The following is a 57536-nucleotide window of genomic DNA, read 5'->3' as shown; positions in this document are numbered from 1 at the left end:
ACGAGAATGAGCGTCTCAAGGCCCAGGTCGAGGCGCTTAGGTCCGGCGACCAGGGTGAGCAGAAGGCCGATCAGGAGCTCGTCGACGAGAACGAGCACCTCCGTGCCCAGATCGAGGAGCTGCGCTCCCAACAGAATGATCGTCCGGCGGTTGATTCCGGTGAGGTCGATCGTGCCAAGGCCGCCCAGCAGGAGGCCGAGAACCGCGCCCACCAGATCGAGCAGGAGAAGGCTTCCCTGCAGTCCGAGATCGAGGAGCTGCGTCGGGCCACCCAGCGCCCGGGCCAGGACATCGACCCGGCCGAGGTTGCCCGCCTGCGCAGCGAGAACGAGCGTCTTGGCGCCCAGCTGCGTGATGCCCATGCCCTTGCTGCCCGTAGCCGTACTTCCTCGGTCGCCCAACAGCAGCCGACGACCACCGAGGATGGCGTCCAGAAGCTTGTCGTGACCACCAGCGCCGAGGCCTCTCCGGCCGTTGTCCGCATGGTTGAGCTGGCCCTCGCCGACGCCGAGCGTGTCGTCCACGAGGCTGAGGAGGAGGCCGGTCGCAAGGTTCAGGCTGCCGAGACCAAGGCTCACGAGCTCACCATCGATGCCCAGACCCGTGCCGAGCGCATCGAGTCCAGCGCCCGCGTCAATGCCGAGAAGATGACCTCGGACGCCAAGAGCAACGCTGACAAGGTCAATGCCGATGCCCAGACCCGCCGCACCGAGCTCTTCCGCGAGCTCGAGGCAGAGCGTGACACCTTGGCAGGCGATGTCGACCACCTGCGCTCCTTCGAGGCGAGCTACCGCGATGCTCTCACCTCCCACCTGCGTGCTCAGGCTGACAACTTGGAGAATGGCGTCTTCGAGCCCGCCGAGCTGCCCGAGCTGCTCAAGTCGGAGAACCGCGTTGCTCCGGGTGATTCGTCCACCCCGCGTCTCGACGCTCTCATTGGCCGCGGCCAGCAGCAGAACTGACGCGATACACTTTCCAAGACGCCGTGCCCTGGTCACATGACCGGGGCACGGCGTCGTTCATCTGGTGGCCAATCTCGGAGCCGGCGACGAGGATGACGGGTGAGTGGCATGGGTGTAATGTCTGCCCACAGTTCATGCACCTCCCACGTAGGTGATGACATGAGCGGCACACACCACCAAGCCGGGGACGATCCCCGCATGACGATGGAGAGTTCCATGTCAGATCATGATGCCGAGGCCATCGCCGCCTCCCTGCCGGTGCGCGACGGCGATGAGCCATGGACGGCCGATGAGGTTCGCGAGATCATCGACGCCCTGGAGTCGGACGTCCACAGGATGGGTACCGCCCTTGCCAAGGCCGAGAATGACCTTGCCGATCTCATGAAGCAGGGCAACGACGGTGCCGGCATGGACACCATCGACGTCGGTTCCTCCCAGTTCGAGCGTGACCAGGAGATCTCCGTCACGCGCAACGCCCGTGCCGTCTACGACCAGTCGAAGCTCGCTCTCCAGCTGCTCGACGAGGGTACCTGGGGTACCTGCGAGTCCTGTGGCAAGGCCGTTGGAAAGGCTCGTCTGCAGGCCTTCCCGCGAGCCACCATGTGCGTCAAGTGCAAGCAGCGCGAAGAGCGCCGGTGATCTCTCCCACTGATCCGACTGCGCTGACAGGAGCGCAGCTCAGGCGTTGGCGTCTGGTGATGGTCGTCATCGCGGTGGCTGGCTATGGCCTTGACCAATGGACCAAGGCGGAGGCCGTCGCTCATCTTGATCCCGACGATCCGCCGAGCTGGCTTGGTGGTTTCTTCACGCTGCGGTTGTTGCGTAATCCGGGTGCTGCCTTTTCCATGGGATCGACGGCGACCGTCCTCATCAGCCTCTTCGCCGTCGCGATGCTCATCGTCGTGTGCACGTGGGGGGTCCCGAAGGCTCGTCATCGTTGGTCCCTCATCGCCTGCGGAATGCTCATTGCTGGTATCTGCGGCAACCTCACTGATCGCATCTTCCGGGAGCCTGGGCCATTGCGTGGCCATGTCGTCGACTTCATCAGCCTGCCGCATTTCGCGGTCTTCAACGTCGCCGACATCTTCATCACCTGTACGGCGATCCTCGTCGTGCTGGTGTCGATCTTCGGGCGCCACGACGGTGAAGGTCATGCGACGGATGACAATGTGCGAGGGGAGCGCGACGAGAAGGAGGAGATGTGAGCGTCCTGCTGGTACCTGATGGTCTTGACGGAGAGAGGGTTGATGTCGCTGCTGCTCGGATGAGCGGGGTGTCGCGATCCCGGATTGCCGATCTCATCGAGGAAGGGTTGGTCTTCCTGGACGGGCAGAAGGTGTCCCGGGCGTCTGTTCGCGTCGCCATGGGGCAGATGCTCGACATCGATCTGTCCGATCCCGTCGCCACCCCGTCGATCACCCCTCAGATCGTCGAGGGGATGAGAATCGTTCACGATGACTCTGACATCGTCGTCGTCGACAAGCCGGCTGGTGTGGCCGCTCACCCGTCTCTGGGCTGGGACGGTCCCAGCGTCGTCGAGCATCTGGCGGCCGCTGGATTCGCGATCTCCACGAGTGGGGCGCCGGAGCGTCAGGGCATTGTGCAGCGCCTCGACGTCGGAACCTCCGGTCTCATGGTGGTCGCCAAGAGTGAGCACGCCTACACCTTGTTGAAGCAGGCCTTTCGGGACCGAACCGTTGACAAGGTGTATCTCGCCCTTGTCCAGGGACATCCCGATCCTTTCACGGGAACGATCGATGCCCCCATCGGTCGTGATCATCGTCACGACTGGAAGATGGCGATCGTCGACGGCGGGCGTCACTCCGTCACCCACTACGAGACGATCGAGGCCTTCCGTCACGCGACCCTGCTCAAGGTGCATCTCGAGACCGGTCGAACCCACCAGATCCGGGTGCACATGGCAGCCGTCAAACATCCCTGCTGTGGAGATCCGCTCTACGGGTGTGATCCGGTGCTGGCCAAGGAACTGGGACTGGAGCGACAGTGGTTGCATGCCGCGGAACTGTCATTCACCCATCCAGGACGTGGCGAATGGGTGACGTTCCGCTCGGACCCGTCCGAGGATCTTCAGCACGCGTTGGATGTGGTGAGGCAAGCCTGAACAGTCGCTCAGTCGGCTGTGGTCATCCGTGCATCATGGATGAACGTCTGATGTACATCCGGCGCTGAGAGGCTCATTGAGTCGGGTTCCCGCGATGTCGGGCGGTATCGTGAGGGGTGTGCGTAGAGCTAAGATTGTGAACACCCTTGGACCCGCTGTGTCCAGCCACGACGCCATGAAGGAGCTCATGGAGGCTGGCATGAACATCGCCCGCCTCAACATGAGCCACGGCGACTACACCGAACACCAGGAGCGTCTTGACCTGGTTCGCTCGGTTTCGAAAGAGCTCGGGCTCAACGTGGCAGCCCTGGCCGACCTGCAGGGCCCGAAGATCCGTACCGGCCTGTTCGAGAAGGCCGAGGGAGAGTCGAACGGCAAGATCGACCTCGAGATTGGTGACAAGTTCACCATCACCACCGACGACATCATGGGCAACCAGGAGCGCGTCTCCACCACCTTCAAGGGACTGCCCGAGGACTGCAAGGCTGGCGACGTCATCCTCATCGACGACGGCAAGACCGTCCTGCAGGTTGACTCCGTCAGCGGCAACGACGTCAACTGCCACTGCACCGTCGCCGGTCCGGTCGGTGACCACAAGGGCATCAACCTTCCCGGTGTCGCCGTGTCCATCCCGGCCCTGACCGAGAAGGACGAGGAGAACCTGCGCTGGGCCCTCAAGGCCGGCATCGATCTCGTCGCGCTGTCCTTCGTCCGTCATGGTTCCGACATCGACCGCGTCCACGAGATCATGGACGAGGAGGGACGCACCGTCCCGGTCATCGCCAAGCTCGAGAAGCCGCAGGCCATCGAGAACCTCGACGAGATCATCGACGCCTTCGACGCCGTCATGGTTGCCCGTGGCGACATGGCCGTCGAGTGCCCGCTCGAGGAGGTCCCGCTGATCCAGAAGCAGATCATCGAGAAGGCTCGTCTGCAGGCCAAGCCCGCCATCGTGGCCACTCAGATGCTCGAGTCGATGATCCACGCTCCCCGTCCGACTCGCGCCGAGGCCGCCGACGTGGCCAACGCCATCCTGGACGGTGCCGACGGCGTCATGACCTCCGCTGAGACCAGCGTTGGCGACTTCCCGGGCGAGACCGTCCGCACCATGGCCAAGATCGTGGAGTCCACCGAGGCTCACGGTCTGGACAAGATCGCCAAGATCGACTGGGACCCGCACACCACCGGCGGCATCATGTCGAAGGCTGCTGCCGAGATCGCCGAACGTGCCGAGGCCAAGTTCATCGTGGCCTTCACCAAGTCCGGTGACACCGCTCGCCGTATCGCCCGTCTGCGTCCGAGCACCCCGCTCATCGTCTTCACCCCTGATGAGACCACCACCAAGGATCTCGCCTGGGTGTGGGGCGCCCACGCCGTCGTCACCCCGGTCTTCAAGACCGCTGAGGAGCTGTACCGCTGGGTCAACGCCTACCTGCGTGACAAGGGCTTCGTGCCGGTCGGCGACCGCGTCGTCGTGCTGTCCGGCTCCCCGATGGACATCCCCAGCAAGACCAACGATCTGCGCATCCTTCGCATCAAGGAGGACGACTGATCGGCGGGTGAACCTCGATTGTCGCGACGTCCCTCACCCCTTCCGGGATGGGGGACGTCCGCCTTTTCCGGACGGGGAGAGCGACGCCGCCCGCACCGCGGAAGGATTCGACGAGGTGGGGGACGGGGCTGGTAAGGTCCGTGACGGCGATGGATCCCGCCTGGCCGATGCCGAACTGCCGATCTGGCTGATGGTTCCTACCCCGTCATGCGTGGGTGGGAGTCTGCCCTCGCACCAATGAATGAGCGAGATGACGATGGATCCCGTGCAGTCGCGTGGCCTCCAATGCGGGGGACGATCATGAGTGGACACATGGCGGTGAAAGATGGCGCAGTGCCTCAGCCGCACCCCTCCCGAATGGTCGAGTTTCGCGGTCACCCCATCGTCGTCGCGGTGGTTCCGGGGCAATCGAGTCTGGTGGTCCTGACGGCTGCCTCACTGGCCCGTGCGACCAAGGCCTCCCACATTGTCTTCGCCCACGTTGATCAGCGGCGCTGTGTCGTCGAGGAGAACACAGATGGGTCGGTGGTGTCTGTACCCATCGACCCGGACGCCATGGATGGTGACGTCGAGACCGTCCGTCAGGGTCTGACCGAGGAAATCTCGACAGTCTTGGGAGACGGCGATGTCCCGTGGCGGCTGGAATACCTCGCTGGTCGGCCAGATCGTGCCTTGACCCACCTCGCTCGAGCCATTGACGCTGCGGCCTTCGTCGTGGGAGCCAGAACGCATCGCCGGCGTCGGGTCCAGGAATTCGTGAGTGGATCGATTGCGACCAATCTGTCTCACCATCAGCACCGTCCGGTACTTGTGGTGCCCACCGCCGTCGTCGACTGGAAGGATTCCTCGCCATGGCAGTGAGATCGGGATTTCTCGATCGTCGTCCGGTACTGGTGGGGTTGGTCTTCCTGGGGGGATGCCTGGGTACCCTCATGCGAGCCGAAATAGCCCACGCCTGGCCGGCTCTTGCCGACGGTGTGCCCTGGGCGACCCTGGTGACCAATCTCGTCGGGGCCTTCGTGCTCGCGACTCTGCTCGAAGTTCTCGTCCATGCTGGCCCTGACGAGGGGATTCGCCGAGCGGTTCGGCTCTGCCTTGGTACCGGCCTGCTTGGCGGGTTCACGACCTATTCCACCCTCGCAGTGGAGACCGGGCAGCGTGTCATGTCTGGGCACTGGCTGTTGGGCATTACCTACCTCTTGACGAGTGTCGCGGCAGGTGCCTTCCTGGCCTGGGCCATGATTACCACGGTGCGTGCTGCAGTTCGCCGGAGGTCGTCATGACGATGCTGTGGGTCTGCCTGGCTGGTGGCCTTGGTGCGGTCACGCGGTTCTTGCTCGACTCGCGCATCAACTCTCGTTTCCCGGCCCCAGTGCCGGTGGGAACCCTCGTCATCAATGTGCTGGGATCCCTGCTGTTGGGATTCATCATCGCGGTGGCTCTCAATCATGTGGGATTCTCACAGAGTCTCAAGGGTCCGCTGGGAACCGGATTCTGCGGTGGCTTCACGACTTTCAGCACGGCGTCAGTGGAGACCTCGCGCACCGCGTCTAGCCGTGGGATGAACGTGGGAGCTCTGCACTGTCTGGGGATGGCCATTGCGGGAGCGCTGGCAGCGATCCTGGGCCTGTCCCTGGGATCACTGGTGTAAGCCGACGGTGCCCGAGAGGGGAGTCGAACCCCTACGCCCGCAAGGACAGCGCATTTTGAGTGCGCCGCGTCTACCATTCCGCCACTCGGGCCGGCTCGCCCATTGTGCCACAGTTGCGCCGGTATGCCGATTTTGCGGCCACTGGGTGTTGCCGTTGATCGACCATTCGGTCGTCACTGAGGGAGATGCCGTCACGATCGGGCACGCCTGCAGGTGCGTCAAGGCCTGTCAACCATTAGGATTGAATCGAGTTGTCAACGATCGACATGCAAGGAACCACCGTGAGCAAGCCACAGGACCCCACCCGGTCGACCTCTGATTCGGGGGTGGAGAAGGAACATCCGCGCGTCGTGGTGGCCGAGGACGAGGCTCTCATCCGCCTTGATCTCGTCGAGCTTCTCGAGGAGCACGGTTACGAGATCGTCGGCCAGGCCAGTGATGGCGAAGAAGCTGTCCGTCTCGCCAATGAGCTCGAACCTGACTTGGTCGTCATGGACGTCAAGATGCCGAAGATGGACGGCATCACTGCAGCCGACAAGATCGCCGAGGACCGCATCTGTGCGGTCGTCATGCTGACCGCCTTCTCCCAGCGCGACCTCATTAAACGTGCCAAGGAGGCCGGTGCGATGGCCTACGTCGTCAAGCCCTTCGATGCCTCGGACGTCATTCCGGCCATCGAGATCGCCATGGCCCGCTTCGCCGAGATCCGCGGCGTGGAGGACGAGGTCATGGACTTGGAGGAGCGCCTGGAGTCGCGCAAGATCGTCGACCAGGCCAAAGGCATCCTGCAGGCCAGCCTTGATCTCACCGAGCCGGAGGCATTCCGGTGGATCCAGAAGACCGCCATGGACCTGCGCAAGTCGATGCGCGAGGTGGCTCAGGGAGTCATTGACCACGCCGAGAACGAGAAGTGATCTCGGCGTAGTCCCATTTTCAAATGACCTGACAGGTCATCCTTCCAACAGCACAGATACGGCCCTCATCGTCGACAATCTCGACGGTGTGGGTCGTTGTGTGTCTGCCCAGATGCACCGCCGTCGCGGTCGCGATGACCTGATGGCCGTGGGGTGGGCGCAGATGCGATACCGAGAGTTCAGTACCGACGGCAGAATGCTCGAAGGTGCGCGCGTGGGCCATGGCAGCCAGGGAGCCGGCTGTCTCCACGAGGACGCCAGAGCCGCCGCCGTGCCACAGACCCATGGGCTGGGTGTTGCCGTCGAGCGGTGCGGTGACGACACAGCGGGTGGGAGAGATCTCACGTACCTTGACGCCGAGTTTGTCGTCAAGGGGGCTGACGAGCTCGGCCAGCCACTCGGGAAGCGGATGTTCAGGGATGGAATAGCTCACAGGTGAAGCATGCCACTGTGTGCCATGCCGATCCCTTAATACTGTCCGTGGTGTCCTCTAGAGTCGAGGGCATGAGCGAGACGACGCAGCCCACCCTCATGGTCCTCGACGGGCATTCCATGGCCTTCCGGGCTTTCTATGCCTTGCCGGTGGAGAACTTCATCACCTCGACGGGCCAGCACACCAATGCGGTGCACGGTTTTGTCGCCATGCTCATCAACCTGCTGCGCAACGAAAAGCCCACGCACATCGCGGTGGCATGGGACCTTGCCGGCGGTACCTTCCGAACCACTGAGTACTCCGAGTACAAGGCGGGACGAGCCGCCACTCCGCCGGAGTTCCCCGGCCAGATCGACCTCATCAAGGAGGTCCTCGACGCCCTCCACATCGTTCATCTGTCCAAGGAGAACTACGAGGCCGATGACATTCTCGCCACCCTGTCCACCCGAGCGACCGCTGAGGGGTTCAAGTCCCTGCTCGTCTCAGGAGACCGGGACGCCATGCAGCTCGTCAATGACCAGGTGACGGTTCTCTATCCGCGCAAGGGTGTCTCGGACCTCGCCCGTATGACACCGGAAGGCGTCGAGGAGAAGTACCTCGTGCCCCCCGCCCGCTACCCTGAGCTGGCGGCCTTGGTGGGGGAGAGCGCTGACCATCTTCCCGGCGTTCCCGGGGTTGGCCCCAAGACGGCTGTGAAGTGGCTCAACACCTATGACGGTCTGGAGAACCTCATTCGGGAGGCTGACACCGTCAGGGGCAAGGCAGGCCAGTCCTTCCGTGATCATCTCGACGACGTCATTCGTAACCGCAAGCTCAACGCCTTGGTCCGTGACCTCGACCTCGACGTCACCCTGGCCGACCTTGCTCGTCAGCCCTGGGATCCCAAGGCCACCCGCGCAGTCTTCGACACCCTCGAGTTCCGCACCCTGTGGGATCGTGTGCGTGCGCTGGCATCCGAGTCGGATGCCGACGAGGTCGTCGAGATTGACGAGGCCCTAGACGTCTCCGGCGCGGTGCTCGAGCCGGGCACCTTGGGAGACTGGCTCTCCACGGCGGAAGGCCGGATCGGTGTTAACGTCACGGGCACCTGGGGCAGTGGGTCCGGTGACGTGGAGGCCGTGGCGTTGGGAGCCGGAGACGGCACTGCGGTGTGGTTCGACACAGCTGATCTCGGCCCGGGTGACGAGAAGGCCTTTGCACAATGGCTGGCAGACGAGGCCCACGCGAAGGCGATGCATTCGGCCAAGGGGCCGGTGGAGGCGTTGGCCGAGCGCGGCTGGGAGGTCAAAGGGCTCACCTGTGACACCGAGCTTGCCTCGTACCTGCTGCACCCGGATCGCCGCACTCACAAGTTCGACGACGCGGTGCGCACCCACCTCAACGTCACCTTGGGTGAGGGGGAGGAACAGTCCGACCAGGGGATGCTCGATTTCGGGGACGACCGGTCCGTCGAAACCATGGAGGGGGCGGTGGCGGTCACCAAGTTGGCCGACGTCATGGAGAAGGAGGTCGAGGCTCGCGGCGGGTCCGAGCTGCTCCACGACGTCGAGATGAGGGTGCAGCGGTGCCTCATCTCGATGGAACGGGCCGGTATCGCCGTCGACACCGACGTCCTGGAAGGGCTGCGATCCGAATTCGACGAGCGTGTCACTCGCGCCCAGGAGGCTGCCTGGGAGGCGGCTGGTGAGAAGATCAATCTGTCCTCTCCCAAGCAGTTGCAGGGGATACTCTTCGACAAGCTCGACATGCCGAAGACCCGGCGCACCAAGTCCGGATACACCACCGACGCCGATGCGCTGGCTGGTCTGTACGAGAAGACCGAGCATCCCTTCCTGGCCCATCTGCTGGAGCATCGCGATGCCATCAAGTTGCGTCAGACCGTCGACGGACTACTCAAGGAAGTTCGTGACGACGGCCGGGTCCACACCACCTACATGCAGACGATCGCCGCGACCGGACGCCTGTCGAGCAAGGATCCGAACCTGCAGAACATCCCCATGCGCACCGAGGAGGGACGACGCATTCGGGAAGGATTCGTCGTCGGTGAGGGGTATGGGTCCCTCATGAGTGCCGACTATTCCCAGATCGAGATGCGGATCATGGCTCACGTCTCGGGGGATCAGTCCCTCATCGATGCCTTCCGGTCTGGGCAGGATTTCCACACGGTGACGGCCTCGCACGTCTTCGGAGTGGCTCCTGAGGATGTCAGTGTCGCCCAACGTTCCAAGATCAAGGCCATGAACTACGGTCTGGCCTACGGCCTGAGCGCTTATGGGCTGTCCAACCAGCTCAAGGTGAGCGTCGGCGAGGCCAAGGAACTCATGGCTGATTACTTCAGCATTTTCGGGAAAGTTCACGAATATCTCGAGGAGGTCGTCGACCAAGCCCGTCGTCAGGGATACACCGAGACCCTGCTGGGACGCCGTCGCTACCTTCCTGACCTCACCTCGACCAATCGCCAGCGTCGCGAGATGGCGGAACGCGCCGCCCTCAACGCACCCATCCAGGGATCGGCCGCAGATCTCATCAAACTCGCCATGCTCGCCACCGACGAGAAACTTGACGAGGCTGGTCTGACGAGTCGCGTCCTGCTGCAGGTCCATGACGAACTTATCCTCGAGGTCGCCAATGGCGAGGAGGAGAGGGTCCGCGAGATCGTCACCGACGCGATGGTCCACGCCATGGAATTGTCGGTGCCGCTGACGGTGTCGATTGGCGTCGGACGGTCGTGGTTCGACGCTGCGCACTGAGCCCGGCTAACGAGATGAGGGGCATCCCAACCGGGACGCCCCTCATCTCGTCATCAGTTGTGACGATCACTCCATGTCGAACCAGACTGGGTTGAGGTGTCCGTTCTGGACGCGGAAGTCGTAGGCGGAGTCGGGCCAGATGGCCGTCAACTGACCAGTGCGCGGTCGTCGACGTACCAGGCAGATTCCGCCGCCGGTGATGATGACCTCGGCGTGGTCGCCGATGGGCACCGATTCGCCGAAATCAACCTTGGTGATGAACTTCGGATCAGGAGTGAACGAGTCGACTCTCGACATGTTGCCGATGATGTCGGAGATGTCGCCCCGACCGTTGAGGTCCATCTGCGCAGCGATGAACTCGTTGATCGGTAGGGCGGCGATGGCAGCCTCGACCATGTTGGGGTCGGCTTTGCGCACGAAGTTGGGGGGGGGGGAGGAGAGAGAAGGCGCAGAAAGCCATGTAATGACAAATGGCCTCAGACGTCTCCTCGTCCAGCTTGTGCCAGCCACCGTTACGGAGTTTTTGGTGACCATCCGCGGTGATCCAATCGGCTGATATGACACGGGTGCAGGTGGCCAGCATGGGGAAGATCTGGCCGTAGTGGGAAGCGGTTGATCCTGAGGTGCCGTGGACGATGACGAGCGGACGGTGCCCGTCGTTGATCTAGACTGAGTCGGAGTAGGTGACTTCGGCACCATCGACGGCGACGGTTCGGGTTTCGGTAGTAGCGGTGAGAGGCATCTGAACTCCCGGCGTTGCAATGGCGATGTGGTACGCAGCGAAGTGGACTGTACCTAGCCAGAGATCATTTTCGGATGAAAATGAGATATTTCTCCCAGCTGTTGGTTGCTGGAAGGCTCCAAGGCCGTCAGAATCCGAGAGGTGGTCGGGCTCGATACGTAACTGGCCCGGCCGATATCGGCCGGGCCAGCAGCTCTTACGAATCACTGATCATGCCGGGGCATAGTCCACCATGCGCTCGGCAAGGACCGAGAGCACGTGGCGCCACGGCTTTCCGGTGGCTCGTTCCATGCCGAGCTCGCAGGTGCGGTTGGCCGACAGGTAGAGGTCGAAGTCTCGTGCCGACAGTTCGCCTGCCTCGCGTCGGCTGGCCGATTCGGTGAGCTCGGGGTGCAGCATCCCGCGGTCTCCGGCGAATCCGCAGCAGCCCCAGGCGTCTGCCACGGTGACCTCGTCAGCGACCGCTTCGGCGCAGCGTTTGAGGGCATCGTTCCAGCCCATCCGCGTTGAGGAGCAGGTGGGATGAAGGGCGGCTGAACCAACCTTGGGAAGGGGCGGCATGATCGGGAGGACCTCGTCGGCGACGTACTGGACTGCGTCGACGACCCGGATCCCCGTCACTCCCTCGTACTCGAGCTCGTGGACGAATCCTTCCGAGCAGCTGACGGCGTCGGAGATGATCGTCAATTCACCATTCCTGGTGGCCCGACGCATGACCTCGACGACACGCCGCCGCATCGTCGCGTATCCCCTCGTCATCCCCTTGGACTTCCACGGCGTGCCACAGCACAGCGAATTGATGCCCTCGGGGACCGTCACTCCAATCCCTGCTGCGGTGAGCAGAGCAATGATCGAGAATTCCGTGGTTTTCTCGCCTGGCACCGCGCCACCGAACATGGTGTTGACGCACGCCGGCAGGTAGACGATGTCCGGTCGTCCCCTGGGGGAGCTGCGATGACCCGAACTGCGCCGCCGTCCGCCACCAGGCAACTCGTCGGAGACCGCCGGGATCCGGTCGTCTCCCAGCACGGCACGTGCCGCACCGGTGATCACGTTGGTGGCAGCAGCCGGAACTGGCTTGATCGCGGACATCCCGGCACTCGCAGCGGAGACGAAGGGATTCCATCCCCTGGCGGCGAGGTCCCAGGCGGTCTGCCAAGCAGCTGGATTCTGTTCGGCTCGCAGGCGGCGAACCAGGTCTCCGGTATTGATGTGCAGTGGACAGTTCGTCTCGCACATCCCGTCGACGGCACAGGTCTGCACCACCGGATAGGTGGCGCGCTGCTCGAGATCTGCAGCCAGCTCCACGTTGCCGTCGTCGCGGGCCTGGGCGATGGCCCGTTGCATGACGATGCGCTGGCGAGGGGTCAAGGTGAGATCGCGGGACGGGCAGACCGGCTCGCAGTATCCACACTCGACGCAGCGATCGACCTCTTCCGGGACGGTCGGGGTGAGCTTGACCTCCTTGAGGTGCAGCTTGGGGTCGTCGGTGATGATGCTGCCGCGGTTGAGTACACCCGTCGGATCCACTGATTCCTTGACCTGCCGCATGATTCGGTAGAGGTCTGACCCGTACTGACGCTCCACGAACGGGGCCATGATCCGTCCCGTGCCGTGCTCGGCCTTGAGGGTGCCGTGGGCGTCGAGGACGAGGGTGACCATGTCCTCGGTGAATTTTTCGTAACGGTCCAGGCCCTTCCTCTCCCGGAAGTCCTCGAGGACCAAGAAGTGGATGTTCCCGTCCTTGGCATGGCCGAAGATGACCGACTCCGGGTAGTTGTGCTCGCCGAAGAGCTGCTGCAGGTCTCCGCACACCCCGGCGAGGGTCTCGACGGGGACGGCAATGTCCTCGAGGAGGGCCGTCTGGCCAGACGGTCGGGTGCCGGCGATCTTGGCGTAGAGGCCATCGCGCAGGGTCCAGATCGGGCCGCGTACGGCCGGATCGTCGGTGAAGGTGGGCTCGTTGACGAGGTCAAGACCGGAGATGACGGAGTTACCAGCCTCGATGGCTTCCCTGCGGGACTGCTCGTCGGGGCAGTGGTACTCGACGAGGAGAGCAGCGTCTCCGCTTCCGGGGGCTGGCGGGATGATGTGGCCATTGGCTGGGTCGTCGCGACACAGCTGAAGGGACGAGGAGTCCATCAGCTCGGTGACGGTGACACCGGATCCCACCAGGGCGGGAAGGGCCTTGGTCGCGGCATCGAGAGTGGGGAAGTGGAGCAGGGCTGTGGCCAGTTTCGGCATGATCTGCACCGTGTTCATGACAGCCGATGAGATGAACCCGAGTGTGCCCTCGGAGCCGATCATGAGGTGGGAGAGGATCTGGGCGGGGGTGTCGTAGTCGAGGAAGGCGTTGAGACCATAACCCATGGTGTTCTTACGAGAGAACTGGAAGGCAATCTCATCAGCGCGGGCCTTCTCTTGGCACTGATCGCGCAACGCCAGCAAGGTTTCCACGAGTTCCGGCTCCTCGTGGGCCAATTTGTCCTCGCACTGTGGTTCCGAGGTGTCGACGACAGTCCCCGAGGCCAGCACGAAGACCATGGAATCCAGAGTTCGGTAGGAATTGGCGATGGTGCCGCAACTCATGCCCGAGGAGTTGTCAGCGAGGACGCCGCCCAAGGTGCATGCCACTGACGAGGCCGGGTCGGGGCCAAGTTTGCGTCCGTACCTGGCAAGGACGGCATTGACGGAGACGACGGTCGCCCCAGGCTGGACGCGTACCTTGCGGCCACCGTCGAGAACCTCAATGCCACGGAACGACCTGCGGGTGTCGACCATGACGCCGTTCGTCAGGCCCTGCCCGGACAGACTCGTTCCGCCGGAACGGAAATTGACAGCCACGTTGTGGCGTTTGGCCGCCGCCATGGCTGCTGCGACATCGGAGGTCGATCCGGCGCGGACGAGGACACCGGGAGTGAGCAGGTAGTGGGATGCGTCGGGAGCCACTGCAACCAGGTCGAGGGGATCATGGCTGACCTTGGTCTCCCCGAGCATCTCCAGCAGATCGATGAGAAGCGCGGACGGAATGGACGAGCGTGCACCACGGTTCATATTCCTAACTTTAGGTATGACCGAACGTGCGCGCTCGTCTCAGGGCAGCCTTATGTGAACTTATGGTGAACCCTTGGGGTCAGGCGACCGGATCGGCGTAGAAGAACACGCGGGACTCCCAGCCGTCCTTGCCCTTGTAATCGTCACAGACGACGATGACGGCTTGAGCGGGCCCGTTGTTGTCGTAGAGGATATTCGAGTTGGGGTCGTAGTCCTTGACCATGACCTTTGTCTTGTGGTCGTAGCGGTAGCAGGCGGTCTGTCCGGCCTTGTCGGTCAGGCGAATGATGTCGCCCTTCTTGAGACCGGCCATCAAGCGGTTCCCGATGGCTCCACCCTTGTGATAGGTGTGTCCATTCAGAGCGACCTTGCCCTTGCCGGAACCCGGCCTTGGACCTTCGTTGAACCAGGCCCACGAGGACGGGTCGCTCTTCGGTGGGCTACCAGCGGCGCCAGTACCATCGACACCGCGCGACAGCACCTTGGCGGAGACCTTCATGCCGTCAATGGAGTACTTGACCGGCACGATGGGCTTCGGGTTCTTCATGCAGCCGGACGGGACAGGGCCCTTCTTCTCGGCGGACGTCGCAGGAGCTGCTGAACTTGATGCGGGGGCCGCAGATGCTGATGATGCCAGCCCACCGGCGGAGTCATCGTCCTTGTCGCGCTGAACGAAGATGGCGGCGATGGCAGTGATGATCAGAGCGATGACCACCACGATCGCGATGATCCGCCACTTCGGACCGCCCGACTGGGCGCCCCCGCCGGCGGAAGCAGTCGAACTGGTCGACGATCCGATCGACGGGTCATGGCTTTCGGGGTGAGAAGACTGATCAGTCATGACTGTGATGTCCTCCAAGGCGTGTGAGGGGTTCAGTCTCGGGATGGATTTCCCGAACGGGTTAGTGTCCGACGGAATCGGATTCCGAATGCAGGGTACCTTCTCCTGAGGCTGGCCTCCTGCTGACTCGATCTCGTGTTGACGGCGTGTATGACGAAGAGGTGTCGGCAAAGGCATGAGGCTGGTTGACCCCTTGAATGCCTGGGTATTAAGCTGATCTCTGCGTTGTAGTCTGTGCGATCTCGGACGGGAGTAGATCGTGCTCGATCACCAGGATCGGGGCTGCGGCGCGTTTCAAACCACCTGACATCAATCGGAGTCCTACTACATGACCTCCTCCACTGAGGCCTCCACCTCGAACCCGGTCGACATCGACCAGCAGAATGCCGCCAACACCGCCGATGGATCCGTGGCGGTTGACGACCTTGGCAGCCCGGAGGCCTTCCTGGCCGCTGTGGACGCCACCATCAAGTACTTCAACGACGGCGACATCGTTTCTGGCACCGTCGTCAAGGTGGACCGCGACGAGGTTCTCCTTGACATCGGTTACAAGACCGAGGGTGTTATCCCGTCCAAGGAGTTGTCGATCAAGCATGACGTGGACCCCTTCGAGGTCGTCAACGTCGGTGACGAGATCGAGGCCCTCGTCCAGCAGAAGGAGGACAAGGAAGGTCGCCTCATCCTGTCCAAGAAGCGTGCTCAGTATGAGCGCGCCTGGGGCACGATCGAGCAGATCAAGGAAGAGGACGGCGTCGTCACCGGTACCGTCATCGAGGTCGTCAAGGGTGGTCTGATCGTCGACATCGGCCTGCGTGGCTTCCTTCCCGCATCCCTCGTCGAGATGCGCCGTGTCCGCGATCTCCAGCCCTACGTCGGCCAGGAGATCGAGGCCAAGATCATCGAGCTCGACAAGAACCGCAACAACGTTGTGCTGTCTCGTCGTGCCTGGCTCGAGCAGACCCAGTCCGAGGTTCGCCAGAACTTCCTGCACCAGCTGCAGAAGGGGCAGATCCGCAAGGGTGTCGTCTCCTCGATCGTCAACTTCGGTGCCTTCGTCGACCTCGGCGGGGTGGACGGTCTGGTCCACGTCTCCGAGCTGTCCTGGAAGCACATCGACCACCCGAGCGAGGTTGTCGAGGTCGGTCAGCCCGTCACCGTTGAGGTGCTGGATGTCGACATGGATCGCGAGCGCGTCTCGCTGTCCCTCAAGGCGACCCAGGAAGATCCGTGGCAGGCCTTCGCCCGTCTGCACCAGATCGGCCAGATCGTTCCCGGTAAGGTCACCAAGCTCGTTCCGTTTGGTGCCTTCGTCCGCGTCGAGGACGGTATCGAGGGCTTGGTCCACGTCTCCGAGCTGGCTGAGCGTCACGTCGAGATCCCGGAGCAGGTCGTCAGCGTCAACGACGATGTCATGGTCAAGATCATTGACATTGACCTCGACCGTCGCCGCATCTCGCTGTCTCTCAAGCAGGCCAACGAGGGCATCGACGTTGAGTCCGACGAGTTCGACCCGTCGCTCTACGGCATGACCGCCTCCTACGACGAGGACGGCAACTACATCTACCCCGAGGGCTTCGATCCGGAGACCAACGACTGGAAGCCGGGCTACGACGAGCAGCGCATCGCCTGGGAGCAGCAGTACGCCGAGGCCCAGGCTCGCTGGGAGGCTCATCGCAAGCAGGTCATCGATGCCGAGCAGGCCGAGCAGGAGGCCGCCCTCAATGATGGTGGAGCCCAGTCGTCCTACACCAGTGGCCCGGCCGAGGGCTCGCTGGCTTCTGATGAGGCCCTGCAGGCTCTCCGCGACAAGCTGACTCACAACTGATTGGTCAGTTGTTGACCTATCGCAACGTCGAGGGGCCCCGCCATCGTGGCGGGGCCCCTCGTGTTTCGTCAGCTGGCCGGGCTGAGGTGGGCCCTGATGGGTCGGGGCAGCCACGGTATTATTTGGTCGCGTCCTCCTCGAGAATCTCGGTGTAGCGCTTCTCGAACCAGGTCGGGCTCGTCACGGGGGAGTGACACACCGTTGCGGGACAGCTCCGGATTCTCACCGGTATTCGTCGTCGAAGGGACGGTTGCGTGGCAGCGGTCGGGAGGTTAGCAAGGCCGAAGAGGGTGCCCTTACCATGGGCCCTTTCCGCAAAGTCTCCTTCTGCTCACATGGCTGTGACCAGTATTTTCACCCTTGCTCATAATACTTAGGTGAGGCTAACCTATGGAACGGCTCAAGGTGAGCCGAATCGATCAGCAAAGGGGGACGTCTCATGACCACATCGGCCATGCGCAGACTTGTCGCCAGCGTGCTCGGGGCCATGGTGGCCCTGGCTGGAGCTCTTGTCGCTCCGGCAGCGTGGGCGACCGACGGTCCGACTGTGACCGTCTCACAAGCATCCCGGGATGGCGGCAAGGTCACTATCACCGGAAAGGGATTCGCGACCGAAGGGACCGGTGTGTACGTCGCCGTCGCTCCCTCGTCGGTCAAGCAGTTCTACGGTAATTCGGACAAATTCGTCGGTTACGACCCGAACAAGCCCATGACGGAGTCCGCCTCCACGATCTGGGTCTACCCGCCGGCGATGAAGGCCGTAGGTTCCAAATTCACCCAGGGCGCGCCTATGGCCGCAGATGGTTCGTTCACCATCAAGATGTACGTTCCTGCCTTTGAGAAGGGCAAGGGCTACGTCGTTCTGACCAGCAAGGCTCATGGCGTCGGGAGGCGCGACAAGTCCAATGACACTCGTACTCCGGTGACCTACCAAGCCGCTCCGGTTCCTCCGGCGCCAAAGCCATCGATCGCTCCGTCGATCCCGTCCAAGCCCAGCACCCCGTCCAAGCCCAGCACCCCGTCCAAGCCCAGCACCCCGTCCAAGTCCAGCAAGCCCGTCGAGCCCAGCATGCCGGCCAAGCCCAGTGTTTCTGCCAAGCCGTCCCCCACTCTCAAGTCCGCACCGGTGAAGCCGGTTGTCACCACCCCGGCCCCCCACCGCACCATCACCAAGAAGGTTTGCACCAACGGCCGGTCCAAGGTCACCGCCGGTTCCCTCAGGTGGGGTCTGCGCACCTCCTTCACCAGCTATCTGCGTGGCCCGATCGCCAACGGTTCCTGGAAGCTGTCGAACGGCGCCGACTGGAACGGTTCGGCCTTCACCTTCCCGCTGCGCAGCGGATCATTCGATCCCGCCACCAAGTCGGGCACCCTCAATTACTCCGGGACCGTCCACATGACTGGTCACAACGGCATCCTGGACATGACGATCTCCAACCCCGCCCTGGTCATCAAGGGGTCGACGGGTCACGTGTACATGACCGTCAAGTCCTCCTCGATGGATGGGAGGAAGACCGACTACGGGCGAGTTGACTTCGCCACCTTCTCCACTTCCCCCTCTGGAAATGTCAAGATCAATGGCTCCTCGGTCAAGCTCACGGCCCAGGGTGCCAAGGCGTTTGCCGGGTTCTACAAGACTGGTGAGCCGATGGATTCGCTGTCGTCGAGCCTCACCCTCTCGGCCGAGAAGGTCTGCCACGACGTCACCATCGATGCCGTCACCGGCAAGGTCATCAGCGGCGGTCCTGGGTCCGGTCGTGGGCTGCCCGCCACCGGTGCCCTCGGACCTTCGACCGCTCGCGGCGACATCGCTGCTGCTGGCAGCTTGGCCCTCATCGTCGTCATCTCGACGGTGGCCGCGTGCCGACGCCGCTACGCCGAGCACTGATCCATCCAACCTGACTCATGGGGGTGGGGTCGCCCGACCTCACCCCCAACCATCCTCCCGAAAGGTCGTTGCATGATCCGGATGCGCCGTCGAGTTGCCGGAGCCGGCCTCGTACTCGCGATGCTGGTTGCCGGGTGTGGCCCCTCGGCCACGCAGTCAGAAACATCGCCCCACTCCGTTGCCCCCACGGTGTCGCCGTCCTCGACGCACTCGGCAACTCCCTCCACTGCGGCGCCGAGGCTGCCTGATCCTCGCAACCTTCGCGGTCTCACTGAGGTGCCGGACCTGTCGGACCCAAAGCCGGTCGACGGGTCTTTCGGCCAGAAGCTGCCCGTCACGGTCACCGACGTCGAGAACAACACGGTGACGGTCACCGACACCTCTCGGGTCCTGGCCCTCGACCTCTACGGCACCCTCTCCCGTACCCTCATCGGACTGGGCATGGGGGACAAGATCGTCGGGCGTACCGTCTCGTCGACTGAGAAACAATTGCACGATCTTCCCGTCGTCACCGAGAACGGTCACACCCTCAACGTTGAGGCCATCGCTGCCCTCAAACCGACCCTCGTCATTGCTGACCGCAGCGTTGGTCCTCGTGAAGCCCTTGATCAGCTTCGCAAGTCCGGGATCCCGGTCGTCCTCGTCGACCCCCATCGCAGCGTCGACAAGACCGCTGACCTCATCCGTACGGTTGCGAAAGCAGTCGGCAAGCCCGCCGCCGGTGAAGCTCTGATGAAGCGTGCCCGGGATGAGATAGATGCAGCCAAGGAGGAAATAGCTCAGTGGGCCCCGAAGAAGCCGATGAAGATCGCCTTCCTCTACGTGCGCGGCACCGCTGGGATCTTCTTCATCCTCGGCTCGCAGGACGGGGCCAGTGAGCTCATCCACGGCGTGGGTGGCGACGATGTCGCCGGAGACAAGGGCATCAAGAGCGTCGCCCCCGCGAATGCGGAATCCCTCGTCTCCCTCAATCCGGATGCCATCTTCGTCATGAAGGACGGGCTGACGTCCACCGGTGGCATGAAGGGTCTGCTGGCGAGAGCTGGGGTGGCCAACACCATTGCGGGCAGGAACCATCGCGTCATCGCCATCCCGGACGGTATCTCTCTGTCCTTCGGACCGCAGACCGGTGAGGTGCTGACCTCGGTCGCCAAGGCACTGTACGGGGTCAAATGAGCGCTCTCGTCCAACCTGCGACTGCACGAACGGGAATTGCCCGACGCGCGCGAACCCGAGTCGTCACCTTCATCATCCTGGTTGTCATCGTGTGCTGCCTCGTGCTGCTCTCGGCGATGGTCGGGCAGTACCGAGTCGAGGCCACTGACGTTGTCAGAGGAGTCTTCGGCGGCTCATTTGCTGACCCCCTGGCGGAGTCCGTGTTGTGGCAGATCCGGTTCCCCCGCATCGTCCTGGGCCTTCTGGTGGGAGCCAGCCTCGCAGTGGCTGGAACCGTCATGCAGGCGCTGTTCTCCAACCCGCTCGCTGAACCCGGCGTCATCGGGGTCTCCTCGGGGGCTGCTGTGGGGGCATCGATCATGATCGTGGTGGCTCCCACCTTCCTGGCCGGATTCGGGGTTCCCGCGGCTGCCTTTCTCTCAGGATTGCTGGCTGCCAGCGCCGTCTACGTCATGGCGCGGTCCGGACGACGGACAGAATCGACCACACTCGTGCTGACCGGCATCGCGGTGACGGCGGTCTGTTCGGCGATCACCTCGGTGTCAACCTATGTCGCCCCGACGACCGCACGAGACCAGATCGTCTTCTGGCAGATGGGTTCCCTCAACGGGGCCACCTGGAATCAGGTGGCGACGGTCGGGACGGTGGCCGCCGTCGGCATCGTCTGGGCCGTGTTCATTGCCGCCAGGCTCGACACCCTGGCCCTGGGGGAGAGGGCTGCCGGGCACCTCGGTATCAACGTCAATCGGCTGAGGCTGTCCTCGATCGCGCTCACCGCCCTGCTCACCTCTGCGGCGGTGGCCTACGCCGGGGTCATCGCATTCGTCGGCCTCATCGTGCCTCATGTGCTTCGGCTGGTCATCGGGCCGGCGAACACATGGCTCATCCCGGCCTCCATGCTGGGTGGGGGTTTGCTGGTGACCCTGTCGGACGTCGCAGCTCGCACCCTTGTCCCCTACGCCGATCTTCCCATCGGCATCTTCACGGCCATGGTGGGCGGGCCAACCTTCTTCATCCTGTTGCGACGAGGAATGCTACGAGGGGGAGCGTCGTGATGATTCGTGCCCGTGGTGTTTCCTTTCGGTACGGGGAGCGGACGATCCTGGACGGAGTCGACCTTGACGTCCGCGCCGGAGAATTCGTCGGCCTGCTCGGGCCCAACGGGGCCGGCAAGACGACCCTGTTGAGCGTGCTGTGCGGAGACCTCGACGGGTGGCAGGGAACCGTTGAACTCGACAGGGTCCCGCTGCAGGAAATCGCGCGGCCCGACCTAGCCCTGCGCCGCTCCGTGATGCCCCAGTTCAGCGAGTTCCCGTTCTCCTATCTGGTTCACGACATCGTCATGATGGGACGTTCACCGCATCCACGCGGCCCAGAGGACGCCATTCTCGTCGAGGCCGCGATGGAGCGCACTGAGGTTACTGGGTTGGCGGACCGAGAGGTCACCGCTCTGTCCGGGGGAGAACGCTCCCGGGTCACCCTTGCCCGGGTATTGGCCCAGGACACCCCCTATGTGTTTCTCGATGAGCCCACTGCTGCTCTCGACATCTGTCATCAGGAACGCACCATGGAGATATGCCAGGAACTGGCTGCAGCGGGATGCGCAGTGGTTGCGGTGATGCATGACGTCGGATTGGCTGCGGCCTGCTGCGATCGCATTGCCCTGCTCTCCGAAGGAAAACTCGTGGCCGCCGGCGATCCCGAGGAGGTTATCACGGAGGGTAACCTCACTTCCGTGTACGGATGGCCCATCGACGTCATCACGTTGTCGACCGGGGATCTCGTCGTTCTGCCCAGACGTCCCTGGAACCCCACCCGCGACGAGCGAAGGACACCATGCCCAGAGATGCAACATCGGTGATGTCGCCCCGATCACCCCACCGGGCTCGGCAAGTTGCTGCGGTGCACCTTCTCGAAGTTGCTGGCACGGCACTCGTCCTCGTCGCCGTGGGGCAGGCCGTCGGTGGTCGCCTCGAGGGGTTCGTCCTCGGCTCCGGGTGGTACTGGGCGATGGGAGTCGGCGGCGTCGTCGCTGCCACAGCCGCAGGTGCAGCCATGGGGATGTCAGGTCGTCATGCCCGTGCCGAGGAGGCTGCCCTGCATCCCCGAGTACTCGACGTCCTCTACCGACGATCCCTCTCCGCGCCACCTGCTCCGGATGAAGGTGACAGGGTCGTCATCCTGGCCGGTGACAACGCCGAGCGGGTGAGTGAGTACCGCCAGGTGTTCCGTCCCGACATGATCGCGGCGCTGACCACCCCTGTCCTCGTGTGCCTCGGGATCCTCATCGGTTTGGACTGGCTCACCGGACTCGTCCTGCTGGTGATGTGTCCGCTCATTCCAACCTTGATCAAGGGATTCCTCAAGCTCTTCCGCAAGAGGTCCTCGGAGTCCCGGCGGGAACGAGCACGCCTGACTGCTAGCTACCTGGACGCCATCTCGAACCTCGTCCTCATAAGGATGCTGGGAGCTGGCCAACGAGTCGAGGATGATCTGCGACAGCGCGGGGAGGCAAACCGCGGAACGATCATGAAGCTCTTGGCCGGAAACCAGGTCGTCATCATCGTCGTGGACGGTCTGTTCTCCCTCCTCTTCATCGTCATGTCGGCAGGCATGGCCATGACGCGATGGCAGAACGGCCACATCACGGCGAGCTCGGCCATCACCATCGTGCTGCTCTCGGTTCTGTTGTTGGAGCCGCTGCACCAGGTGGCGGCCTTCTTCTACATCGGCATGGGTGGCAAGGCGTCGGAGAAGGCCATTGGCAGGTGGTTCGACGAGGCTCCGGAGCACGTAGCGTCGCACGGCCCGGTGGCCTCGACGGGTGATGGTTCGGGAGCGATGACTCTTCGCGACGTCACCGTCGGGTATGGAGATTCGGAGATCTTGCACGGTGTTGACCTCGTCATCCCGCGCGGATCCCGCACCGCCATCGTCGGACGCTCGGGAGCCGGCAAGTCAACCCTCCTCGGGGTCATGACAGGGACGTTGCCTGCGCACTGTGGTCAGGTCGTCGTCGACGGTCTTGACGCCGAGTTGGCCGAGGCCGGAGCCATCCGTGGAGTCAGTGCATCGGTCAACCAGCGGACGTGGTTGTTCGCCGGTACGATCGCCGACAACCTCGCTGTCGCCAACCCGGACGCCACCCCCGAGCAGATGTGGGAAGCGCTGAGGCGCGCAGACGTCGCCGACGATGTGGCGTCAATGCCGTGCGGGTTGGATTCTGACGTCGGTGAACAGGGTTGCCTGCTCTCGGGCGGCCAGGCCCAACGGATCTCGCTGGCTCGGGCCTTCCTGTCCGGGCGGAAGATCCTCCTCCTCGACGAGCCCACCTCCCACGTGGACATGGACTCTGAACAGCGCATCATTGACGCCATCTCCAGGATTGGTGACGACACGACGGTCGTCATGGTCACCCACCGACGCCGGCTCCTGGACCTGGCCCATGACGTCTACCGGGTCGCGGACGGCACTCTCGTGCCGGTCAGTGCCGACGAGGTGAACAGTGAGGACCTTGATCGAGTCGAGAGCGAGGACCGAGCATGAGCGAACCGTCAACACGCGACGTCGTGACGTGGCTCACCGGAATCACACGCCCGGTTCATCCACCTCTCTACTTCTCGGCCGTCATGAGGATCGTCCACCTGGTTGCCGACATGGGACTGTTCGCGGTGGCGGCCGGCGGAATGGTCGCCGTCGTCACCTCCGGCTGGTCCGTGCGGGCCTGGCTGGGATGGTTGGTCGGGCTGGCCCTGGTGCAGGCCGTCACCTTCTACCTGGAGCAGTTCAGCGGTCATTACGTGGCCTTCAAGGCCCTAGAGGTGTTGCGAACCCATGCCTTCTCCCGGCTGTGGCCCAAGGCTCCGGCTGTCGTCAGCCATTCGCGCACCGGTGACGTTCTGGCCAGCCTCACCCGCGACGTCGACCGCATCGAGGTCGTCTACGCTCACACCTTTGCTCCCGTTGTGGCGGCCTTCCTCGCCCCGCTCATCGCTGTGGTCACCGGCGGAGCTGTCTACGGGTGGTCTGTGGTGGCCATACCCGCCGTCGTGCTGGCCGTTCTCATCGCGGTCCTACTCGTCGTCGGGACAAGATCGAGCCTGGACGCCACCCATGAGGTCCTTGGCCTGCGTCGCGAACTTGCCGCGCACGTCACGGACTCGGTCTTCGGCGCCGCCGAGGTGGTCGGGTACGGCCGCCAGCACGACCGGATGGCCGAGATGGCCCGTCTCGACGCCCAGATCGCCGAGGGCTCGGCCAAAGCTCGCCGGTACGTGGCCATTCGACGAGCCGCGTGTGTGGCGGCGGCGATGGGCATCGTCGTCTCGGTGTCCTTGATGGCTATCCATGAGGGGGTCGGCGCCGTCGGAGTGTGTGCTTTGGCCGCCGCCGGCCTGAGGATCGTCGAGGGACCGCGCGGAATTGAGGATGCCGTCGGCTATCTCGACCATTCCTTGGCGGCGGCGAGGCGCCTGTGGCAGATCAGCCACTCGCCCATGGAAGTCGTGGACGGTCCGCAGGAACTCCGTCTCGATCACGCCCCGGCAGTTGAATGGCGCGACGTCACCTTTTCCTACCGCAATGCCGATGGGACAGCCCTGGCTCCTGCGCTTGAGGGGGTGAGCCTCAGCGTTCCTGCCGGTGGACACGTCGTCGTGACGGGGGCATCCGGGTCGGGAAAGACGACGTTGGTGAATCTGTTGCTGCGCCACCATGACCCCGATTCCGGCCAAGTTCTCCTCGACGGTGAGCCGGTCTCGTCGTTCACCCTGGACTCCCTGCGTCGTGCCATCGCCGTGGTGTCCCAGCGTGTGGAGTTGCTCAACGCTTCGATCGCCGACAATTTGAGGCTGGCGGTCCCCGACGCCACTGACGATGAGTTGTGGGGTGTGCTTGACGAGGTCGGTCTTGCTGCCGAGGTACGAGGTATGGATCATGGCCTGGAGACGGTCATCGGCCCACGAGGTATCAGATTGTCGGGAGGACAGGCCCAGCGACTGACGGTGGCGCGGGCCATTTTGCAGAGGCCCAAGGTCCTCGTGCTGGACGAGTTCACCGCATCTCTTGGTCCTCGATTGGCGGCAGAAGTCCGAACGAACCTTGCACGTTGTCTGCCGGGGGTGACGGTGGTGGAGATCAGTCATGGTCAGGATCACGACGGGGAAGTCGTCGCCATGGACATGGGACACATCGTTGAACCAGCGACGATGGGGTGAAGGCCCCCTATGCTGGTCTCACGACTGATGGAGGTGTTATGAGGTCTGCGCGAGCGGCCACGGCGGCGCTGCTACTGGCTGCTGTTGCGGCGATGACCGGCTGTTCCCATTCTGACGAGGACGTCAGGCCGGCAACGACCCAGGCGAGTTCCGACGTCTCCAACATCGGCATGACGTGCGATTCTGCGGTGGCCCACCATGCGGTGAAACCGGCGACGGTTTCTGCTGTCAAGGGCTGGAGAGGGACGACCATCACGGTGTGTCTGATGGGCTCGGACAACAAGTCCTCAGAATCGATGGAACAGGTCCTCAGTAGCGACGACGACATCAACAACATCATCCAGGGCAGCGCTGAGACTGCCAAGGACCGTCCCGTGACCTGCCATCCCCAGAAGGACCAGTGGACGATGATCATCGATCAATCGGGTAAGGCCTGGCGACTCACCCCGCTGGAATGCATCACCGCTCCCGGTGGGTCAGCCACCCCGAATGACGAGAAGACGCCAGCCTGATGCCATATCGAGATCACGGGGACGGCATCGTTCGGGTAGGCCTGACGGGCGGAATCGCCAGTGGCAAGTCGACGGTTTCCCGCCTGTTGGCTGAGCGAGGAGCCGTCGTCATCGATTACGACCAGCTTTCCCACGACGTCGTGGCCGCCGGATCTGAGGGGCTTCGCCAGGTCGTCGAGGCTTTCGGTGAGCAGGTGCTCTCCGGCGACGGTTCCCTGAACCGTCCTGCGCTGGGGTCCATCGTCTTTGCCGATCCGGTTGCCCGGCGACGTCTGGAGGGAATCATTCATCCTCTGGTCGAGGAGGCTGCCCGACTGGTTGATGAAGAAGCCCGTGGTTCGGACGGGCAAGTCGTGGTGGTTCACGACATTCCGTTGCTCGTGGAAACTGGCAGAGCTGACGAATTTGACACGGTCGTCGTGGTTGACGTCGACCCTGCCGAGCAGGTGCGACGTGTCGTCGAGAGGGATGGTCGTTCTGAGGAGGACGCGTGGTCCCGGATTCGTGCCCAGGCATCCGGCCAGGAGCGTCTGGACGTCGCCGACGTCGTCATCGACACCGGTTGTTCGCTCGAGGACCTTCCTCACGAAGTGGACCGAGCTTGGGACCACATCCTTGGGTGTGGGAAATCTGGCGGTCCTCAGCGGTAGCTCGCACCGGACCGTTCGTGGGAGGATGTGCCCCATGCCACGATCCGTATCGGAACTCCTGCCCGGTTTGGGGCTGATGGGCGTCGCAGCTGCAATTTCCTACGGGATCAATCACGTCGTACCGCTGTTGTCCAGCATGCTCATCGCCATCATCCTCGGAGGGATAGCGCGTAACACCAAGCTCATCCGTCCCTCTGCCGAGCCCGGAGTGGCGTTCACCAACAAGGTCGTCCTGCGTACCGGTGTCGTCCTTCTCGGTCTGCGGCTGTCCCTGCCGACGGTGGCGAAACTCGGTTGGGCTCCCATCGTCGTCATCCTCGTCACCCTGACGGTGACGTGGTTCGCGACCACCTACCTCGGCCGCGCGATGAAACTGTCAGGGCCGACTCGCATCCTCACCGCCACCGGTACCGGCATTTGTGGTGCCGCCGCCGTGGCCGGTATGTCGGCCGTCGTGCGTCCCGACCTCAAGGGTGAGGAAGGGCGGGGTCAGGTCGACGACGCCGCAGCGACCGCGGTGGCATCGGTCACCCTTTTCGGCACCGTGGCACTTCTCCTCTTCCCTTGGCTGGCCGGCGTTCTGGGGCTCACTGCGCGCCAGACTGGCGTGTGGCTCGGCGCATCGATTCACGAGGTCGGCCAGGTGGTGGCGGCGGGCAACATCGCCCACGTCACCGACGTCGCCGTGGTGACCAAGCTCGGCCGCGTCGTGTTGCTCGCGCCGCTCGTTGCCCTGGTGGGGCTATCACAGAAGCGCAGCGCGCAGCGGCACACCGGGACGAAGATGGGGCCGATCATTCCGCACTTCGTCGCTGGATTCCTCGTCATGGTCGTCATTCGCTCGATCTTCGACCTGCCCACTTGGCTGACGGGCGGGGTCAATGAGATTGCCACGATCCTGCTGACGGCAGCCATGGCTGCGATGGGCGCCGGTGTCCGTATCAAGGTCATTGCCTCCACCGGCGGGCGCGCCATCGGGCTGGGCGCCATCTCAGCGACTATTGCTGCGGGCGTCTCCCTGCTCCTCGTTCTTGCCCTGGTCTGAGTTCCCGCCGGGCTGAAATCCGGGGTTCTCGCATCGGGGTGGCATCGAACTAGGGTTGTCCTCATGCGTCCAGTTACCGACATCACTCGCCGCGTTGCGCCCTTCCACGTCGTCAGCGAGTTCGAGCCTTCTGGCGACCAGCCGCAAGCCATTGCAGAGCTGGAGAAGCGGGTCAAGAGCGGTGAGCAGGACGTCGTTCTGCTGGGTGCCACCGGTACTGGCAAGACGGCCACGGTGGCATGGTTGGCGGAAAAGCTGCAACGGCCGATGCTCGTCATGCAGCCCAACAAAACCCTGGCGGCCCAGTTCGCCCAGGAGTTGCGCACCTTCTTCCCGGACAATGCCGTCGAGTACTTCGTCTCGTACTACGACTATTACCAACCCGAGGCGTACATCCCTCAGACGGACACCTTCATCGAGAAGGACTCCAGCCTCAACGAGGAGGTCGAGAGGCTGCGTCACTCCGCGACGAATTCCTTGTTGACCCGGCGAGACGTCATCGTCGTGGCGACCGTCTCGGCCATCTACGGTCTGGGTACTCCGCAGGAGTACGTCGACCGGATGATCCCGTTGGAGGTGGGGCAGGAATGGGATCGTGACGAGCTGTTGCGGGACCTCGTCACCAACCAATACGTCCGCAACGACATTTCGGGTGAGCGCGGCACCTTCCGAGTCCGCGGCGACACCCTGGAGATCTTCCCGGTCTACGAGGAGAACGCCTTGCGCGTGGAGTTCTTCGGCGACGAGATCGAGGCCCTCACGACGATGCACCCTCTCACCGGCGAGGTCGTCAGTGAGGACGAGCAGGTGTACGTCTTTCCGGCTACCCACTACGTTGCTGGACCGGAGCGTATGGAGAAGGCGATCGCGTCCATCCAGAAGGAGTTGGAGGAGCGCCTCGCCGTCTTGGAGCGGGACGGGAAACTGCTGGAGGCCCAGCGGCTCCGGATGCGCACCACTTACGACGTCGAGATGATGCAGCAGGTCGGCGCCTGTGCCGGTATCGAGAACTACTCGCGTCACATTGACGGACGCGCTCCCGGCTCGGCCCCGAACTGTCTGCTCGACTACTTCCCCGAGGATTTCGTGCTCGTCATCGACGAGTCACACGTCACCGTCCCGCAGATCGGAGGCATGTACGAGGGCGACATGAGCCGTAAGCGCACCCTCGTGGAGCATGGTTTCCGGCTGCCCAGCGCGATGGACAACCGCCCTCTGAAGTTCGACGAGTTCACCCAGAGGATCGGCCAGACCGTCTATCTGTCGGCCACACCCGGAGCTTACGAGACGGAGCGGGCCAATGGCGTCGTCCAGCAGATCATCCGCCCGACGGGACTGGTCGACCCTGAGATCATCGTCAAGCCCACTCGCGGCCAGATTGACGACCTCATGGCCGAGATCCGCACCCGAGTGGATCGCGGCGATCGTGTCCTGGTGACGACCCTGACCAAGAAGATGGCCGAGGACCTCACCGACTACCTCATGGAACACGGCATCCGCACCCGGTACCTGCACTCGGAGATCGACACCCTCAAGCGCATCGAACTGCTCAAGGAACTGCGCATGGGAGAGTTCGACGTCCTCGTCGGCATCAACCTGTTGCGAGAGGGCCTCGACCTTCCGGAGGTGTCCCTGGTGACCATTCTGGATGCGGACAAGGAAGGGTTCCTTCGCTCGGAGCGCTCCCTCATCCAGACCGTCGGCCGTGCCGCTCGAAACGTCAACGGTCAGGTCATCATGTACGCCGACCAGATCACCGACTCGATGCGGGTCGCCATTGACGAGACGAATCGTCGTCGCGAAATCCAGTTGGCCTACAACAAGGAGCATGGCATCGACCCGCAACCGCTTCGCAAGAAGATCGGTGACATTACCGAGATGCTGGCCCGCGAGGAGGCCGACACCGACGCTCTCGTCGAGAAGTTCAACTATGGCAAAGGCCATCGCGGCTACAACTCGATGATCACCGACGAGCAGCGGGCGGCCCAGGGCAAGCGCCTGGATGCCTCGAAGATGGCCGAGGAAGATCTCGGCAACCTCATCGTCGAGCTCACCGAAGAGATGCGCTCTGCTGCTGGTGAACTTAAGTTCGAGGTGGCGGCTCGTCTTCGCGACGAGATCGCTGACCTGAAGAAGGAATTGCGCCAGATGGTGGAGGCGAATCGCTAGTTCACACCCGGTTTTCGACTCGCGTCGGACGACGCGGGTGTGAGAGGATGGAAGCCCCTGGAGGGGAGTACTCCTGAGAAGAGTGTGGTCGTCATCACGATCGTGTCATCACGGTCCGGCTGCACAGCCCCGGTAAAACGGCACCTGCCGCACCGGTGCGGACGAGACCTCCGGACCTTCTCGCTATTCCCTCGGAGGCCCGGTTTTGCACGTTCACGCGTATGTCTGGATCATCACCATCCTTGTGATGGGGGCCTTGCTCTTCTTGGACGTCATGGTCCTGGGGCGAAAGCCTCACGTCCCCTCCACCAAGGAATGTGCCACCTTCGTTGGTGTGTTCGTCGGCCTGGCAGTGTTGTTCGGCTTGGGCGTCTGGATTCTGCAAGGGCATTCCGCAGGCGGTCAGTTCTTCGCGGTGTGGTTGACCGAGTACAGCTTGTCGATCGACAACCTGTTCATCTTCCTCATCCTCATGGAGAAGTTCGACGTTCCACGGAAGCTGCAGCAATTTGCCCTGCTGGTGGGCATCATCGTCGCCCTGGTCTTCCGAGGTGTCTTCATTGCTCTGGGGCAGGCGATCCTGGAAGCTTGGGCCTGGGTGTTCTTCATCTTCGGTGCTTTCCTGCTATACTCGGTGATCGACCAGGTGCGTGAGTACCGTCATCGGGATGACGAGGATGAGGTCACCGGCGAGAACGGCCGTTTGATGGCGTGGCTCAAGCGCACGGTTCCGACCACCGGTGACTACCGCGGCACCAAATTCTTCGTCCGTGAGAACGGCAAGACCCTGGCCACCTCGATGTTCACGGTCTGTGTCGCCCTCGGCATGACTGACCTGCTCTTCGCCCTGGACTCCATCCCAGCCTCCTACGGCCTGACGAGCGAGGGCTACCTCATCTTCACCGCCAACGTCTTCGCCCTCATGGGCCTGCGCCAGCTGTACTTCCTCATCGGAAGCCTGCTCGAGCGCCTGGTGTACCTGTCACTGGGCCTGGCGGTCATCCTGGGCTTCATCGCCCTCAAGCTCATCGGCCACGCCATGCACCACTATGGCCTGGATCAGGCGTGGTTGGGCATCAGCACGGAGATCTCGATCGGTGTGTCCCTGATCACCATCGTCGCGACCTTGGTTCTCACTACCGTCGCGAGCATCATCAAGAGCAAGAGAGACGACGCAAAGACCAAGATCGAAGCCTGATCTCGGCATGACATGAGTGGTTGGGATCACCAGCCGCGTTCCCGCCACTGGCGGAGATGAGCAGGGATGCCGCGGCGCTGTCTCGTGGTTCAGGGCAGGGGAGTGCCGAGCGGTGCCATGATGAGATGTCCTTCTGCACGGATCTGCTCGACCGCGACGACGTACCGTGGGTGGGTCGAGGTCGAGCTCGAGCTCACTTGGACAGGTCCTTGACGAAGAGGAAGAGGAGGGGAAATGCGAGTCTCGTTCCCATGGGATTCGGACGTATGGGCACCCACGGTGAAAGTGGCCCAGCAAGCTGAGAAGGCCCAGCTGATGACGGTGCTGATCCAGGTGGCGCCGGCTGTCGCCCTGGATCAGGCCTGGGCGGAGTTGTCGCGCGACCACGCGAGCGAAGGGGAGTACATACTGGACGGGGGAGCGTCCCTGCTTCGGCGCGGCGATGGGCTGGTCGAAGCGTGCAGTGGTGGTGAGGACGTGCTGAGTTCGCTGTCGTGGACACTGAACCAGACGCTCGAAGGCGCCGTCCACCATGCCGACGCAAACGCAACCCTGACCGTGGTCGGCGAAGCGCCCGATCGTAGGCATGTGGACCTCTAGAACGACTTCCGTCACCAGCCCCGCTCGCGCCATTCGCCCAGATGGGGCCGCTCTGCACCCAGCGTCGTCGGCAGCCCATGTCCCGGCCAGATGACCGTCTCATCGTTGTAGATCCCGAAGACCTTCTTCTCCAGATCCGCCATCAGCGTGGCGAACTGGGTGTCATTTTGTACCCGTCCAGGGCCACCGGGGAAGAGGGAATCTCCCGTGAGGATGTGGTCACTCGGGTTGCCGCGCAGTCGGAGGGCGATGGATCCGCGGGTATGACCCACCAGGCCGATGACGTCGAGTTCGATGTCGCCGAGGCGGAAGAGATCCCCGTCCCACACCGTGCGGCAGGTCACGCCGGTGCTGGCCTCGATGGCCTCGGCGTCGGGTTTGCCGCACCAGGGCTGGGCGCCCGTCGCAGCAATGACGTCAGCGAGAGCTCCGGTATGGTCGGAGTGACGGTGGGTCGTGATGACGGCGCCGACCTCGTCGTCGCCGACGAGGGCCTTGAGCCGACCGGGTTCCGCTGCCGCGTCGACGAGGATGGCAGGACCGGCGCCGGGACGAATGAGATAGGCGTTGTTGTCCATCGGGCCCACCGACACCTTGATGAGGTCAATGTCCTCGTTGACCCTGATGAGGTCAGCCTCGGGTCCGGGATCGACGTGGTGGAGCGTCATGACGATTCCTTCCTGGGACGAGCAGGCGATCCGCCGGGAGTTCCGTCAGATGAGCATGGGAACGGCGAGCTGGTCGGCCTCGGCGAGACGCGAGGTTCCGCCTCTGCCTGACAACCATCCTGCCAGGGCGCCGTCAGGCCCGTGAACCGTCGTAGCGAATCCAACCCCGCCGATACGATCAGTCAGCCCGGAGTCGGAGACGATACGCATGGCCGGGACTTCTGGACGGTCCCGTAGCCGGAAACATGCCCACTCCAACAAGGTTCGGGATGCGACATCAGGGAGGTCGTCGACGGTCATTCCAAGATCGAGGTCGACGTGGTGGAGCGCGATCTCGGCAAGCCGCAGGGCAGGCAGGTCGGTGGCGTCGACACGGATGTCGTCAGTGAGCCAGATCGCAGTGCCGGGATCCATGCCTTCGAGGGAGTCGAAGGTGGCATTGAGGGAGCCTGCCGTGGTGTCCAGATCGATCTGCAATTCCACCCCGGTGCGTTCCGAGCCGCGTTCGATGTCGCGGTCGCGGATCTCGTCAGAGGGATACAGGCGGGGCACCTCACGGCCAGCGACAACGGCCCTCGTCACTGTTTCCAGGGCCTCGGCATTGCGGGCTATATGGGTCGCAATGTGGGCGCGGGTCCATCCAGCCAGGCGGCTGGGGGCCTGCCACTCCTCATCCGACAAGCCCATGGTGGCCCCGAGAAGTCGCTGGGTGGCTTCCAGTTTGGCAGTGCGGATTTCGTGTAGGGGAGCGCTCGGACACAGACCTGGAGGTCGTGTGACTGCGCTCATGTCGTCCAACCTACTTGCACTTCAAGGAAGTTGCCAGATCAATGGCCACCGGATGGGTCTGCTGGTCCCAGACCCACAGGGCTTCGGGAGGCTCGTCCGTGTTCCGTTCTGCCGACCGCGCAGAGCCGCAGAACTGTCTTCCGTGGCCTCTACCATGAAGCCTGTGAGCGACCACATCATCGTCCGCGGTGCCCGAGAGCACAATTTGCGCAACGTCAGCCTGGATCTTCCCCGGGACGCCATGATTGTGTTCACTGGCTTGTCAGGATCGGGAAAATCCTCCCTTGCCTTCGACACCATCTTCGCTGAGGGCCAGCGTCGTTACGTGGAATCCTTGTCCTCCTACGCCCGCCAGTTCCTCGGACAGATGGACAAGCCAGACGTCGACTTCATCGAGGGTCTCAGCCCCGCCGTCTCCATCGACCAGAAGTCCACGTCCCGCAACCCACGTTCGACGGTCGGCACGATCACGGAGATCCATGACTACCTGCGTCTGCTCTGGGCCCGTATCGGCAAGCCCCACTGCCCGGTGTGCGGGGAGCTCATCAACCGTCAGACCCCTCAGCAGATCGTCGATCGGTTGATGGCCCTGGACGAGGGCACGAAGTTCCAGGTGCTGGCGCCGGTCGTCCGTGGCCGCAAGGGCGAGTACATCGAACTCTTCCGGCAGCTGACGACTGACGGTTTCACCCGTGTGCGCGTTGATGGTGAGGTCCATCGACTCGGTGAGGTGCCGCCCCTGGACAAGAAACGCAAGCATGACGTCGACGTTGTCGTCGACCGGATCGCGGTCAAACCGTCGGCCAAGCAGCGTCTGACGGAATCCGTGGAGACCGCCCTCAGCCTGGCTCACGGGATCGTGGGTATCGACTTTGTCGATCGTAACCCTTCCGACCCGCATCGCGAACGTCGATTCTCCGAGACGATGGCTTGCCCCAACCAGCATGACATCGACATCGATGAGCTGGAACCTCGCCAGTTCTCCTTCAACGGCCCCTGGGGAGCATGCCCGACGTGCTCGGGTTTGGGGGCAACCCTCGAGGTCGATCCCGAACTCGTGGTTCCCGACTCAGGGCTGAGTCTGCTCGAGGGAGCCATCGCGCCGTGGTCAGGGCCGCGAGTGGCCAACCACTACCAGCACGTCTTTGCGGGTCTGGGGGAGAGCCACGGTTTTGACGCGGCCCTGCCCTGGTCAGAACTTCCCGCGAAGGCGCGCAAGCTGGTGATGCATGGGGAGGGCGATCCGGTGATGGTCTCGTACCGCAACCGGTTCGGCCGAGTGCGCACCTACTCGCAGAATTACGAGGGAGTGTTGCACTACGTGCGTCGTCGTTACGACGAGGCTGAGACCGACGCCGCCCGCTCCAGGTGGGGACAGTACCTGCGCGAGGTGCCATGCCGTGACTGCCATGGCAAGCGACTTAAGCCGACGAGCCTGGCCGTGACGGTTGGCGGTCACAACATCGCCGAGGTCTCCGACATGTCCATCGGGGAGGCCTCGCAATTCCTCAATGCCCTGACGCTGACGGAGCGTGAGGCGACCATTGCCGAGCGGGTCATCAAGGAGGTGCGAGCGCGGCTGCGGTTCCTTATCGACGTCGGTCTGGACTACCTGACCTTGTCCCGGTCGGCCGGATCACTGTCGGGCGGTGAGGCCCAGCGCATCCGACTGGCCACCCAGATTGGTTCGGGACTGGTCGGTGTGCTCTACGTCCTCGACGAGCCCTCCATCGGTTTGCACCAGCGCGACAACCGCCGTCTCATCGACACCCTTGTCAGGCTGCGGGATCTCGGTAACACGCTCATCGTCGTCGAGCATGACGAGGACACCATTCGCGTCGCCGACTGGGTTGTCGATGTCGGCCCGGGAGCCGGCGAGCACGGCGGAGAGGTCGTCGTCTCGGGAACCGTCGACGATCTGCTGGCCAGCGAGAGGTCGCTGACGGGTGCCTACCTGTCGGGCAAGAGGTCCATCCCGTTGCCGGCGAGCCGACGTCCCCGAACCGGACGGCAGTTGGTCGTCAAGGGCGCTCGTGAGAACAATTTGCAGAACGTGGATGTCACCTTCCCGCTGGGTCAGCTCGTCGTCGTCACGGGAGTGAGTGGTTCTGGCAAGTCGACTCTGGTCAACCAGATTCTCTACACCTCGTTGGCACACCGGATTCACGGAGCTCGGGCGGTCCCTGGCAAGCACGAGACGATGACCGGCGTCGAGGAGATCGACAAGGTCATTCATGTCGACCAGTCCCCGATTGGGCGGACTCCGAGGTCGAACCCGGCAACGTACACCGGGGTCTTCGACAAGATTCGTGCCCTCTTCGCCCAGACCCCCGAGGCCAAGGTGCGCGGCTACCAGCAGGGCCGGTTCTCCTTCAACATCAAGGGGGGACGCTGTGAGAACTGCCAGGGTGACGGCACCATCAAGATCGAGATGAACTTCCTTCCTGACGTCTACGTGCCGTGCGAGGTCTGCCACGGGGCCCGGTACAACCGCGAGACCCTGGAGGTCCACTACAAGGGCAAGACGATCGCCGAGGTGCTCGACATGCCCATCGAGGAGGCGTGCACCTTCTTCGAGCCGATCTCCTCGATCCACCGCCACCTCAAGACTCTCGTCGAGGTGGGACTGGGCTACGTACGGCTGGGACAGCCGGCAACGACGCTGTCGGGCGGAGAGGCACAGCGCGTCAAGCTTGCCTCAGAGTTGCAGAAGCGTTCTACCGGCAAGACGCTGTACGTACTCGACGAACCCACGACGGGTCTGCACTTCGAGGACATTCGCAAGCTCTTGCTGGTGCTGGGACGGCTTGTCGATCAGGGAAACTCGGTTCTCGTCATCGAGCACAACCTTGACGTCATCAAGACCGCTGACTGGATCATCGACATGGGTCCCGAAGGTGGTAATGGAGGCGGCTTGGTCGTCGCGGAAGGGACTCCGGAACAGGTGGCCACCGTCGAGGGCTCCTACACCGGGCAGTTCCTGTCCGAGATTCTGGCCGGGCAGGAAGTCCCCGTCGGCGATGGGCCGACTCTCATCGAGGAGCCGGCCAAGGCCAGGAAGAAGGGTGCGAAGAAGACTTCTCGCAAGAAGACCCGCTGATCGGTTCAGGAACCGCTGACGCTCAAGGTGCCGTCCTTCTCGGTCACCTTGGCCTTGCCCAGGCCAGCAGCAGCGGGGCCCTTGGTGACATGACCGTCAGTGATGTCGAACTTCGAACCGTGGCAGGGGCACAGCAGGGAGCCGTCACGGACCGCGTCGACCTGGCATCCAGCGTGTGGGCACACCCGCACGAAGCCCTTGTAGGTGCCCTTGGTGGGCTGGGTGACGACGAAGTTCGTGCCGTCGATCACGGTCCCGCCGCCCACCGGGACATCAGCGGCCTTGATCGTTGCAGGGCCGGTGTGGACGTCATTGGAGTTCTGGTAGGTGTTGCAACCGGTGACCGATCCGGCAGTGGCCAGGGCAGCGACGCCGCCAGCAGTACGCAGGATCTCGCGTCGAGTGGGGGACATGGTCTCTCCTTCGTGCTCAGCGGGTGCCGGGGTTGCCGGTGGAGGCGGCGACGGCGCCGTGAACCATACCTGCCTCGATGAGGTGATCCACCCGATTGATCCAATGAACCTCATATCCATTCGGGTGAAGCTCGATCATCGAGGTGGCGGTGTTCTGCAAGCCGACCCAGTGGGGTTCACTACCGATGGGGTAATTGCGCAGATCAGCGGCAAGTCGTGGGGCAATGAGGTGCAGCAGGAGCATCGACCCGATGGCTCCGTGGGCCACCAGGGCAATGCAATCGTCGTCATCGTGTGTCTCCCGCACCCATTCGGCGATGCGACCGGCACGATCTGCCGCCTCTGCGGCAGTTTCGATGCGGGCCTCGCGCCACCCCTCCTCGGTAATCGTCTCCGGGAAGACAGCGCGATCGGTGATGGCAGACAGGGTCGACAGCGGTGACCCGGGGTGACCGGTCTCGGCTCCGTCAACAATCTCAACCGGACCGGGGCGTTCGAAGATGAGGTCGCTGACGGTGATGGGCATGTCGAGGGCTTCGGCGACCGGGGCTGCCGTCTGAATGGTGCGCATCATGGGGGAGGAATACAGCTTGGTCGGTCGCGGAGAGACTGACCCGATCCATGCCCCCAGGGCCTCAGCCTGATGTCGTCCCAATTCGGTGAGTTCGGGGTCAGGCTTGCGCCCTTGACGGTACGCCTCGACGGACTTTGCTGCATTGGCATTGTTTTCGGACTGGCCGTGGCGAATGAGGAGAAGATGCACGTGGCCAGCCTACCGGTGAAGCTGCTGGAGCATTTCCCGCCCGCAGGACGGGGCGTTCGGACGGAGGGAGGAACCACGTCGTCATGACCCCTAGGCTTGCCCCATGGCCGATCCGTCCAGTTACCGTCCTGCCCCGGGGACCATCCCCACCCAACCAGGGGTCTATCGATTCAGTGACGAGCACGGGCAGGTCATCTACGTCGGCAAGGCCAAGAACCTGCGCAACCGGCTCAACTCCTACTTCCAGGACATCTCGGCCCTCCACCCGCGTACTCAACGGATGGTCACCACGGCCGCCCACGTGCAATGGACAGTGGTGCAGAACGAGGTCGAGTCCCTCCAGCTCGAATACACCTGGATCAAGGAATTCGATCCGCGGTTCAACGTCATGTACCGCGACGACAAGTCCTACCCGTGGCTGTGTTTCACCTGGACGGACGAGTACCCGCGTGTCTTCGTCGGTCGCGGTGCTCATCACAAGGGATGGCGCTACTACGGACCGTTCGGCCAGGCGTGGGCAATCCGGGACACCGTTGAGACCTTGCTGCGGGTCTTCCCGATGAGGTCCTGCTCGACCGGCGTCTTCAATCGAGCGAAGAACCAGGGTCGTCCCTGTCTGCTCGGCTACATCGGCAAGTGCTCGGCTCCCTGCGTGGGTCGGATCACCTCGGAGGCCCATCGCGAGATCGCTGACGAGTTCTGCGATTTCATGGCCGGCCGTACGACGAAGATCGTCAAGAGGCTGGAGTCGGAGATGGCGGAGGCCGCCGAGAATCTGGAATTCGAACGTGCGGCCGTCGTCCGAGACTCACTGGGGGCCCTGTCCAAGACTCTGGAGCGCAATGCCGTCGTTCTCGGTGACGGGACCGACGCCGACGTCATCTCGATGGCCGTCGACCCGCTGGAGGTGGGAGTCAGGATTTTCCACGTCCGAGGTGGACGCATCCGTGGCGAACGGGGTTGGGTGGCAGACCGCGCCGACGACGCCGACGAGGCCGAGCTCATGGAGACCTTCCTCACTCAGCTTTACGGCATCAATTCCACTGACGGCCAGGTCCGTGACGACGGTCATGGCAATGCCATCCCGCCGCTGGTGCTCGTCTCCACCTATCCTGCGAATCCCGACGCCATGTCCACGATTCTGAGTTCCGAACGTGGTTCCCACGTCGAGATCCGGGTACCGCGCCGCGGTGACAAGGCGACCCTCATGGACACCGTCACCAGCAACGCCAAGGAAACTCTGGCTCAGCACAAGCTGAAGCGAGCCTCTGACCTGGCCACGCGCACCCGAGCCCTGGAGGAGATCCAGGAGGCCCTCGGTCTGGACCGCGCCCCGCTGCGGATGGAGTCCTACGACATCTCCCACATCCAGGGAACCAACGTCGTCGGGTCGATGGTCGTCTTCGAGGACGGCATGCCGCGCAAGTCCGAGTACCGACGATTCATCATCAAGGGATTCGAGGGGTCCGACGACTTCGCCGCCATGCACGAGGTGTTGTCGAGACGGCTGCGTCGCCTCGTCGAGGACCGCGACGCCATGGCCAAGGCACAAACCCCTGCCGGTGACGTCGGTTCCCTCATCGACCCCACGACCGGGGCACCTCGCAAGTTCGCCTACGCCCCGCACCTCATCGTCGTCGACGGCGGCGCACCTCAGGTACACGCCGCCCAGGAAGTGCTCGAGGAGTTCGGCCTCGAGGATGAGATCGCACTGTGCGGGCTGGCGAAACGTCTGGAGGAGGTGTGGCTTCCGGACGAGGAGTGGCCGGTCATCCTGCCGCGCACTTCCGAGGGGCTCTACCTACTACAGCGTCTCCGTGACGAGGCTCACCGGTTCGCCATCACCTTCCACCGGTCCAAGCGATCCAAGGCAATGGTGGAGTCCGTACTCGACGGGGTCCCCGGACTGGGGGAGACCCGTCGCAAGGCCCTCGTCTCTCACTTCGGGTCAGTGCGAGCGTTACGGAAGGCGACCGTCGAGGACATCGTCGAGATTCCTGGGTTCGGTCCCAAACTCGCGGGAGAGGTCGTTGCGGCCCTCTCCAAGGACAAGCCCGGTGAGGCGATCAACACGGCAACCGGCGAGGTTGCTGACGCTGACGGACTGGCCGATGCCGGTAACAGCACTACCCTTGAGCCGTGAGCACCGAACAGACGACCAGAACCCCGCGAGTTGTCATCATCTCCGGCATCTCCGGTGCTGGCCGTCGTACCGCTGCCCATGCCATGGAGGACTTGGGCTGGTACGTCGTCGACAACTTGCCCCCGGTGATGTTGGGGGCTCTTGTCGACGAGATCGGCGCCAATGACATCGATCGTCTGGCAGTCGTCCTCGACGTTCGAAGCCGGATCATGTTTGACACCCTGGGAGTGGCCGTCGCCGCCCTCGACGAGCGCGGCATCGACCCCGCCATCGTCTTCCTGGAAGCCTCCGACGAGACCATCGTGCGTCGTCAGGAGTCCAGCCGTCGTCCCATGCCGCTCCAGCAAGGAGGTCATCTCCTCGACGCCGTGGCCCTCGAGCGTCGCATGCTCTCCGACCTGCGTGCCGAGGCTGACCTCGTCATCGACACCACCTCCATCACCGCTCGACAGCTCGCCCAACGCATCGACCATGCCTTCGCCGAGGGGATCGACGAGGGCCTGGCCTTTCAGGTGATGTCCTTCGGATTCAAGCGTGGGGTCCCGATCGACGCCGACCTCGTCTTCGATGTCCGTTTCCTGCCGAACCCGTACTGGGTCCCTGAGCTTCGTCCCAAGACGGGTCTGTCCTCCGACGTCGCCTCCTACGTCATGGCCCAGGCCGGCGCGACCGAGTTCATCGATCGAGTCGAGGAACTCCTGGCTGGCATGGCACCGGGGTATCTTCGTGAGGGCAAGAAGCAGGTCACGGTGGCCGTTGGCTGCACCGGCGGGAAACATCGCAGTACCGCCATTTCCGAGGAATTGTCCGCTCGTCTGGCTGCTCGGGGGCACCGCACCGCCGTCCTGCACCGAGATCTCGGGAAGGAATGACGATGGTGTCAACCCCCTCGAAGTTGCCGATTGTCACGGCCTTCGGCGGTGGGCACGGGCTGGCCGTGTCGCTGCGTGCCCTGCGGCGGCTCACGGACCGTCTCACTGCCGTGGTCACCGTCGCCGACAATGGTGGTTCCTCAGGTCGGCTACGCGAGGAATTCGACATCCTGCCGCCGGGCGACCTGCGTCGTGCTCTTGCCGCGCTGTGTGCTGATGATCACCTCGGACGTACCTGGGCGGAGGTGCTGCAGGCGCGCTTCAACGGCATCGGTGAGCTCGCCGGCCACGCCATCGGTAACCTGCTCATCGCGGGCCTGTGGCAGGAGCTTGGCGACCCTGTTTCCGGCCTGGACATGGTCGGTCAGCTCCTTGACGTTCGGGGTCGCGTCTTGCCGATGTCCCTGACCCCGCTTGACATCAGCGCCCAGGTGGTCGGCCTGGACCCGAATCAGCCGGACGAGGAGTACACCCTCACCGGGCAGGCCACGGTCGCCAAGACCCGGGCCGAGGTGCTCAAGGTGAGGCTGGAGCCCTCCGAACCCGAGGCCTGCCCTCAGGCGTTGGAGGCGATTCGCGAGTCCGACAACCTCGTCCTGGGGCCTGGATCGTGGTTCACCTCGGTCATGCCGCATCTCCTGGTGCCTGAGATCGTCGACGCGATCCTCGAGTCGAAGGCGCGGAAGATCCTCACCCTCAACGTGTCGGGGACTGACGAAACGGACGGATTCAGCCCCGCGCGACATCTTGAGGTCATCGCCGAGCACGAGCCACGTATGCGTTTCGACGTCGTCCTCGTCGATCGCGGGTTTGCTGGTCAGGATCCCCATCTGGAATCGTTTGCGCACAATCTGGGAGCTGAAATCGTCGTCGACGATTTGGCAATGCGTGATGGATCGGCTCGGCATGACCCACTGCGGTTGGCGTCGGCATACGCCAACATCATGGGCGTCCAGCCTCGCTGATTGTCGCCTAAGATCACCCTGTCACCCTTTGTATTCCTTTCCGGAGGCTAGAACCACATGTCGCTCACCCTGCAGGTGAAGAACGAACTCGCGACGGTGCCGGTGCAGAAGCTGTGCTGCCGCCGTTCCGAGATCGCCACCACCCTTCGCTTCGCAGGTGGCATCCATCTGGTGCAGCATCGCCACATCACGATCGAGGCCGAGGTCGACACCGGGGGTGCGGCGCGACGACTTCGTCAGTCCATCCAGGAGGTCTTCGGCTTCGACACCGACCTCGTCGTCGTCAATGGCACTGGTTTGCACTCGAACACCCGGTACTTGGTGCGGATGGTGCGCGGCGGCGCTGATCTGGCTCGTCTGACGGGTCTGCTCGATCGTCGCGGTCGCCCGGTGCGTGGCCTACCGGTTCCGGTCGTCGGTGGCGGACGGTGCTGCCAGGCTGCCGCGTGGCGTGGCGCCTTCCTGGCCCGAGGTTCCCTGACCGAGCCTGGACGTTCCATGGCCATGGAAATCACCGCTCCCGGTGAGGAGGCCGCAATGGCCCTGGTGGGTGCAGCTCGCCGACTGGAGATCTCGGCCAAGCAGCGGAAGTCCCGACGCATCGACCGCGTGACGATCCGGGACGGTGACGCCATTTCCGCCATGCTGACGCGAATGGGCGCCCACGAATCGGTGCTGGTCTGGGAGGATCGTCGTCTCCGCCGTGAGGTGAGGGCGTCGGCGAATCGTCTTGCCAATTTTGACGACGCCAACCTGCGTCGTTCCGCCAGAGCTGCTGTCACTGCCAGTGCCCGGGTGGAACGTGCGCTGGAAATCCTCGGGGATTCCGTTCCGGAACATCTCCAGGTCGCTGGCCAACTTCGCCTTGAGCACAGAAATGCCAGCTTGGAAGAATTGGGTAAGTTGCACGAGCCTCCGTTGACGAAGGATGCCATTGCCGGACGGATTCGTCGTCTGTTGGCTCTGGCCGACAAGACGGCCCGTAACAACTGCGAGCCCACCACGGTGGAGAGTCTTCCTCCCGAGATGCGCGACGACCGCGCCTGATTGCCATCTCGGCGCCCATAACCGATCCTTGGCTCTTCCCACCAGGGAGGGATTCGCGCAACCGCATGGTCATTTGTGCGTCGATCTGATCGATGCTCGTGACCGTTCGCCCGTGACGTTGCCTTAAAGCGGGGCCAGGGCTTTGTTCATTGCCCTTGGTCGCTATGCTTGGAGATGTCCGAGTGCTGAACGCACAAACCTCATCTGGAGGAGATTCCTTAATGACCGTCAAGGTTGGTATCAACGGGTTTGGCCGCATTGGCCGTAACTTCTTTCGCGCCCTCTCCGAGCAGGGTGCTGACCTCGAGGTCGTGGCCGTCAACGACCTCACCGACACCAAGACCCTGGCCCACCTCCTGAAGTACGACTCCATCATGGGTCGTTTCTCCGGTGAGGTCAGCTACGACGATGACTCCATCACCGTTGACGGCAAGACCATCAAGGTCCTTGCCGAGCGCAACCCCGCTGACCTCCCTTGGAAGGAGCTCGGCGCTGAGATCGTTGTCGAGTCCACCGGACTCTTCACCGATGGCGAGAAGGCCAAGGCCCACATCGAGGCTGGCGCCAAGAAGGTCATCATCTCCGCTCCCGGCAAGAACGTCGACGGCACCTTCGTCATGGGCGTCAACAGCGACGACTACGACACCGAGAAGCACAACGTCATCTCGAACGCTTCGTGCACCACCAACTGCCTCGCCCCGCTGGCCAAGGTCCTCAACGACGCCTTCGGCATCGAGCGCGGCATCATGACCACCGTTCACGCCTACACCGGTGACCAGCGCCTGCAGGACGCCCCCCACAAGGATCTGCGTCGCGCCCGCGCTGCCGCCCTCAACATGATCCCCACCAAGACCGGTGCCGCCCAGGCCGTGGCCCTGGTCCTGCCGGAGCTCAAGGGCAAGTTCGACGGCCTCGCCGTCCGCGTCCCGACTCCGACCGGCTCCCTGACCGACCTGACCTTCCAGACCTCCAAGGAGACCACCGTCGAGGAGGTTCAGGCTGCCGTCAAGAAGGCTGCTGAGGGTCCGTTGAAGGGCATCCTGGCCTACACCGAGGATCCGATCGTGTCGAAGGACATCGAGGGCGACCCGCACTCCTCGATCTTCGACGCCACCGAGACCAAGGTCATCGGCAACCTCGTCAAGGTCCTCTCCTGGTACGACAACGAGTGGGGCTACTCCAACCGTCTGGTTGACCTCACCAAGCTCGTCGCCAGCAAGCTTGCCTGATCTCACCATCGTGAGCTGATGACGGCCCCGTGCCCATGCGGGCGCGGGGCCGTCATCCGTACCCGGGCCACGACGCTCGTGAAACGTCGTTCACGACCATCGCCTCAAGAAAGGGCTTCCACATGAAATCTGTTGAGGATCTCGGAGACCTGCGCGGCAAGCGCGTCGTCATCCGTTGCGACTTCAACGTCCCGCTCGACGGGGACAAGATCACCGATGACGGCCGCATCAAGGCCGCCCTGCCCACCCTGACCCAGCTGCACGAGGCCGGCGCGCGCACCACTGTGCTCGCCCACCTCGGTCGTCCCAAGGGTGCCGTCGACCCCAAGTACTCTCTGGCCCCGGTTGCCAAGCGTCTGGGCGAGCTCATGAACCTTGACGTCAAGCTCGCTGAGGACGTCGTCGGCCCGTCCGCCACCAAGACCTCCGAGTCCCTCGCCGACGGCGAGATCGCTCTGGTCGAGAACGTCCGCTTCGAGAAGGGCGAGACCAGCAAGGACGAGGCTGAGCGCACCGAGCTCGCCAAGAAGTACGCCTCCTTCGGTGAGTTCTACGTCTCCAACGGCTTCGGTGTCGTGCATCGCAAGCAGGCTTCCGTCTACGACGTCGCCAAGCTGCTGCCGAGCGCTGCCGGCTCCCTGGTCGCCAAGGAGGTCGAGGTCCTCGAGGGCCTGACCGCCGACCCGAAGCGTCCGTTCGTCGTCGTCCTCGGTGGTGCCAAGGTCGCCGACAAGCTTGCCGTGATCGACAACCTGCTCAAGGTTGCCGACACCCTTGTCGTCGGTGGCGGCATGTTGTTCACCTTCCTCAAGGCCCAGGGCCTGGAGGTTGGCAAGTCGCTGGTCGACGATGACTCCGTCGAGGCCTGCAAGAAGTACCTCGAGGCCGCCAAGGCCGCTGGCAAGCAGATCCTGCTGCCGACCGACGTCCGCGTCGCCTCTGACGTCGACTTCGACGCCCACACCGTCGGCCAGGTCGACGTCGTGCCCGTTGACGCCATTCCGACCGACAAGATGGGCCTTGACATCGGCCCGGAGACCGAGAAGGCCTACGCCGAGGCCATCAGGGGCGCCAAGTCGGTGTTCTGGAACGGCCCGATGGGCGTCTTCGAGATCAAGGGTCTCGAGCTCGGCACCAAGGCCGTTGCTCAGGCTCTCACCGAGGTCGACGGCCTCTCGGTGGTTGGCGGTGGAGACTCCGCCTCCGCCGTTCGCGCCCTCGGCTTCGCCGACGACCAGTTCGGTCACATTTCCACCGGTGGTGGCGCCTCCCTCGAGCTCATGGAGGGCAAGGAGCTGCCCGGAATCGCAGTCCTCAAGGAGAACAACTGATGTCTCGTACCCCGATCATGGCCGGCAACTGGAAGATGAATCTCGACCACGTTGCCGCCACCTCCCTCGTCCAGGATCTCGGTGAGGCCCTCAAGGCTGCCGGATACGACTCCTCCAAGTCCGAGGCCGTCGTCATCCCGCCGTTCACCGACATCCGCTCCGTGGCCACCATTATCGATGGTGACAAGCTGCCGATCGCCTATGGCGCCCAGGACATCTCCGCTCACGACGACGGCGCCTACACCGGTGAGGTGTCCGGCACCATGCTGTCGAAGCTGGGCTGCTCCTACGTCGTCGTTGGTCACTCCGAGCGTCGCGAGTACCACAACGAGTCCGACGAGCTGGTCAACGTCAAGGCCAAGAAGGCCATCGAGAATGGCATGACCCCGATCATCTGCTGTGGTGAGGACCTCGAGGTCCGCAAGGCCGGCAAGCACGTCGAGCACACCGTCGGCCAGATCAAGGCTGACCTCGACGGCATTTCCGCCGAGCAGGTCGCCAAGCTCGTCATCGCCTACGAGCCCATCTGGGCCATCGGCACCGGCGAGACCGCCACCGCTGACGACGCCCAGGAGGTCTGCCAGGCCATCCGCGAGGCCGTCAAGGAGCTCTACGGCGCCCCGACCGCCGAGGCCGTGCGCATCCAGTACGGCGGCTCGGTCAAGCCGGCCAACGTCGCCGAGATCATGGCCAAGCCTGATGTTGACGGCGCCCTGGTGGGCGGCGCTTCGCTCAAGGCTGGTGACTTCTCCAAGATCGTGACCTTCTACGAGGCTTGATCCGCAACAAGTTCAACGACGACCCCCGCACCACTCGGTGCGGGGGTCGTTTCGTCCCTGCGTTGATGTGTATGCACACTTCGCGCATAGTTCCGGGGCTCGATGTGGGGATCTGGCGGCTCGTGAGTTACCCTGTACGACGTGATTTCGGCTCCCCTCATGACCTGGCCCGTGCTGACGATGTCGATCATCCTGTGCGTGCTGAGCGTCATCCTCACCCTCTTCGTCCTCCTCCACAAGAGCAAGGGCGGCGGCCTCTCCGACCTCTTCGGTGGAGGTGTGTCGACCTCCATGGGTGGAACCTCCGTGGCTGAGCGGAATCTTGACCGTCTGACGGTCGTCATTGGCCTGCTGTGGCTGGCCTCCATCATCGTCCTGCTGGTGCTCTACAGCCATTCCTGAGCCGGAATCGGGCGGCAGTCTGCCGCGCCGGAGCACATGGGAGGGCTGATCCCTCCCGCCCCCAATGATGCTGCCCTCAGGCAGTATTGTGACCCCCCTTCGAGGAGAGTGAACGAATGTCAGGTGGAAGCGCCATCCGTGGAAGTCGCGTCGGTGCCGGCCCCATGGGAGAGGCAGAGCGCGGCGAGGCTGCCCCCCGTGAGTACGCCTCGTACTTCTGCGCCAACCACCACGTGATCCGCCCGGCCTTCTCGGCCGAGGCAGAGGTCCCCGACACTTGGGATTGCCCGAAGTGCGGTCTGCCGGCTAACCGTGACCAGGCGAATCCTCCTGCTCCGCCGAAGATCGTGCCTTACAAGACCCATCTGGCCTATGTGAAGGAGCGTCGTAGCGAGGCTGAGGCCGCTGCCATCCTCGCCGAGGCGCTGGAGAACCTGCGTCAGCGTCGCCGTGATGGCGAGGTCATCTATTGAGCAGCCATGACCAGCTCGTGGCAGAGCTGACCGCTCGTTGGCCCGAGCATCGCATCGGTCCCGGCCTTGACCGGGAACGTGCCCTTCTCGACCTGCTGGGCAATCCACAGCAGGCCTGCCCCGTCATCCAGATTGCCGGCACCAACGGCAAGGGATCGACGGCCATCATGATTGACTCGCTGCTGCGGTCCGCCGGCCTGCGGGTGGGACGTTACTGCTCCCCACATCTGGTCGACGTCACCGAGCGCATCTGCATCGACGGTCGTCCCGTCAGCCACGAGCTGTTCGACGAGACCTGGCGTCAGATCGAGCCGATGGTGGCCATGGTTGACGGTCAGCACATCGATGGCATCCAGATGACCTTCTTCGAGGTCGTAACGGCCATGGCCTTCGCAGCTTTCGCGGATGCCCCGGTGGATGTCGCTGTGGTCGAGGTCGGTCTGGGAGGACGCTGGGATGCCACCAACGTTGCGGACGCAACTATCGCGGTCGTCACCCCTGTCGCCATGGACCACATGCACATCCTTGGCAACACCATCGACAAAATTGCCGCCGAGAAGGCGGGAATCATCAAACCAGGTTGCACTCCGGTCATTGCTGGCCAGGAGCCGGAAGCCGCGCCGATCCTGCTTGCCCAGTGCACCGACGCCGGCGTCAAGCCGCTGCTGGAGGGCCCGGACTGGGGCCTGTTGGACCGCCGCAGTGGCCTCGGCGGCCAGGTGCTGCGTGTCCAGACTGCTTCCGGGCCGCTGGGGGAGCTGTTCCTGCCGATCTTCGGTGAACACATGGCTCACAACGCTGCCCAGGCTGTTGCGGCGACCGAGGCTCTCACCGGGCCGCTCAAGCCCGCCATCATCGAGCAGGGTTTGGCTGCTGTGGAGGCTCCGGCTCGTCTCGAGGTCGTCCGACGGTCTCCGCTCGTCATCCTCGACACCTTCCACAATCCTCACGGAGCGACGTCGGCGATGGCCGGGATGCGCGAATCCTTCGAGACTGAGCCCCTCATCGCTGTCGTGGCGGCAATGGCCGACAAGGACATCGACGGGGTACTGTCGGTGCTGTCGGACTCGGTGAGCCACGTCGTCGTCACCTCGATGCCGGACCTGCCGCGTGCCTTGAGTGTTGACGACTTGGCGGAGAAGGCCTCGGCTCATTGGGATGACGGCCACCTCACCCGGGTCGCGGACGTCCCCGAGGCCCTCGAGGAAGCCCTCCGCATCGCAGATGCGTCCGGGCCAGGGGCCGGTGTCCTCATCGCCGGATCGGTCGTGTTGGCTGGTCGTGCCAGGGCGATCCTGCGTCCTGACGGCACCATGCTCGACGCTCCGCAGACCGCCATCGTCGAGACCCCGGACCTGTCCCAGGAACAGATCGAGGCGATGGAGGGTCAGCGCCTCGACCCACTGCCTGACGATGACATGGTCACCGACATGAATGACGACGACGGAGGTTGGTGACGATGGCCGCGCAGCCCGGGATCGCAAGAGGCAGCTTCCTCACCCTGCCCGCGGGCAACCCGATGACGAAGGTCGTGGTGAGTTTCCTGGCCTTTGAGGTCATCGTCTTCGGTCTGACGATCCCGGGCATGATCCTGGTCTCCGGCATCAGTGTGGCCATGTCAGTTGTCCTGGGATGTGTCGGCATGGTCATCTCGATCCTCTGCGCTGTTGGCGTCCCCCGCACGTGGGGATACCTGCTCTCGTGGGCCCTGCAGATCTTCGGAATCCTGCTGGGGCTGGCCACCCCGATGATGTACGCCGTCGGGATCGTCTTCACCGCGATTTGGGTGTCCATCATCGTGCTGGGTAGGCGTATTGATGGAAACCTCGAGGTCCGCTGAGGTCGCGATCCGCGCTGCGATAGGTTGGGGCCATGACTGACACGGAACGTACCCTGGTCCTGCTGAAGCCGGACGCCGTTGAGCGTCATCTCATTGGCGAGATCATCAGCAGGTACGAGGCCAAGGGTCTCATCGTGCGCGCAATGGAGCTGCGCACCATTGATGTTGATACTGCATCCAATCATTACGCCGAGCACGTCGGACGCGACTACTACCCGCCGCTGGAGGAGTTCATCACCTCCGGGCCGCTGGTCGCCCTGGTGCTCGAGGGACGCAAGGCCATCCAGGTCGTTCGCGCCATGAATGGCAAGACCGACTGTGCAGAGGCTGCTCCAGGAACAATTCGTGGCGATTACGGCACGCTCAAGAACCGCAACCTCGTCCACGCCTCTGACTGTCCGGAATCCGCCGAGCGCGAGATCGGCATCTGGTTCCCGGATCTGGTGTGATCTGATTCCGTGATCCGGCCCGAACCGCCTACCATGACCGTTCGTGAGTACCCAGGATCTCCTCGGTAGGATTGAACCGCTGTTGGCCCGAGTCAACAAGCCCATCCAGTACGTGGGTGGGGAGCACAACAGCATCGTCAAGGATTGGCAGGACACTGATGTCCGCTGGGTCCTGATGTACCCCGACGCGTACGAGGTTGGCCAGCCCAATCAGGGCGTGGCCATCCTCTACGAGGTGCTCAATGAACGTGACTGGATCCTGGCTGAGCGCACCTACTCGGTGTGGCCGGACATGGAGAAGCAGATGAGGGCTGCTGGGATTCCTCAGTTCACCCTTGACGGTCACCGGCCGGTGCGCGACTTCGACGTCATGTCAGTCTCACTGTCGACGGAGTTGGGCTACACCAACATGCTCAATGCCATCAGTCTGGCCGGTATCTCCGTTCATCAGGTTGATCGCACTGACGACGACCCCATCGTCCTCATCGGCGGTCACGCCGCCTTCAATCCCGAACCCGTCGCCGACTTCATCGACGCCGCCGTCCTGGGGGACGGTGAGGAGGCCTCCCTGGAGATCTCCGAGATCATCCGGGACTGGAAGGAGGAGGGCCGGCCGGGCGGACGCGAAGGTTTGTTGGTGAGGCTTGCCGAAACTGGCGGGGTCTATGTGCCCTCCTTCTACGACGTCGAATACCTCGACGACGGAACGATCGGTCGAGTTGCCCCTAATCGTCCGGAGGCACCGTTCACCGTCTCCAAGCACACCGTCATGGACCTTGACGAGTGGCCGTATCCGAAGAAGCCCATCGTCCCGGTCGCCGAGACCGTCCACGAGCGTTACTCGGTGGAGATCTTTCGCGGCTGCACCCGCGGCTGCCGGTTCTGCCAGGCGGGCATGATCACTCGTCCGGTGCGCGAGCGATCCATCGACACCATCGCCCAGATGGTCGATGACGGCCTGCAGGCCACCGGTCTGGAAGAGGTCGGTCTGTTGAGCCTGTCGAGCGCCGACCATTCGGAGATTTCTGACATCACCAAGGGGCTTGCGGATCGCTACGAGGGGACGAATGTGTCCCTGTCCCTGCCGAGCACTCGCGTCGACGCCTTCAACATCGATCTGGCCAACGAGCTGAGCCGCAATGGTCGTCGTTCCGGTCTCACCTTCGCTCCCGAGGGAGGCTCGGAGCGGATGCGCCAGGTCATCAACAAGCAGGTGACCGAGGACGACCTCATCCGCACCGTTGCCACCGCATTCGGCAATGGTTGGCGTCAGGTCAAGCTGTATTTCATGTGTGGTCTGCCCACCGAGACCGATGAGGATGTGCTGGGAATCCACGACATGGCCTCCCACGTCATCGAGGCCGGTCGTGTTGCGGCCGGACGCAAGGACATTCGGTGCACGATCTCCATCGGCGGATTCGTGCCCAAGCCTCACACCCCTTTCCAGTGGGCCGCCCAGGCTTCTGCCGATGAGGTCGACCACCGTCTGTCCGTGCTGCGAGATTCCGTTCGCGCTGACCGCCAGTTCGGTCGGTCCATCGGCATGCGCTACCACGACGGGCGCCCCGGCATCATCGAGGGGCTGCTTTCGCGCGGTGACCGACGGGTCGGCAAGGTGATCGAGGCCGTCTGGCGTGACGGGGGAGTTTTCGACGGTTGGAACGAGTACTTCTCCTACGACCGGTGGGTGGCCTGCTGTGAGCAGGAGCTCGAGCCGCTCGGTGTCTCCCTGGACTGGTTCACCACTCGTGAGCGTGATTACGAGGAAGTGCTGCCCTGGGACCATCTTGACTCTGGACTTGACCGCGACTGGTTGTGGGACGACTGGCAGGACGCCCTGGACGGCGAGGCCGTCGACGACTGCCGCTGGAACCCCTGCTACGACTGTGGGGTGTGTCCGCAGATGGGCACCGAGATCCAGGTGGGTCCGTCAGGTCATTCACTCATCCCGCTGACCCCGGTCGAACCTGACCTCACCCCGGCGAAGGAGGCCTGACGATGTCGAAGCGCGCCCAGAAGCAGCCCGAGCAGCAGGCCCCGCCGAAGCAGAGGCTGAGGATGCGGTACGCCAAGCGCGGTACCGCCAGGTTCACCTCTCACCGTGACTTCGCCCGCGCCTTCGAGCGAGCTCTCAACCGGGCCCACATTCCGATGGCGTACTCGTCGGGATTCAGCCCGCACCCGCGTATCTCTTACGCCAACGCCTCGGCCACCGGGGCGGCCTCGGAGGCCGAGTACCTCGAGGTGGCGTTGGCCGAGATCTGCGACCCGGACAGGGTCCTGACGGTCCTTGGCGCCGAAATGCCACCCGGCATGGAGGTGCTGGAGGTTGTCGAGACTGATCGCACCCCCTTCACCGAACTGTTGACAGCGTCGGCCTGGCTCATCGCGCCCGTTGGTGAGGTGGCAGGGCTGGCCGAGGCCGTGGAGGCCGTCATGGCAGCCGAGACCGTCGAGGTGAAGCGGATGACGAAGTCCGGTATGCGCACCTTCGACGTCCGCGCAGCTCTCATCGGTCTGGACGTCTGGGACGGGAAGCTGCGGCTCATGCTGCGTCACGTCACTCCGCTGGTTCGTCCGGACGACGTACTGCGTGCTTTGGCCGAGAAATGCCCGGCGCTGGACGTTGATGCCGCGCGGGCGACGCGACTGGCTCAGGGTGCCTGTGTCGAGGATGCCAGCGGGGTCTCGACGGTACTGACCGACCCGTTTTCCGGGGTTGCCGTGACGGTGTGGTGACGTCGTCGTCACTGTGCGGTATCTGGCATCGACCCCTGTGACGTGACATACTGGGACTCAGGTGAACGGGGTGCCACCCCACTCGACGGTTCTTACCGCGACGCCGAGAGGCGACCGCGGGGGACTCGAGGGCTCACCGAAAGCTTTTGCCCCATGCCGGGGATGACGCCGTCAGTACAGCGCGAGGCGTTTGCACACGTCTGCGGAAGGATTTTCGCAGGGCCGTATCCGGGTGGGCACTGACCGTGCCGAAAGGCCAAGGAGAGCACAATGCTCGACGAGACTGACAACACCACATTGAATTCTGACGAGAATTCCACCGCTGAGATTCCCGCTTCTCGACGCCGTCGGGTCGCATCGCGTCCTGCCGGGGCTCCTGTCCAGGGCGAGACCGAGAGCGCCTCGGTGACGATCACCGCCGCCGGTACCGGCGGCTCCGTCATCACCTCCGATGCCGAGGCATCTGACCTTCCTCGCCCTCCGATGGGACGCCGTCGCAAGGCCGCCAAGGCTGAGACCCCCAAGGTCGAGGAACCCAAGGCTGCCGAGCCGAAGACCGAGGACACGATGTCCGAGGAGATGACGGCCGGGGCTGAGAAGCCCCGTCGCACCCGTACCCGCCGCAATGGCGACTCCGCTGCCAAGTCCACCCGGACGAGGACCAGGAGCACCCGTGCAGCCGCCGAGAACGAGTCCCCGTCCGAGGCCGACAGCACCGAGTCTGCCGCTGGGACGAACGATGATTCCGAGACCCGCACCACCCGTCGTGGCGCATCCGAGACCGCTCCGTCCGTCGAGACCGAGCGTGGCACCTCCCAGCGTCGTCGCGCCACTCGCCGTCGGTCCTCCCGGGCTTCTGACAAGTCCGAGGAAAATGCCGAGGGCAAGGCGACCATCACGGACGCCAAGGATGACAAGAGTGCCAAGGACAAGGGATCTGACGACGATCCCATCAATGCCGCGCTGACCAAGGCCAAGGCTCAGGCCCGCAATCACAAGGTTGAGGGAACCTTGGCCGATCCCTTCGGGCTCAAGGACGGCGAGGAGCGCTCGGCCAGTGACATCCTCGACTCCTTGGCTGTCGAGATCGGCGGGGGAGAGGCCGCCGTGCCGAAGAAGCGTCGTCGTCGCGCCACTCGTCCGTCCGAGGCTGGCAATCACGCTGAGGTGACCGCCGAGAAGACCGAGGGGGCAGCCGAGGTCGAGCCTGAGAAGGGCAAGGGCGGAAAGAGCTCCGGCGAGAAGAACGAGAAGTCGGACGAGAAGACTGCTGATTCCGTCGAGGAGGAGACGACCTCCGAGTCCGAGGACTCCACCTCCGAGGAGGAAGGCCAGAACCGTCGTCGCCGTCGTCGGGGCGGACGTCGTCGTCGGCGCAGTGAGGACACCGAGGACAACTCTTCGGAGGACGAGTCGGACGACGATGACGACTCGGGGAACAGCTCTGAGAATGGCTCGGAGTCCCGGAACTTGGATGCCACCCGTCGTCGTCGCCGTCGTCGTCGCCGCCGTGGTGAGGACATCAGCGGTTCTGACGACGATCCCAGCGAGGTCGTCATCAAGGTTCGTGAGCCGCGCTCGCGTCAGTCGGTGGCTGACGAGGTCACCGGCATCGAGGGCTCGACTCGTATGGAGGCCAAGAAGCAGCGTCGCCGTGAGGGGCGTGCCGCCGGTCGCCGACGCAGTGCGGTCATCACCGACGCCGAATTTCTGGCTCGCCGCGAATCGGTGGACCGCAAGATGGTCGTCCGTCAGTCCGACGAGTACTCGCAGTTGGCGGTGCTGGAGGACGGCGTCCTCGTCGAGCACTACGTCGACCGTGCCTCGGCCGCGTCCTCGATCGGCAGCATCTACTTGGGCAAGGTCCAGAACGTCCTGCCCTCGATGGAGGCCGCGTTCATCGACATCGGCCGTGGTCGCAACGCCGTGCTCTACGCCGGCGAGGTCGACTGGGCCAAGTACGGCAAGGAGGGTGAGGACAAGCGCATCGAGCATGCCCTGAAGTCGGGAGACCAGGTCCTGGTGCAGGTCACCAAGGACCCGGTGGGCGCCAAGGGTGCTCGTCTGACCAGCCACATATCGGTGCCTGGACGCTTCGTCGTCTACTCGCCCGGCGGTCATCTCTCGGGAATCTCCCGCAAGCTGGCCGACTCCGAGCGCAAGCGCCTCAAGAAGATCGTCGAGAACAACATCCCGTCGGATGCCTCCGTCATCGTGCGCACTGCCGCAGAGGGAGCCACCGAGGAGGATCTTGTCCGCGACATCAACCGTCTCAAGGCTCAGTGGGAGGTCATCGAGCGCAAGGCCAGCACCAGCAAGGCGCCGCTCATGCTGTACTCGGAGCCGGACCTGACGGTGCGCATCATCCGCGACCTGTTCACCGCAGACTTCTCCGAGCTCGTCATTGCCGGCAACGGTGGCTCGGACGACGCCTACGACACCATCAAGGCCTATGTCGATCACGTCGCCCCGGAGATGGCCTCGCGCCTGACCCACTGGGAGGACGCCGACAAGGACCCCTTCACCGAGCACCGCATCGACGAGCAGGTCGCCAAGGCCCTGGAGCGCAAGGTCTACCTGCCCTCGGGTGGGTCGCTGGTCATCGACCGCACCGAGGCCATGACGGTCATCGACGTCAACACCGGCAAGTTCACCGGATCTGCCGGCAACCTCGAGGCCACCGTCACCGCCAACAACCTGGAGGCGGCCGAGGAGATCGTCCGTCAGCTGCGGCTGCGCGACATCGGCGGAATCATCGTCGTCGACTTCATCGACATGGTGTTGCCGACCAACCGTGAGCTCTTGGTCCGTCGTCTCACCGAGTGCCTGGGACGGGATCGCACCCGCCACCAGGTTGCCGAGGTGACGTCGTTGGGTCTGGTCCAGATGACCCGCAAGAAGATCGGCACCGGCCTGGCCGAGGCCTTCACCGAAGAGTGCGAGGCCTGTGGCGGCCGTGGCTACCACCGTTTCGACAAGCCGGTGGATTCCCAGGCCCCGGCCGATGGTGGCGAGCGTTCCAAGGGCCGTGGACGCGGTCGCAAAGGCTCCTCTGGCAAGTCCCATTCCAAGTGAGGATGGGCCCGGATAAGGGCGGTGGACGGCTGTTTTGACCGCCCACCACAGGAAATGTAAAATGGGTAGCCGGTCCGGCGCGAGTCGTCGGTCAGGTTTGTCCGGGGCCGTTGGTTCCGGCCCCCGGAAATGTACGACAAGAACGAGAGTAGGTCAGGCGTGTACGCGATCGTGCGTAGTGGTGGCCGCCAGCACAAGGTGGCAGTGGGTGACGTCGTCGAGATCGACAAGGTCGCCGACGAGGCGGGCAGCAGCATCGAGCTGACCCCGCTCCTCGTGGTTGATGGCGAGTCCGTCACCTCCGACAAGGACGCGCTCGGAAAGGTCAAGGTCACCGCTGAGGTTCTCGGCGAGACCAAGGGTCCGAAGATCCGCATCCTCAAGTACAAGAACAAGACCGGCTACAAGAAGCGCCAGGGGCACCGTCAGAAGTACACCCAGGTCAAGGTCACCGGAATCGAAGGCTGAGGTAGACAGACATGGCACACAAGAAGGGCGCGTCCTCTTCGCGCAACGGTCGTGACTCCAACGCTCAGCGTCTCGGCGTGAAGCGTTTCGGCGGTCAGCTCGTCAACGCTGGCGAGATCATCGTGCGTCAGCGCGGCACTCACTTCCACCCCGGTGACGGGGTTGGCCGCGGTGGCGACGACACCCTCTTCGCCCTGCGTGACGGCAATGTCGAGTTCGGCACTCGTCGTGGCCGCAAGATCGTCAACGTGAACCCCGTGGAGGTCCCGGTCGAGGCCTGAGTCCCCACACACAGATGTTGATCGGCCCCCGCCTTTGAGGTGGGGGCCGATCTGCGTCTGGGGGATCGATCTGAGCGGAATCGGGAACTCGGTACCTGAGCATTTGTGTGCCTGTGACTTGGCGGAACCTGAGAATTATGCCGGGGATTGCGACTGTCGTCGGATCCTCCCAGCGACCGTGGTCGTCACTGTGTCGCGATCGCTGGAAGTGACGATATGGCGACCTACTCTCAAGACTTGGTCGTTATCGACCCTGTGACGATGGGAGATCAGAGAACCGTGGGTAATCGGATATTCAGCGAGGACGAGAGGTGGCTGTACCGGATCGAGCCGGGGTCGGACGCGCCGACCTTGGTGTCGACGGGGCCGATGCCCAGGATTACCGCGCCGCTGGCACCGATTCGTTCCTCTCGGCCCGCCGCGGCTGAGTCTCACAACCCTCGGGCTGCCCAAGCGGCTCCCGCGCCGAAGGTCGAGCCCCGTCACCGGTGGCCTCGGCCCTATGAGGTGGCTGCTGGTGCCTGCGCCTCGGCCGTTGCGACCGGAGTCGTGGGAGGCCTGGGAATCGGCGGGACGATGATCGGTGCCGCCGTCACCAGCCTCGTCATCGCTTTGGGCGGTGCCTTCTTCACCAGATGGTTCTCCCGGACCCACGACAATGTCTCGGGAGCTCGTCAACGTCGAGGGATGTGGACCCGCATGGTCACAGTGGCCCTCGTCGTGAGTGTGCTCACCGTTGTCGTCGGGGTGCTGTGGTTGGCACCATCGGCCGGTCAGGAAGCCGGATCCTGGGTACACCGAGCCACCGGCTCGCTCGAGCAGTGGCGGGAGTCAGCTCAACGTGCCTGGCCCTATCTCAAAGCTGCCTGGCACGCCTTCCGGTGAGCCTTCTCACGCCGTCGTTCACCGAGGGCGTGACCCTTTGTGTACTGAGTGCAGGTTCTGCACTTGATGCAAACACTGCACTCAGTGCATAATTATGGGTGTGACTTCACCAACAGCAATCCGCACTCAGGGCGTCATTCGCCGTGCCGCAATGGAATTGGCGGTCGAGAAGCCGGTGGACGAGGTCACAGTCGACGACATCGCTGAGCGTGCTGGGGTGTCGCGACGGACCGTGTTCAACCACTTCCCGTCCAAGTACGACGTCTATCTGCCCCCGGTGGTCGCCCACTCGGAGGAGGCCCTCGAGACCTTCGCGACGGACACCTCGACGTCACTGGCCGATGCCATTCGCACCCTGCTCGATGCCCGGTGGCGAAACTTCGACGTCAACCTCGACGATCTGCGAGAACTCATGAGGATCAGCGGGGAGAGCACCGAGCTTCGGATGGCCCTCAAGGAGACCGTTGACTGTCAACGTGCTGCCCTCATGACGGCAGCTGCTCGCCGAATCGGCCGCTCCGAGGACTCTCTGGAAGTCCTTGCCCTCGTGGGCACCATCCAGGCGATGGAGCGCTCAGTCTTCCAAGCGGCCATGGTCCGTCCTGGGGCCAGTTCTGCCGAGGTGGTCGGCACCTTTGACCGGGTCGTCGACGTCTGGGTCAGGCTGTCCGCGGAATTGGCCGGCGATCGGGTGCCGGTCTCGACGCAGTGAGCGACGAGCTGACTCGTCACAACCTGCGCGACAACGCGCCCCACACTTCCCATCCGACATCATCAGAAAGCTGTGACATGTCTGCAACTGCTGCCGCTCCTGAGGCTGCCAAGTTCAAACCGGACCGCCGGTTCTGGGTCGTCTACCTCTGCCTCATGATGGTGATGTTCCTGTCCTCCCTGGACCAGACGATCGTTGCCACCGCTTTGCCGACCATCGTCGGTGACCTGTCCGGCGTCGAGCACATGGCGTGGGTCATCACCGCGTACACCCTGGCCATCACCGTCGGTATGCCGCTGTATGGCCGTCTCTCCGACCTCATCGGTCGTAAGACCCTCTACCTCATCGCCATTGGTCTGTTCCTGCTGGGCTCTGCCCTGTGCGGCACCGCTGGCACCATGACCACCTTCATCTTCTTCCGTTTCATCCAGGGGCTGGGTGGCGGTGGCCTCATGATCTTGTCCCAGGCCATCACCGGCGACCTCATCCCACCGCGGGTTCGTGCCGCCTACATGGCGCCGATGGGCGCGATGTTCGGTGTGTCCTCGGTGCTCGGCCCGCTGCTGGGCGGCTGGCTCACCGACTCGATCTCCTGGCGCTGGGTGTTTTGGATCAACCTGCCGCTGGGTGTCGTGGCCTGGGTGGCCTGCCTCATTGCCCTCAAGCTGCCCAAGCATGAGCTGACGACAAAGATTGACTGGCTCGGGCTGACCCTCATGGATGTCGGCGCTGTGGCCGTCGTGCTGCTGGCCACCTGGGGCGGTTCCCAGTACCACTGGTTGTCCTGGCAGATCATCGGCCTGGGCGTCGTCG

Annotated in this window: 52 protein-coding genes, 1 tRNA gene and 1 riboswitch (2 of these 54 cut by a window edge); of the genes, 44 read left to right on the top strand and 9 right to left on the bottom strand. The window is 63.7% G+C overall.

Features of this window, described 5'->3' with window-relative positions; translation table 11 throughout:
- From HMPREF9153_RS10405 to HMPREF9153_RS10365, 8 genes are all read left to right on the top strand, one after another.
- Positions 1-962, top strand: partial view of a DivIVA domain-containing protein gene (locus HMPREF9153_RS10405; RefSeq protein WP_004811793.1) — the 3' portion only. 130 nt of this gene lie to the left of the window's left edge; only the last 962 of its 1092 coding nucleotides appear in the window; the start codon falls outside the window, past its left edge; the stop codon is at positions 960-962.
- A 159-nt stretch (positions 963-1121) separates the two neighbouring features.
- Positions 1122-1601 (top strand): TraR/DksA family transcriptional regulator, encoded by a 480-nt coding sequence (locus HMPREF9153_RS10400; RefSeq protein WP_004811792.1) that lies wholly within the window; start codon positions 1122-1124, stop codon positions 1599-1601.
- A gap of 59 nt (positions 1602-1660) precedes the next feature.
- Entirely contained in the window at positions 1661-2167 is a 507-nt protein-coding gene (locus HMPREF9153_RS10395) for a signal peptidase II (protein WP_050796899.1), read from the top strand.
- Positions 2164-3084: an RluA family pseudouridine synthase gene (locus HMPREF9153_RS10390; protein WP_004811790.1), complete on the top strand. Its 921-nt coding sequence runs from the start codon at positions 2164-2166 to the stop codon at positions 3082-3084. Before HMPREF9153_RS10395 ends, HMPREF9153_RS10390 begins: the two co-directional genes overlap by 4 nt.
- A gap of 175 nt (positions 3085-3259) precedes the next feature.
- A complete protein-coding gene (pyk, locus tag HMPREF9153_RS10385) occupies positions 3260-4636 on the top strand; it encodes a pyruvate kinase (protein WP_036901726.1) in 1377 nt (458 codons plus the stop codon).
- A gap of 136 nt (positions 4637-4772) precedes the next feature.
- Positions 4773-4843: riboswitch (Fluoride riboswitch) on the top strand.
- A 105-nt stretch (positions 4844-4948) separates the two neighbouring features.
- The gene (locus HMPREF9153_RS10375; RefSeq protein ID WP_238993153.1) at positions 4949-5497 is read left to right on the top strand and encodes a universal stress protein; all 549 of its coding nucleotides are present in this window, start codon (positions 4949-4951) and stop codon (positions 5495-5497) included.
- Positions 5488-5919, top strand: a complete 432-nt coding sequence (locus HMPREF9153_RS10370; protein ID WP_004811786.1) for a fluoride efflux transporter FluC — start codon at positions 5488-5490, stop codon at positions 5917-5919. The genes HMPREF9153_RS10375 and HMPREF9153_RS10370 overlap by 10 nt, the downstream gene beginning before the upstream one ends.
- Positions 5916-6287 carry a fluoride efflux transporter FluC gene (locus HMPREF9153_RS10365; RefSeq protein ID WP_004811785.1) on the top strand — a complete coding sequence of 124 codons (372 nt, stop codon included), beginning with the start codon at positions 5916-5918 and terminating at the stop codon, positions 6285-6287. Before HMPREF9153_RS10370 ends, HMPREF9153_RS10365 begins: the two co-directional genes overlap by 4 nt.
- Before the next feature lie 8 nt (positions 6288-6295).
- Here HMPREF9153_RS10365 and HMPREF9153_RS10360 read toward each other — a convergent pair.
- Positions 6296-6378: transfer RNA gene (locus HMPREF9153_RS10360), tRNA-Leu, on the bottom strand.
- A gap of 175 nt (positions 6379-6553) precedes the next feature.
- Between HMPREF9153_RS10360 and HMPREF9153_RS10355 the strand changes: the two genes are divergently transcribed.
- Positions 6554-7201, top strand: coding sequence for an ANTAR domain-containing response regulator (locus tag HMPREF9153_RS10355; RefSeq protein ID WP_036910302.1), 648 nt, complete (start codon positions 6554-6556; stop codon positions 7199-7201).
- Between the two features lie 19 nt (positions 7202-7220).
- On the opposite strand, the gene HMPREF9153_RS10350 is transcribed toward HMPREF9153_RS10355, so the two are convergent.
- Positions 7221-7634, bottom strand: a complete 414-nt coding sequence (locus HMPREF9153_RS10350; protein WP_004811783.1) for a PaaI family thioesterase — start codon at positions 7632-7634, stop codon at positions 7221-7223.
- A gap of 71 nt (positions 7635-7705) precedes the next feature.
- Between HMPREF9153_RS10350 and polA the strand changes: the two genes are divergently transcribed.
- Entirely contained in the window at positions 7706-10384 is a 2679-nt protein-coding gene (polA, locus tag HMPREF9153_RS10345; RefSeq protein WP_036979804.1) for a DNA polymerase I, read from the top strand.
- 66 nt (positions 10385-10450) lie between these two features.
- Here polA and HMPREF9153_RS10340 read toward each other — a convergent pair whose 3' ends face one another.
- The 3 genes from HMPREF9153_RS10340 to HMPREF9153_RS10330 all read right to left on the bottom strand — a co-directional run bounded on the left by HMPREF9153_RS10340 (position 10451) and on the right by HMPREF9153_RS10330 (position 15021).
- Positions 10451-10801 carry a hypothetical protein gene (locus HMPREF9153_RS10340; protein ID WP_023033366.1) on the bottom strand — a complete coding sequence of 117 codons (351 nt, stop codon included), beginning with the start codon at positions 10799-10801 and terminating at the stop codon, positions 10451-10453.
- Between the two features lie 535 nt (positions 10802-11336).
- On the bottom strand, positions 11337-14180 hold the full coding sequence (locus tag HMPREF9153_RS10335) for an FAD-binding and (Fe-S)-binding domain-containing protein (protein ID WP_004811779.1): 2844 nt from the start codon (positions 14178-14180) through the stop codon (positions 11337-11339).
- A gap of 79 nt (positions 14181-14259) precedes the next feature.
- Entirely contained in the window at positions 14260-15021 is a 762-nt protein-coding gene (locus tag HMPREF9153_RS10330; RefSeq protein ID WP_004811778.1) for a class F sortase, read from the bottom strand.
- Positions 15022-15349: 328 nt separating this feature from the next.
- Between HMPREF9153_RS10330 and rpsA the strand changes: the two genes are divergently transcribed.
- From rpsA to HMPREF9153_RS10265, 13 genes are all read left to right on the top strand, one after another.
- Complete coding sequence (gene rpsA, locus HMPREF9153_RS10325; protein WP_004811777.1) at positions 15350-16846, top strand: 30S ribosomal protein S1; 1497 nt, start codon at positions 15350-15352, stop codon at positions 16844-16846.
- A gap of 439 nt (positions 16847-17285) precedes the next feature.
- Entirely contained in the window at positions 17286-18734 is a 1449-nt protein-coding gene (locus HMPREF9153_RS10320) for an HtaA domain-containing protein (RefSeq protein WP_004811776.1), read from the top strand.
- A gap of 276 nt (positions 18735-19010) precedes the next feature.
- Positions 19011-19910, top strand: coding sequence for a heme/hemin ABC transporter substrate-binding protein (locus HMPREF9153_RS10315; RefSeq protein WP_171023490.1), 900 nt, complete (start codon positions 19011-19013; stop codon positions 19908-19910).
- Positions 19907-20965 (top strand): FecCD family ABC transporter permease, encoded by a 1059-nt coding sequence (locus HMPREF9153_RS10310; RefSeq protein ID WP_004811774.1) that lies wholly within the window; start codon positions 19907-19909, stop codon positions 20963-20965. The genes HMPREF9153_RS10315 and HMPREF9153_RS10310 overlap by 4 nt, the downstream gene beginning before the upstream one ends.
- The gene (locus tag HMPREF9153_RS10305) at positions 20965-21771 is read left to right on the top strand and encodes a heme ABC transporter ATP-binding protein (RefSeq protein WP_015582973.1); all 807 of its coding nucleotides are present in this window, start codon (positions 20965-20967) and stop codon (positions 21769-21771) included. Before HMPREF9153_RS10310 ends, HMPREF9153_RS10305 begins: the two co-directional genes overlap by 1 nt.
- Positions 21771-23456, top strand: coding sequence for an ABC transporter ATP-binding protein/permease (locus HMPREF9153_RS10300; RefSeq protein WP_004811772.1), 1686 nt, complete (start codon positions 21771-21773; stop codon positions 23454-23456). Before HMPREF9153_RS10305 ends, HMPREF9153_RS10300 begins: the two co-directional genes overlap by 1 nt.
- The gene (locus HMPREF9153_RS10295; protein WP_004811771.1) at positions 23453-25126 is read left to right on the top strand and encodes an amino acid ABC transporter ATP-binding/permease protein; all 1674 of its coding nucleotides are present in this window, start codon (positions 23453-23455) and stop codon (positions 25124-25126) included. Before HMPREF9153_RS10300 ends, HMPREF9153_RS10295 begins: the two co-directional genes overlap by 4 nt.
- Positions 25127-25164: 38 nt before the next feature.
- Positions 25165-25638 (top strand): hypothetical protein, encoded by a 474-nt coding sequence (locus HMPREF9153_RS10290; RefSeq protein ID WP_004811770.1) that lies wholly within the window; start codon positions 25165-25167, stop codon positions 25636-25638.
- Positions 25638-26288 (top strand): dephospho-CoA kinase, encoded by a 651-nt coding sequence (gene coaE, locus HMPREF9153_RS10285; protein ID WP_004811769.1) that lies wholly within the window; start codon positions 25638-25640, stop codon positions 26286-26288. Before HMPREF9153_RS10290 ends, coaE begins: the two co-directional genes overlap by 1 nt.
- 34 nt (positions 26289-26322) lie before the next feature.
- Positions 26323-27333: a YeiH family protein gene (locus tag HMPREF9153_RS10280; protein ID WP_004811768.1), complete on the top strand. Its 1011-nt coding sequence runs from the start codon at positions 26323-26325 to the stop codon at positions 27331-27333.
- Positions 27334-27396: 63 nt separating this feature from the next.
- A complete protein-coding gene (uvrB, locus tag HMPREF9153_RS10275; RefSeq protein WP_004811767.1) occupies positions 27397-29502 on the top strand; it encodes an excinuclease ABC subunit UvrB in 2106 nt (701 codons plus the stop codon).
- Positions 29503-29707: 205 nt separating this feature from the next.
- Positions 29708-30700, top strand: a complete 993-nt coding sequence (locus tag HMPREF9153_RS10270; protein ID WP_004811766.1) for a TerC family protein — start codon at positions 29708-29710, stop codon at positions 30698-30700.
- A 234-nt stretch (positions 30701-30934) separates the two neighbouring features.
- Complete coding sequence (locus HMPREF9153_RS10265) at positions 30935-31300, top strand: hypothetical protein (RefSeq protein WP_004811765.1); 366 nt, start codon at positions 30935-30937, stop codon at positions 31298-31300.
- A gap of 11 nt (positions 31301-31311) precedes the next feature.
- Here HMPREF9153_RS10265 and HMPREF9153_RS10260 read toward each other — a convergent pair whose 3' ends face one another.
- Both HMPREF9153_RS10260 and HMPREF9153_RS10255 read right to left on the bottom strand, forming a co-directional pair.
- Entirely contained in the window at positions 31312-31968 is a 657-nt protein-coding gene (locus tag HMPREF9153_RS10260) for an MBL fold metallo-hydrolase (RefSeq protein ID WP_004811764.1), read from the bottom strand.
- 45 nt (positions 31969-32013) lie between these two features.
- The gene (locus tag HMPREF9153_RS10255; protein ID WP_015582963.1) at positions 32014-32757 is read right to left on the bottom strand and encodes a maleylpyruvate isomerase family mycothiol-dependent enzyme; all 744 of its coding nucleotides are present in this window, start codon (positions 32755-32757) and stop codon (positions 32014-32016) included.
- Between the two features lie 154 nt (positions 32758-32911).
- Between HMPREF9153_RS10255 and uvrA the strand changes: the two genes are divergently transcribed.
- A complete protein-coding gene (gene uvrA / locus HMPREF9153_RS10250; protein ID WP_004811762.1) occupies positions 32912-35857 on the top strand; it encodes an excinuclease ABC subunit UvrA in 2946 nt (981 codons plus the stop codon).
- Positions 35858-35862: 5 nt separating this feature from the next.
- Here the strand turns inward: uvrA and HMPREF9153_RS10245 are convergent, their stop codons facing one another.
- Both HMPREF9153_RS10245 and HMPREF9153_RS10240 read right to left on the bottom strand, forming a co-directional pair.
- Positions 35863-36270 (bottom strand): Rieske (2Fe-2S) protein, encoded by a 408-nt coding sequence (locus HMPREF9153_RS10245; protein WP_004811761.1) that lies wholly within the window; start codon positions 36268-36270, stop codon positions 35863-35865.
- Positions 36271-36286: 16 nt separating this feature from the next.
- Positions 36287-37033 (bottom strand): histidine phosphatase family protein, encoded by a 747-nt coding sequence (locus HMPREF9153_RS10240; RefSeq protein ID WP_004811760.1) that lies wholly within the window; start codon positions 37031-37033, stop codon positions 36287-36289.
- 103 nt (positions 37034-37136) lie between these two features.
- Here HMPREF9153_RS10240 and uvrC point away from each other — a divergent pair, with 103 nt between their 5' ends.
- The 20 genes from uvrC to HMPREF9153_RS10140 all read left to right on the top strand — a co-directional run.
- The gene (uvrC, locus tag HMPREF9153_RS10235; RefSeq protein ID WP_004811759.1) at positions 37137-39176 is read left to right on the top strand and encodes an excinuclease ABC subunit UvrC; all 2040 of its coding nucleotides are present in this window, start codon (positions 37137-37139) and stop codon (positions 39174-39176) included.
- Positions 39173-40048: an RNase adapter RapZ gene (gene rapZ, locus HMPREF9153_RS10230; RefSeq protein ID WP_004811758.1), complete on the top strand. Its 876-nt coding sequence runs from the start codon at positions 39173-39175 to the stop codon at positions 40046-40048. Before uvrC ends, rapZ begins: the two co-directional genes overlap by 4 nt.
- A complete protein-coding gene (locus HMPREF9153_RS10225) occupies positions 40045-41013 on the top strand; it encodes a gluconeogenesis factor YvcK family protein (protein WP_004811757.1) in 969 nt (322 codons plus the stop codon). The genes rapZ and HMPREF9153_RS10225 overlap by 4 nt, the downstream gene beginning before the upstream one ends.
- Positions 41014-41070: 57 nt before the next feature.
- Entirely contained in the window at positions 41071-42060 is a 990-nt protein-coding gene (gene whiA, locus HMPREF9153_RS10220; RefSeq protein ID WP_004811756.1) for a DNA-binding protein WhiA, read from the top strand.
- Between the two features lie 221 nt (positions 42061-42281).
- Entirely contained in the window at positions 42282-43289 is a 1008-nt protein-coding gene (gap, locus tag HMPREF9153_RS10215) for a type I glyceraldehyde-3-phosphate dehydrogenase (RefSeq protein ID WP_004811755.1), read from the top strand.
- Between the two features lie 122 nt (positions 43290-43411).
- Positions 43412-44620: a phosphoglycerate kinase gene (locus tag HMPREF9153_RS10210; RefSeq protein ID WP_036980172.1), complete on the top strand. Its 1209-nt coding sequence runs from the start codon at positions 43412-43414 to the stop codon at positions 44618-44620.
- Positions 44620-45399 (top strand): triose-phosphate isomerase, encoded by a 780-nt coding sequence (gene tpiA, locus HMPREF9153_RS10205; RefSeq protein ID WP_004811753.1) that lies wholly within the window; start codon positions 44620-44622, stop codon positions 45397-45399. The genes HMPREF9153_RS10210 and tpiA overlap by 1 nt, the downstream gene beginning before the upstream one ends.
- Before the next feature lie 159 nt (positions 45400-45558).
- On the top strand, positions 45559-45801 hold the full coding sequence (gene secG, locus HMPREF9153_RS10200; RefSeq protein ID WP_016667361.1) for a preprotein translocase subunit SecG: 243 nt from the start codon (positions 45559-45561) through the stop codon (positions 45799-45801).
- 116 nt (positions 45802-45917) lie between these two features.
- Positions 45918-46274 carry an RNA polymerase-binding protein RbpA gene (locus tag HMPREF9153_RS10195; RefSeq protein WP_004811751.1) on the top strand — a complete coding sequence of 119 codons (357 nt, stop codon included), beginning with the start codon at positions 45918-45920 and terminating at the stop codon, positions 46272-46274.
- Positions 46271-47731, top strand: coding sequence for a bifunctional folylpolyglutamate synthase/dihydrofolate synthase (locus tag HMPREF9153_RS10190; RefSeq protein ID WP_004811750.1), 1461 nt, complete (start codon positions 46271-46273; stop codon positions 47729-47731). The genes HMPREF9153_RS10195 and HMPREF9153_RS10190 overlap by 4 nt, the downstream gene beginning before the upstream one ends.
- Positions 47728-48114, top strand: a complete 387-nt coding sequence (locus HMPREF9153_RS10185) for a DUF4233 domain-containing protein (RefSeq protein WP_015582954.1) — start codon at positions 47728-47730, stop codon at positions 48112-48114. Before HMPREF9153_RS10190 ends, HMPREF9153_RS10185 begins: the two co-directional genes overlap by 4 nt.
- Positions 48115-48146: 32 nt before the next feature.
- Positions 48147-48563 (top strand): nucleoside-diphosphate kinase, encoded by a 417-nt coding sequence (gene ndk, locus HMPREF9153_RS10180; protein WP_004811748.1) that lies wholly within the window; start codon positions 48147-48149, stop codon positions 48561-48563.
- 43 nt (positions 48564-48606) lie between these two features.
- Positions 48607-50559: a TIGR03960 family B12-binding radical SAM protein gene (locus HMPREF9153_RS10175; RefSeq protein ID WP_004811747.1), complete on the top strand. Its 1953-nt coding sequence runs from the start codon at positions 48607-48609 to the stop codon at positions 50557-50559.
- A 2-nt stretch (positions 50560-50561) separates the two neighbouring features.
- A complete protein-coding gene (locus tag HMPREF9153_RS10170; RefSeq protein WP_004811746.1) occupies positions 50562-51302 on the top strand; it encodes a TIGR03936 family radical SAM-associated protein in 741 nt (246 codons plus the stop codon).
- A gap of 567 nt (positions 51303-51869) precedes the next feature.
- Positions 51870-54377, top strand: a complete 2508-nt coding sequence (locus HMPREF9153_RS10165) for an Rne/Rng family ribonuclease (protein ID WP_417033769.1) — start codon at positions 51870-51872, stop codon at positions 54375-54377.
- 159 nt (positions 54378-54536) lie between these two features.
- Positions 54537-54845, top strand: a complete 309-nt coding sequence (gene rplU / locus HMPREF9153_RS10160; RefSeq protein WP_002515641.1) for a 50S ribosomal protein L21 — start codon at positions 54537-54539, stop codon at positions 54843-54845.
- Positions 54846-54856: 11 nt separating this feature from the next.
- Positions 54857-55126, top strand: coding sequence for a 50S ribosomal protein L27 (rpmA, locus tag HMPREF9153_RS10155; RefSeq protein ID WP_004811744.1), 270 nt, complete (start codon positions 54857-54859; stop codon positions 55124-55126).
- Between the two features lie 198 nt (positions 55127-55324).
- Positions 55325-56011 (top strand): hypothetical protein, encoded by a 687-nt coding sequence (locus HMPREF9153_RS12430; RefSeq protein WP_036902358.1) that lies wholly within the window; start codon positions 55325-55327, stop codon positions 56009-56011.
- A gap of 100 nt (positions 56012-56111) precedes the next feature.
- On the top strand, positions 56112-56723 hold the full coding sequence (locus HMPREF9153_RS10145) for a TetR/AcrR family transcriptional regulator (RefSeq protein ID WP_036902360.1): 612 nt from the start codon (positions 56112-56114) through the stop codon (positions 56721-56723).
- A gap of 77 nt (positions 56724-56800) precedes the next feature.
- Positions 56801-57536, top strand: partial view of an MDR family MFS transporter gene (locus HMPREF9153_RS10140; protein WP_036980167.1) — the 5' portion only. It continues 1055 nt past the right edge of the window; 736 of the gene's 1791 nt are visible here — the first part of the coding sequence; it begins with the start codon at positions 56801-56803; its stop codon lies off the right edge, out of view.

Source organism: Cutibacterium avidum ATCC 25577, assembly GCF_000227295.1.
Taxonomy (GTDB): Bacteria; Actinomycetota; Actinomycetes; order Propionibacteriales; family Propionibacteriaceae; genus Cutibacterium; species Cutibacterium avidum.
The sequence above is the reverse complement of the archived record's forward strand: the minus strand, read 5'-3'. Positions and strand labels throughout refer to the sequence as shown.

What these genes read in the sequence shown, in the direction of transcription:
- HMPREF9153_RS10195 (WP_004811751.1), top strand. Translation starts at nt 45,918, where the DNA reads ATGTCAGGTGGAAGCGCCATCCGTGGAAGTCGCGTCGGTGCCGGCCCC.
- HMPREF9153_RS10280 (WP_004811768.1), top strand. Translation starts at nt 26,323, where the DNA reads ATGCCACGATCCGTATCGGAACTCCTGCCCGGTTTGGGGCTGATGGGC.
- rpmA (WP_004811744.1), top strand. Translation starts at nt 54,857, where the DNA reads ATGGCACACAAGAAGGGCGCGTCCTCTTCGCGCAACGGTCGTGACTCC.
- whiA (WP_004811756.1), top strand. Translation starts at nt 41,071, where the DNA reads ATGTCGCTCACCCTGCAGGTGAAGAACGAACTCGCGACGGTGCCGGTG.
- uvrA (WP_004811762.1), top strand. Translation starts at nt 32,912, where the DNA reads ATGAAGCCTGTGAGCGACCACATCATCGTCCGCGGTGCCCGAGAGCAC.
- HMPREF9153_RS10260 (WP_004811764.1), bottom strand. Translation starts at nt 31,968, where the DNA reads ATGACGCTCCACCACGTCGATCCCGGACCCGAGGCTGACCTCATCAGG.
- HMPREF9153_RS10255 (WP_015582963.1), bottom strand. Translation starts at nt 32,757, where the DNA reads ATGAGCGCAGTCACACGACCTCCAGGTCTGTGTCCGAGCGCTCCCCTA.
- HMPREF9153_RS10310 (WP_004811774.1), top strand. Translation starts at nt 19,907, where the DNA reads ATGAGCGCTCTCGTCCAACCTGCGACTGCACGAACGGGAATTGCCCGA.
- uvrC (WP_004811759.1), top strand. Translation starts at nt 37,137, where the DNA reads ATGGCCGATCCGTCCAGTTACCGTCCTGCCCCGGGGACCATCCCCACC.
- HMPREF9153_RS10355 (WP_036910302.1), top strand. Translation starts at nt 6,554, where the DNA reads ATGCAAGGAACCACCGTGAGCAAGCCACAGGACCCCACCCGGTCGACC.
- polA (WP_036979804.1), top strand. Translation starts at nt 7,706, where the DNA reads ATGAGCGAGACGACGCAGCCCACCCTCATGGTCCTCGACGGGCATTCC.
- HMPREF9153_RS10290 (WP_004811770.1), top strand. Translation starts at nt 25,165, where the DNA reads ATGAGGTCTGCGCGAGCGGCCACGGCGGCGCTGCTACTGGCTGCTGTT.
- HMPREF9153_RS10320 (WP_004811776.1), top strand. Translation starts at nt 17,286, where the DNA reads ATGACCACATCGGCCATGCGCAGACTTGTCGCCAGCGTGCTCGGGGCC.
- HMPREF9153_RS10305 (WP_015582973.1), top strand. Translation starts at nt 20,965, where the DNA reads ATGATTCGTGCCCGTGGTGTTTCCTTTCGGTACGGGGAGCGGACGATC.
- HMPREF9153_RS10295 (WP_004811771.1), top strand. Translation starts at nt 23,453, where the DNA reads ATGAGCGAACCGTCAACACGCGACGTCGTGACGTGGCTCACCGGAATC.
- HMPREF9153_RS10170 (WP_004811746.1), top strand. Translation starts at nt 50,562, where the DNA reads ATGTCGAAGCGCGCCCAGAAGCAGCCCGAGCAGCAGGCCCCGCCGAAG.
- rpsA (WP_004811777.1), top strand. Translation starts at nt 15,350, where the DNA reads ATGACCTCCTCCACTGAGGCCTCCACCTCGAACCCGGTCGACATCGAC.
- HMPREF9153_RS10165 (WP_417033769.1), top strand. Translation starts at nt 51,870, where the DNA reads ATGTCCGAGGAGATGACGGCCGGGGCTGAGAAGCCCCGTCGCACCCGT.
- HMPREF9153_RS10400 (WP_004811792.1), top strand. Translation starts at nt 1,122, where the DNA reads ATGAGCGGCACACACCACCAAGCCGGGGACGATCCCCGCATGACGATG.
- HMPREF9153_RS10375 (WP_238993153.1), top strand. Translation starts at nt 4,949, where the DNA reads ATGGCGGTGAAAGATGGCGCAGTGCCTCAGCCGCACCCCTCCCGAATG.
- HMPREF9153_RS10245 (WP_004811761.1), bottom strand. Translation starts at nt 36,270, where the DNA reads ATGTCCCCCACTCGACGCGAGATCCTGCGTACTGCTGGCGGCGTCGCT.
- HMPREF9153_RS10210 (WP_036980172.1), top strand. Translation starts at nt 43,412, where the DNA reads ATGAAATCTGTTGAGGATCTCGGAGACCTGCGCGGCAAGCGCGTCGTC.
- HMPREF9153_RS10265 (WP_004811765.1), top strand. Translation starts at nt 30,935, where the DNA reads ATGCGAGTCTCGTTCCCATGGGATTCGGACGTATGGGCACCCACGGTG.
- gap (WP_004811755.1), top strand. Translation starts at nt 42,282, where the DNA reads ATGACCGTCAAGGTTGGTATCAACGGGTTTGGCCGCATTGGCCGTAAC.
- uvrB (WP_004811767.1), top strand. Translation starts at nt 27,397, where the DNA reads ATGCGTCCAGTTACCGACATCACTCGCCGCGTTGCGCCCTTCCACGTC.
- ndk (WP_004811748.1), top strand. Translation starts at nt 48,147, where the DNA reads ATGACTGACACGGAACGTACCCTGGTCCTGCTGAAGCCGGACGCCGTT.
- secG (WP_016667361.1), top strand. Translation starts at nt 45,559, where the DNA reads ATGACCTGGCCCGTGCTGACGATGTCGATCATCCTGTGCGTGCTGAGC.
- pyk (WP_036901726.1), top strand. Translation starts at nt 3,260, where the DNA reads ATGAAGGAGCTCATGGAGGCTGGCATGAACATCGCCCGCCTCAACATG.
- HMPREF9153_RS10225 (WP_004811757.1), top strand. Translation starts at nt 40,045, where the DNA reads ATGACGATGGTGTCAACCCCCTCGAAGTTGCCGATTGTCACGGCCTTC.
- coaE (WP_004811769.1), top strand. Translation starts at nt 25,638, where the DNA reads ATGCCATATCGAGATCACGGGGACGGCATCGTTCGGGTAGGCCTGACG.
- tpiA (WP_004811753.1), top strand. Translation starts at nt 44,620, where the DNA reads ATGTCTCGTACCCCGATCATGGCCGGCAACTGGAAGATGAATCTCGAC.
- HMPREF9153_RS10330 (WP_004811778.1), bottom strand. Translation starts at nt 15,021, where the DNA reads ATGACTGATCAGTCTTCTCACCCCGAAAGCCATGACCCGTCGATCGGA.
- HMPREF9153_RS10300 (WP_004811772.1), top strand. Translation starts at nt 21,771, where the DNA reads ATGTCGCCCCGATCACCCCACCGGGCTCGGCAAGTTGCTGCGGTGCAC.
- HMPREF9153_RS10365 (WP_004811785.1), top strand. Translation starts at nt 5,916, where the DNA reads ATGACGATGCTGTGGGTCTGCCTGGCTGGTGGCCTTGGTGCGGTCACG.
- HMPREF9153_RS10335 (WP_004811779.1), bottom strand. Translation starts at nt 14,180, where the DNA reads ATGAACCGTGGTGCACGCTCGTCCATTCCGTCCGCGCTTCTCATCGAT.
- HMPREF9153_RS10395 (WP_050796899.1), top strand. Translation starts at nt 1,661, where the DNA reads ATGGTCGTCATCGCGGTGGCTGGCTATGGCCTTGACCAATGGACCAAG.
- HMPREF9153_RS10370 (WP_004811786.1), top strand. Translation starts at nt 5,488, where the DNA reads ATGGCAGTGAGATCGGGATTTCTCGATCGTCGTCCGGTACTGGTGGGG.